Origin of the sequence: Plantibacter sp. 2H11-2 (assembly GCF_050031945.1) — a bacterium.
Classification (GTDB): domain Bacteria; phylum Actinomycetota; class Actinomycetes; order Actinomycetales; family Microbacteriaceae; genus Plantibacter; species Plantibacter auratus.
In genome coordinates, this window is sequence record NZ_JBNBBL010000001.1 from 343,301 (window position 1) to 400,971 (window position 57,671).

Consider the following 57,671-nt stretch of genomic DNA (forward strand, 5'->3'; position numbering starts at 1 on the left):
CTTGTCCTGGCTGAACGAGGCGGTCGGGTCGCCGAAGAGGACCACCGAGTCGTTCTCGTGCGACTCGAGGTCCCCCGAGACGGCGTGGACGTATGCCGACCCGATCACGTCCGGAGCCTGGCCGATCTGGGCTGACAGCAGCTCGAACCTCGCCTCGGCGAGATCCTGCATGTACCTCTGCTGGGCGGCGGCGTCGGGGAACGCCGATCCGGGCGTCGTGCAGGCGCTCAAGGCGAGTGCGGCGCTCCCGGCCAAAGCCAGGACACCGATCCGCCGACGGTGTCGCGTCATGCTCGTGCGGGCGGTCATGACCCCTCCGCCAGAGCGTCGTTGTACAGGGTGAGCGCCCGCTGTCCGAGGACGGGGCCCTCGAGCCAGGAACCGTCGCCGCGCGAGGTGACCGAGGTGACGTACCCGGCGCCGGTGGCTGGATCCAGCCGGGTGAGCCAGCCGCCGCCCGAGCAACCCGGGGTCATGAGGCAGTCGACCCGGTAGCCGGCATAGCCCTTAGTGGCGGCCTGGCTCGCGCAGTAGCGCTGCGACTGACCGTCGAACGGGGCGGCCGACGGGTAACCGATCACGGTGATGCCCTCTGGCGGGGTACCGAAGGAGATGCCCTGACCGCCGGTCACCTCCTGGATCTTCTGACCCGACGCGTTCGGGGCGAGTCGGATGAAGGCGAAGTCGTAGGCCCAGCCGTTGCCGCTCGTCGCACCACTGGCGTCCGACGTCGCCTCACTGGTGAACTCGTCGGGGACGTAGGTGCTGACCCCGGCCCACTGCCCGTAGGGCTGGGTCTGGCCGTTGGCCGCGTCGGCCGGGATGAAGATGATGTTCTCGGCGAGCTGTTTGCCGTACGTGTCCCAGACGCAGTGGCCCGCGGTCAGGACGAGGTCCATGGTCGGGGCGTTGACGACGCTCGCGGAACAGACGTAGGTGGCGCCACCGATGGAGAAGTAGAGACGTCCCTGCGTGGCCGCCGCCAGTCCGGTCGCCGGGTACGGGTCGCCGGCTGCTGTCGGGGCGATGGCCTTGACGTCGACGTCGGGACCGACACCGGTACTGGGGTGCACGACCACGCCGGTGGCCTGGTCACCCGTGAGCGTGTCCTCCCCCGGCTTCAGGTCCGGTGCCGTCGCTCCCCCGAACTTGTCGTCGGTCCAGTAGTCGTTGACCTCCTGGGGACTCGCGTCGAAGTCCTTGCGCAGGGTGTCGTCGGTGCCGCCGGCGACGTCGACGACGGGGCCTGCACCGCCGGCTACGGGCTCCCCCGTCACCGGGATGGAGCACCCCGTCAGCAGGGCGGCGAGGATCAGGACTGCGGCTGTCGCCGGAGCGCGGCGCTTCTGCTTCACGGTCACCCGGCCAAGCTAGCACGCAGCGGCACTCGGCGAGATCGGTGCGGGCCCTGCCTTCCGCGCACCCCGGAGGGCCTGCGTGGACATCCCGGGCACGTTCGAGCCGCCAAATGAACGAAGCCCCGCTCCCTGATGACTCAGGAAAGCGAGGCTTCGTTCGGTGTTGTGACCCCAACGGGATTTGAACCCGTGCTGCCGCCGTGAGAGGGCGGTGTCCTAGGCCGCTAAACGATGGGGCCGTAAGCAACGGATATGAGTATGCCATACGATTTCGAGCCGTACAAATCGAGGCCACCAGCGGCATCCGACGGGCGTGTCGCGCGGTGGTCACGGTCGGCCGGACAGGCTCAGGCGAGCACGCGGAGTGCACCGGGGACCACATCGATCGTGACCGGCAGCGGACCGATGCGCTCCCCGTCGGCATAGGCCGTGACGCCGTCCGCGGCGATCGAGACCGAACGGACCCGCGACAGTCGCACGATGTCGAGATCCGTGTGGGCACCCGAGAAGACCTTGGGGAACAGCCGGAGGAACCGGAACCGTGACACGGGTGCGACGACGAAGAGGTCGAATCGGCCGTCGGCAAGGTCCGCCTGTGGCGCGATGAGCATGCCGCCACCGATCGAGGTGTTGTTCGCGACGGCGAGGAGGACGGCGTCGACCGTCTCCGGCGCCCCGTCCACGGTCAGCTCGTATCGACGCGCGCGGAGGGCGAGGAGCTCGCGGAGGATCGCGATCGTGTACCGACTGCGCCCGCGCGGCCGTCGCATGCGGTTCGCCCGTTCGTTGACGAGGGCATCGAAGCCTGCGGACACCGCACCGACGAACCAGGTCGTCCGCTCGCCGTCGGTCACCGTGCCGGCGTCGATCACGCGCGGCTCGCCCTCGAGCGCACGGAGCAGGGACGCGATCGCGGCTGTGGGATCCCCCAGCGGGATCCCGATTCCCCTGGCGATGTCGTTGCCCGTACCGGACGGGACCACAACGAACGGCAGGCCCGAGTCACGTACCGCCTCGACGGCCAGACTCACCATGCCGTCGCCACCGACGACGACGAGCGCGTCCAACCCGGCCTCGATCGCAGTCTGCACCGCACTCCGGAGCTGTCCGACGGTCCGCTCCTGCAGGCGGACGGCGCGATGCCCGGCTTGCTCGAGGGCGTCGAGCACCATCGGGCCCACGGCTCGGGTCGAGCCGAACGACGCGGTCGGGTTGATGGCGACGCCGATGCGTCGGGGCTGCGTGGTCACCTGCCGATTCTGACAGGCCCACGGCGGGTGGATACCCGGACGACCGGGTTGCCCCCGGCGCTCCCACGGTATTCACTCGTCCTATGAGACTCACGAAGTTCGAACATGCAGCATTCCTCCTCGAGACGGACGGCGCCAAGCTGATCGTCGACCCGGGCGCGTTCACGTCCCCGATCGCCGATGTGGAGCACACCGCGGCGGTCCTGATCACGCACCTGCACCCCGACCACTGGACCGCGGAGCACCTCGACCGCATCCTCGCCGCGAGCCCGGAGGCCGTCCTCTACGGACCGGCCGGTGTGGCCGCCGCCGCGGACGGGTACGACATCACCGTCGTCGCCCCGGGAGACGTGGTCGAAGCGGGGCCCTTCACGCTCCGCTTCTTCGGCGGGACCCACGCGGTCATCCATTCGTCGATCCCGGTGATCGACAACGTGGGCGTCCTCATCAACGACCTCGTGTACTACCCCGGCGATTCCTTCGCCGTCCCCGAGGGCGTCGAGGTCGACGTCCTGGCCGCCCCGGCGGGTGCACCGTGGATGAAGATCTCCGAGGGCATGGACTTCGTCACCGCCGTCGCGCCGAAGCGCGCGTTCGGTACGCACGAGATGGTGCTCTCGGGGCCGGGACAGAGCATGTCGCACGACCGCCTGCAGTGGGCGACCGAACAGGGCGGCGGGACCTACTACCCGCTCGCCCCGCTCGACACGCTCGAGGTCTGAGACCGGTCGACTACCGGCGGCGGAAGTTCGCCGCCGCCGGGCAGTCGAACGGGTCGCGGGCCGAGAGGCCGACCCGGTTGAGGTACTCGATGACGATGGCGTAGGACTGCAGCAGGGTCGTCTCGGTGTACGGCACCTGCTGGGTCTCGCAGTGCTCCCGCACGATGACGCGAGCACGAGCCAGAGCCGGGCGAGGCATGCTCGGGAACAGGTGGTGCTCGATCTGGTAGTTCAGGCCGCCCATGAAGGTGGCCATGCCGAAGCCGCGGACGTTGCGCGAGGTCAGCACCTGCTTGCGGAGGAAGTCGAGCTTCATGTCGGCCGGGATGATCGGCATGCCCTTGTGGTTCGGCGCGAAGGACGCACCCATGTAGACGCCGAAGACCGCGAGCTGGACGCCGAGGAACGCGAACGCCATGCCGACGGGCAGGAAGAGGAAGATCGCGGCCAGGTACAGACCGACGCGGGCGACGATCATGCTGATCTCGGCGGCGCGGCCGTCGACCTTGCCCGGACCGAAGAGGGTCTTGAAGGACAGCGCGTGGAGGTTGATGCCCTCCAACATGAGGAGGGGGAAGAAGAGGTAGCCCTGCTTGCGGGTGATGAGGGCCTGCAGGCCCTTGGCCTTGGCAGCGTCCTCCTCGATGAAGGAGATCGTGTCGATCTCGATGTCGGGGTCCTTCGTGACCTGGTTCGGGTTCGCGTGGTGGCGCGTGTGCTTCGTCATCCACCACGAGTAGCTGATGCCGACGATGCCCGCCGCGAGGAACCGGCCGGCGCGGTCGTTCGCGCGGCCCGACTCGAAGACCTGGCGGTGCGAGGCCTCGTGGGCGAGGAAGGCGAACTGGGTGAGGATGATGCCGAGCGCGCCGGCGATGAGCAGCTGGAACCAGGACTCGCGGAGCAGGACGAACCCGGTGACGCAGCCGAGGAGCGCGATGACGAGGAACGAGAACGTGAGGATGTAGAACGTGCGGTGGCGGCGGAGGAGTCCCGCTTCGCGAACCGTCTTCAACAGCGACGAGTAGGAGCTGGTGACGTTCGCAGCGCCGGGCTTGCGGGGGCTCGTGGCACGAACCGGGCCGAGGATGGCTTCAGTTGACATGGGCACTCCGGAGGAATCGTGTCGACTTCCCAGCCGGGGCGATGAGCGGATGCTCGGACGAGCGCGAGCTCTGCAGATGGCCACAGCCTACGGTCGGTGTCTGAAGAATCACCCCACATCACGACATCCGACCCCAGATCAGGCCACTCACCCGCCAGTTGTCGAGAAAAGACGCAGAATTGGCCAATCCGTTACGTGTTCGGCTGCCGTTTCGAGCCGAGATGGGCTAACGTGGATCGAAGTTGTTGTGTTGCGCAGGTATTTCAAGCCGCGTTTCCACCGATGGATACGCTGCTTTTCTGAGGAGCGAGCAAAGAACACCGCGACGAACGGGCCCGAAAGTCGGGAACGGTCACTCATGAAAGAGGAAATACATGTCAACTGGAACTGTGAAGTGGTTCAACGCCGAAAAGGGCTTCGGATTCATCACTCCTGACGACGGCAGCGCCGACGTCTTCGCACACTTCTCCGCCATCGCGACGAGCGGCTACCGCTCGCTCGAGGAGAACCAGAAGGTCGAGTTCGAGACCAACCAGGGCCCCAAGGGCCTGCAGGCCGAGAACATCCGCCCCCTCTGATTCTCTGATCAGTCGGAGCTGACGATCCGAGCGGCCGGTCATTCCAGCCCTCGCGTCTGAGACACCGAGAACCGCCCCTGACGTTCGCGTCAGGGGCGGTTCTGTGTGTCCGGGGTGGGTTTCGTGTTTCCTGGGCGGTTCCGCGCCTCCGGGCGACTCTCCTGCGGCTACTCCTGGACGGGGAGGAGGAGCTCAGGACCATCGCCCTGCAACGGCGCCACCCGGTGGAAGACGAGCTGCTCCGCGACGTCGGTCGCTGCGGACACCATCTCGTCGACCTCGTCCTGGTCGGCCTCGTGGTGCGGATCGAGCCAGGCGTCCCAGCATTCCGGAGGCAGCGTCACGGGCGTCCGTGGGTGCAGCTCCTGCAAGGGACCGACCGCCGGCCGCGTGAGGATGGTCGCACTCAGCACCCAACGCCGTGGGTCGTCGTCCGGTAGCGAGCGATCGCGCCACCACGAGTAGAGGGCCGCGAAGACGATCGGTTCACCACCAGCGGTCTGCACGTAGTACGGGGTCTTCGTCGCACCCTCGGTGTGCCACTCGTAGTACCCGGCGGCAGGGACCAACGCGCGCTTCTGCTTGACCGATGGCGCGAACGTGGGCTTGGTGGTGACCTCCTCCGCGCGAGCGTTGAAGGTCGGGTACTGACTCTTCAACTCGGTGGCGAACGACGGCACGAGTGACCACCGCGCCGATTCGAGCCGGCGGACCACCGGCCCCGTCTTCACCGAGTCGAGGATGATCGGGATCTGCTCGGTCGGGCGCACGTTGTACGAGGGCCCGGGCAGCTCGGCAGCCGCGTGGTCGATGTCGAAGAGCTCGATGAGTTCCTCGGTGGATTCGGTCACGACGAAACGTCCGCACATGGGCCCAGCGTACCGGGCGCTGCTGACACCGCGGACCGCGTGTCGGTGGGATGCAGGACCATGGTCGAGTCATCCGTCAGTCGTCGTCGAGACCGGATCGAGCCGGTTGACTTGTTCGAAGATATGTTCGAATATTGAGCCATGGCCCTCCGCGCACTCGTCGACTCCCCCGTCAGGGCGGACACCGCGACCGAGCTGCACGAACTCCAGGGGCGCATCAAGCGAATGCAGGGGACGCGCCTCGACACCCGATCCCTGCCGACCGCTCCTGAGCTCTCCCGGCTCCTGCCCGGTGGCGCCCTCCAGGCCGGAGGCAGCTACTCCGTGCTCGGCTCCACGGCACTCGCCATGTCGCTCATGGCCGGACCGTCCGCAGCCGGGACCTGGTGCGCCGTCATCGGTCTCCCGTCGTTCGGCGTGGAGGCGGCGGCCTCCATGGGCATCGACCTCGAACGACTCGTCCTCGTCCCCCAGCCCGGTCCGGACTGGCTCACGGTCACCGCGGCCATGGCCGACGTCGCCGGCGTGCTCATCACAGCGCCTCCCGGACGGATCGCCCCGAGCGACGCCGCCAGACTCGCGGCTCGCCTCCGGCAGCGCGAGGCCGCACTGATCGTCCTCGGTTCCTGGCCGCAGAGCGATGCGACGTTGCGCGTGACCGAGAGCTCCTGGAGCGGCCTCGGGGCGGGGCACGGACATCTCCGGCATCGGCGGCTCACCGTCAGCTCGATGCTCGGCCAGGGGGCTGCGGGCCGGCCCAGGACCGCACACCTGACGCTGCCCCTGGGGTCGACCGAGGGTCGCACCGCGCCGCTCGCCGGCTCCGGCCTCCTCGACGACGACACGGTCGTCCGGCTCCCGATGGTCGTGAACCGATGACGACCGAACCGCCTGCGGGACCGGTCGAGCGCACCATGGTCCTCTGGTGCCCCGACTGGCCGATCGTGGCGGCACGACTCTCCGGGACACTGTCCGAGGACACGACCGACGCTCCGCTGGCCCTGGTCGAGCATGGTGAGGTCCTGGCCTGCGACGCCACCGCACGTCGAGCAGGAGTGCGGCGAGGACTCCGTGTCCGCGAGGCTGAGGCCCGCTGTCCGGAACTGGCGACCGCCGACTACGACCCGGTCGTCGACACCCGCGCCTTCGAGCCGATCCTCCTCGGCATCGAGGAGCTCATGCCGGGCGTCCAGCCCTTCCGGGCCGGGCTCTGCGCCATCCGATCCCGAGGACCGAGCAGATACTACGGCGGCGAGTCGGCTGCGGCGGAGGTCCTCCTGGCCCGCCTCGACGAGCTCGGTGTCCCCGATGCACGGATCGGCATCGCCGACGGCCCCTTCGCCGCGGAGCAGGCCGCGAGGTCCACCGCGTTCCAGCAGGACGGTTCCCGGATCATCGTCATCCCCTCCGGAGCCTCTCCCGCCTTCCTGGCCCCACTCCCCCTGTCCACACTCGGGCGCCCCGAACTCAGCTCACTGCTGCACCGGCTCGGGATCAGCACCCTGGGGGCGTTCGGCGCACTGCCCGCGACCGAGGTCCGCGACCGCTTCGGCCCCGACGGCGCCCGAGCGCACCGCCTCGCAGCCGGCGCGGACGCCCGAAGCGTCGTCCCTCGCGTGCCGCCGACGGAGCTGGCCGTGTCGATCGCCTTCGAGCCCCCGCTCGACCGCATCGATCAGCTGACCTTCGGGTTCCGGCAGTCCGCGGAACGGTTCATCACCGGCCTGGCCGAGGCCGGCCTCGTGACCACCGCGATCACGATCAGCATGCGGAGCGAGCGCGGGGAGCGCTCCACCCGTACCTGGCTCCACCCACGCTGGTTCACCGCCGGCGACGTCCTCGATCGCGTGCGCTGGCAGTTGCAGGGCGCGTCCAACATCGATCACGGACTCGCCTCCCCCGTCGAACTCGTCGAGGTCGTCCCGGAGACCCTCGACGACGCCGCGGAACACGAGGAAGGGCTCTGGGGCAGCGGACCGGATGAACGCATCCACAGCGGACTCGCCCGCGTCCAGAGCATGCTCGGTCACGACGGCGTCGTGACCGCGGTACCGTCCGGCGGACGCCTCCTCCTCGACCGCCGCATCCTGGTCCCCTGGGGCAGTGTTCCACCGGGTGGTGAGGCGGCCGTGGCCGAACGCAGGAACCGGCCCTGGCCCGGGACCATCCCGGGAGCGGCTCCGTCGACCGTCTTCGACACCGCCGTTCCGGTCGAGGTCGTCGACGCGACGGGACTGGCCGTGGCGGTCGACGAGCGCAGCACCGTGAGTGCAGCGCCCGCACGGTTCTTCGCCCTCTCGGACTGGCACGTCATCGACGGCTGGGCCGGCCCCTGGAGCATCGACGAACGCTGGTGGGACGACGACGGCCACCATCGCGTCCACCGTCTCCAGGTCCTCGACGACTCGGGTGAGGCCTGGCTCCTCCTGCTGGAGGAGCAGCACTGGAGGGCCGAGGCCCGCTACGACTGAACCGCATCACGTTCGCACCGCACCGCATGACGAAGGAGCCCAGCATGGGATGGAACAACCCCCCGGTCTCATGGTCGGAGTTCGAGCGCCGTCTGTCCGACGCGAGCCGACCGGCCACCCTGCCGCTGGGAGCCGACGGCGGGGACAGCCCAGCCTGGTCGCGGAAGCGTCAACCGTACGTCCCCGAACCACCGGAGCAGCGCCCGACGACGACGCGGGTCCCCTATGCGGAACTCCACGCGCACTCGAGCTTCAGCTTCCTCGACGGCGCGAGCCCGCCGGAGCGGCTCGTCGAAGAGGCTGCGGCACTCGGCCTGCACGCGCTCGCGCTCACCGACCACGACGGTTTCTACGGCGTCGTACGGATGGCCGAGGCGGCGGAACGGTTCCCCGACCTCCGAACGGTCTACGGTGCCGAACTGTCCATCGGCTTGGACCGGCCGCAGAACGGCGTCCCCGACCCCGTCGGGCATCATCTACTCCTGCTCGCCCGTCGAGCAGAGGGGTATCACCGCCTGGCCGGCGCGATCACGGACGCACAACTCGCCGACGGAGCCGAGAAGGGCCACCCGATCTACGACCTCGAGCGGCTCGCCGCTTCCGTCGCCGGCCACGTGACCGTGCTCACCGGGTGCCGCAAGGGGTTCGTCCGCACCGCGCTCCGTGAGCACGGTCTGGAGGCCGCCGCCGCCGCGGTCGACCGACTCGTCGCCCTGTTCGGTCCGGAGCACGTCGTCGTCGAGTTGAGCGACCACGGCCACCCGGAGGACTCGGCGGAGAACGATGCACTCGCCGAGATCGCGGCGTTGCTCGACCTCACCGTCGTCGCCACGGGCAACGTCCATTACGCCACACCCGAGCAGCATCGACTCCAGACCGCGCTGGCGGCCGTCCGAGCACGACGCAGCCTCGACGAGCTCGACGGATGGCTTCCCGCGGCCGGAACCGCGCACCTGCGGAGCGGAGCCGAGATGGCGGACCGGTTCGCCAGATATCCCGGAGCGGTGGCACGGAGCGTCGAGCTGGCCGACGAACTCGCCTTCAGCCTGCGGGCGGTCCGCCCGAAGCTCCCGCGACAGCGCGTCCCGGAGGGCCATACGCCCATGAGCTGGCTTCGGCACATCGTGCTCGAAGCCGTCCCCGTCAAGTACCCCGACGCCACTCCCGAACACCTCCGACGCATCGAACGGGAGCTCGAGGTCATCGAGCAGAAGGACTTCCCCGGGTACTTCCTGATCGTGCACGACATCGTCAGTTTCGCCCGCGGCCGGGGCATCCTCTGCCAGGGACGCGGTTCCGCCGCGAACTCGGCCGTCTGCTACCTGCTCGGGATCACCGCCGTCGACTCGATCTTCTACGAGCTGCCGTTCGAACGGTTCCTCTCCAGCATGCGGGAGGAGGAGCCCGACATCGACGTCGACTTCGACTCCGACCGGCGCGAGGAGGCCATCCAGTACGTCTACGAGACCTACGGGCGCCGCAACGCCGCTCAGGTCGCGAACATCATCAGCTATCGGCCGAAGTTCGCCGTCCGCGACACCGCCAAGGCGCTCGGGTACAGCCCCGGTCAGCAGGACGCCTGGTCGAAACAGGTCGAGCGTTGGGGCGGGGTCATGTCGAGCGCCGACCACGACATCCCCGAGCGCGTCGTCGGTCTTGCGCAGCAGATGCTCACCCTGCCTCGGCACCTGGGCATCCACTCGGGTGGCATGGTGCTGACCGATCGGCCGGTCGGCGAGGTCTGCCCGATCGAGCACGGGCGCATGGACGGTCGCACGGTCCTCCAGTGGGACAAGGACGACTGCGCCTGGATGGGTCTCGTCAAGTTCGACCTCCTGGGTCTCGGCATGCTCTCGGCCATCCAGTACTGCTTCGACCTCGTGGCCGAGCACACCGGGGAGCGCTGGACCCTCGAGACCATCCCGAAGGACGAAGCAGGGGTCTACGACCAGCTCTGCCGGGCCGACACCATCGGGGTCTTCCAGGTGGAGAGCCGCGCGCAGATGGGCATGCTGCCACGCTTGCTCCCCCGCCGGTTCTACGATCTCGTCATCGAGGTCGCCATGATCCGCCCTGGGCCCATCCAGGGCGGCGCGGTGCACCCCTACCTGCGCCGGAAGACCGGCCAGGAGCCCATCACCTACCTCCACCCGAGCCTCGAACCGGTCCTCGAACGCACGCTCGGCGTGCCGTTGTTCCAGGAGCAGCTCATGCAGATGGCGATGGCCGTCGGTGGGTGCTCGGCCGAGGACGCTGACCTCCTGCGCCGGGCGATGGGATCGAAGCGCGGCGAGGAGAAGATCGAGAGCCTCAAGGACACGCTGTACCTCGGCATGGCCGGTAACGGCATCGTCGGTGCGGACGCCGATGCCGTGTACGCCAAGATCCAGGCCTTCGCCAACTTCGGCTTCGCCGAGAGCCACTCCCTGAGCTTCGCCCTCCTCGTCTACGTGAGCGCCTGGCTGCGCCTACACTACCCGGGGGCCTTCCTCGCGGCCCTGCTCCGCGCGCAGCCCATGGGGTTCTACTCGCCGATGACCCTCGTCGCCGACGCCCGCCGACACGGCGTCTCCGTCCTGCGCCCCGATCTGCATCGCTCCGGCGCACAGGCCGGCCTCGAAGCGCTCGACCCGGAGGCCACCCCCGGCGCCCCGGTCGCTCCCGGCGGGCGCACGCGCTGCCTCGAACACGAACAGGGGCCGACCGGGCTCTTCGATCCGCTCCTTCCCGACGATTCGGCAGGACACCGGCGCGACGGCGCACTCGCCGTCCGGCTGGGACTCTCCTCCGTCCAGGGGATCGGTGAGGAGCTCGCGAAGCGGATCGTCGCCGAACGGGAGTCCGGAGGGCTGTTCACCAGCCAGGCCGACCTGGCCAGGCGGATCGGCCTGAGCTCCTCGCAGTTGGAGTCGCTGTCGGCGGCAGGCGCCTTCGACGGATTCGGCCTCACCCGTCGTGAGGCGATGTGGGGCGCAGCGCAGGCCAGTCGGCATCGTCCCGACCAGCTCGAGGGGACGTTCACGACCGTGCAGCCGCCGTTGCTCCCGGTTCCGACGGCCGCCGAACAGCTCATCTCCGACATCTGGTCGACCGGGATGTCGACCGACGACCACCCCATCCGACACGTCCGTGCCGAACTCACACGGCGAGGTGCGCTACGGTCCGACGAACTCCTGACGGCGCAGACGGACCGTCGCGTGGAGGTCGGGGGCGTCGTGACGCATCGGCAACGGCCGGCGACAGCGAGCGGCATCACCTTCATGAACCTCGAGGACGAAGCGGGACTCGTCAACGTGATCTGCAGTGTCGGCGTCTGGAACCGGTATCGCCGCGTGGCCAGGGAAGCCCCGGCGATGGTGGTCCGCGGCATGCTGGAGCGATCACCGGAAGGCATCGTCAATCTGGTGGCGGATCGGTTGGAAGCGCTCCGGATCGGGGCGAACACCCGTTCGCGCGACTTCCAATGACCCGTCACGACCAAACCGCGGCGGGCTCCTCCTCCGAACACCCTCTACAGCACAGCACGAGACTCATGGGATTCCCAGGCAGGCCCCGGGAAGGAATGACCGGGAGCCACCCGGCGTTGTCCCCAGTGTTGAGTAGACCAGAAGGGGGTCACCCATGGCGAGAGTGTACGAAGAGATCGAAGGCCGGACCGGCGAGGTGGAACGGTACCGTCACCACCCGAACGGCAAGGGCATGGTCGCAGCTCGTGCACTGATCGATCCGTCGGCGTTCATCGAACGCACTACCTTCGTGGAGGCTGACGCGGACATCCGTGCCAACGCCTGGATCGGTGCCGGAACCTGGATCGACCGGTCCGCAGTGATCGGCGAAGGCGCCTTCATCGGCGCGAACGTCCACATCGGGGAGCGCTGTGTCATCGGACGCGGAGCGCGGGTCGGAAGCGACGCCCGTCTCGGCGCCGACGTCCAGGTCGCCCACGGCGCGAGCGTCGATCGAGATGCCAGGGTCGCAGACCGCACCGTGGTCGGCAGTGAACGACCGGTCATGACCGAACCGACGGTCCGTCAGACGAACCGCGCCCCGCGCCGACCTCGTGCGAACGGCACCGACCGGTTCGGGAAGGCCGCCTGACCGGCAGACCGCTCCACCACCGTCATGCAGGGCCCGGACTCGTGAGTCCGGGCCCTGCGTCGTCTCCGCCGGACACGACACACATTTCAGACAACTAACATATCAGGATGGACCTGAAGGACTACCTGCGCATCCTCCGCCATCGCTGGCTGCTCATCGTCGCGATCACCATGGGAGCAGCGGCGCTCGCCCACGGGTACACCCTCATCACCCAACCCGTGTACCAGTCGACGGGCCAGCTGTTCGTCGCCGTCACCGGCGGCGACTCCGTCGGCGACCTCAATCAGGGCAACGCCTTCGCCCAGAGCCGCGTCGCCTCGTACGTGATCCTCGCCACCGGTTCGACCGTCCGGTCCACGGTGGCCGACCGCCTCGACCTCGACCCCGCGTCGCTCATCGGAACGATCTCAGCGTCCAATCCCGCCCAGTCGGTCCTGATCGACATCTCCGCCGTCGACAGCGATCCGGTTGCGGCAGCCCGCATCGCGAACACCGCAGCCCAGGTGCTCGTCGACCTCGTCGACGACGTCGAGAGCGCCAACGAGGTGGACTCCGCCGGTGCGCTGGGCGATCCGACCCCGGTCGGGCTGACGATCGTGGAAGAGGCGTCTCCACCCCGGTCCCCCGTCGCGCCGAACGTGCTGCAGAACCTCGCGGTGGGCATCCTCGCCGGCCTCGCCCTGGGCGTCGGGATCACGCTGCTGATCGAGGTCCTCGACACCCGACTCCGCGGTCGCTCGGCGATCGAGAAGCTCACGGACACGAGCATCCTCGGCGCCTTCCACACGGAACCCACCGACGCGGCCCAACTCATCCTCGGATCGACGGAGAGCTACAGCCGGCGCGCCGAGAGTTTCCGGCAGCTTCGGACACACCTCCAGTTCGCCTCCATCGACGGCGGACTCCGCAGTGTGATGGTCACGTCCTCGGTCCCGGGCGAGGGGAAGAGCACCACCGCGGCGAACCTCGCGCTCGTCCTCGCAGAGGCGGGGAACTCCGTCCTCCTCGTCGATGCGGACCTGCGCCGACCCCGCCAGCACGAGATGTTCGGTCTCGAGGGTGCGGTCGGGCTCACGACAGTGCTCACCGGCAGGATCAGCCTCGGCGATGCCTCGCAAGCGGTCAACGGGGCGGGGCGTCTCGCCGTCCTCACCTCCGGCGAGCTGCCGCCGAATCCGAGCGAACTCCTCGGATCAGCAGCGATGGAGCGTGCGCTCTCCGAGATGGAACGCGCGTACGACGTGGTGGTCATCGACACGCCCCCGCTCATCAACGTCTCGGACCCGACAGCACTGTCGACCCTTGCGAGCGGCGTCCTGCTCGTGGCGTCGGCCGACGGCCGACTGCACCGCGACCAGCTCCGACAGTCCCTCGAGAACCTCAGCTTCGTCCAGGCGAAGCTCCTCGGGGTCGTCCTCAACCGCATCGAGGTGGCTCGAGGAGAGCAGTCGTCGTCCTACGCGTACTACCACCGGACCGCCCCGACGCGTCGACCACGGCGGACCACGGCATGAACACCCCGCTCGATCCGCCTCCGACCCGGATCCTGATCGTCTGCACCGGCAACATCTGTCGATCCCCGTATGCCGAGTTCCTCCTCGGCGGTGGGCTGTCGGAGGTCGACGCGTCCGGCTTCGAAGTGCGGAGCGCCGGGACGGGCGCGCTGCGCGGACACCCGATCGACCCCTCGAGCGCGGCGTTGCTCGGTCCGCTCGCCGCGACGGCCGCCGGCTTCACCGCGACGCAGCTCACCGCCGACCTCGTGGCTCGACAGGACGTCGTCCTCACCATGACGCGGGAGCATCGCAGCGCTGTCCTCCGGCTGTGCCCGGAGGCGCTGCGTCGGACCTTCTCCCTGCGTGAGTTCGCCCGGCTCCTCGACACCGTCGACTCGGGACGACTTCCCCGCCCTCGAGCAGGGCGCTGGATGCGTCTTGCCCCCGAGCTGGCGGCCAACCGGACGAGCGCACGACTCCCGGATCCGGCCCAGGACGACGTCGTCGACCCGTTCGGTCAGGGCCCGGAGGTCTTCCGTCGGATGGCGTCGCAGATCGCCCCGGCGGTCGAGCGCATCATCGCGTTCGAGCGCACTGCCGTCGAGGAGGATTCGGGGCCTCGTTGAGGACGTCGGTGTGCCACTGCACCCACCGGCCCACGGACGGGCCGAGCACGCCGGAAACGACGAAGGCCCGCGATGATCGCGGGCCTTCGTCGTGATGTTGCTGTCTGGCTGACCTTACGAACGTCTACTCAAACCATTGGAATCTACCTTTCACCCCTGATGAACTGCGGAAACTCGCGGAAGTAGGCGACAGAGTGGACGGTTTGAGCGAGCCCGTTTCGTACCGAGCCCACGAGCTGTCGAAGCGGCTTGGAGCGGAGATGGTGAGTGAAGTAGTCCGTCGTGCGAACGCAGGTGAAAGCGTCCGGTCACTTGCCCAGGAGCTTTGTGTAGCCAACTCGGCGCTGACGCGCATGCTGCGTGAAGAGGGAGTCGCAATCCGGAGGTCGAAGGTGACCGTCGAAGACGAGCGGACACTGGCCTCCGCATACGAGGCAGGTCACTCGATCGCGGAGCTTGAGAAGCAGTTCAAGCTTTCGCACGGTGCGGTGCTTCGGGCGTTGCACCGCGTAGGCGTCGAGATGAGGGCAAAGGCTCCGCGCGTCACAACGAGGTGAGCCGTGACCTGATCCAGGCGAACCGAACAGCGGGGCTCAGAGAACGGTTCGCCGCTAGCGCCAGTCGTCGATGTCTGGCTCGTAGTCGTCATACCCCAGGTACGAACGCAGAGCGTCGTCTTCGAGTGTTGCCTTGTCATCCTCGATGAACGACTCCACGCCGTCCAGAAACACCACTTCGTCCTCAGTCAGGTCGAGGCCGCACACCGGGCATCCGAACGCGAGAGGAATCCACTCGACGGAGACCACGATGTAGACATTCTCGACGTTGCCTTGCCGATCATGGTCGAGTATCTCCTCGTAATCCTCTTGGTTCTCGAGGGCAAAATGCAGGTAGCCAGAGCGGCTACATGCCGGACACTCGTGTCGTTCCCACACATCTCCGTCCTGGCCGTAAACCGAGCGGGTTGGCTTTCTTGCCTCATGGCGATCAGGACAGTTTCGCGATCGGGCTCGCTCATACTCGGGAACAGTGAGGTGAAGTACTCCGTTGCCGCGAGCAGCTTTGCATCGAGCACGAGCTTGACCTGATCGGCGCGCGCGTCCCTGAGGCCCGTGACGACGGCGAGGTGTGTGGGGCCCCAGTAGTCGTCTTCGCTAAACGAAGGAACGAGACCAGGGAGCAGCCCGACGACGTGGGCAAGTTTGACCACGGCCTCCGCCAGGTCGGCCGGGTCAACGATCGCAATGTGAGCCGCCGCGTTGCGGGTCTCCATCACGAACTTGATGTCTACTTGGTCCCCAAGTTTTGGATCGAGCTGACGGAGGATCGTGTGCCCTTCGCCCCAAGTTATCGTGCGGAGCGAATGGATGTCCAGTGCACCGATGACGTTGCCCTTCGAGAGCGCGAACCGCGCCGCCGGGACCTTCCCGTCCGCGAGGAGTGCGGTGTCGACCGAAGCGACGCACGCCATGATCAACTGCTCGGCAGCGTGTCCAAGTGAAAGAGCAGCCCGGAGTAGTACCTGATCGTCGGGATCGGCGTAGTGGCTCACGGCAAAGCGAGCCGATGATGCGGATGCCTCCCAGAGCCGTTCGGGAAGTGTGTCAAATGGGTGCGCCATGGCCAGAGCCTAACTTCGCGCGATCGGAAACTGAGTCAACGGCTAGACCCAGAGCGTACTAGCCTTCGTCTTCCGCTTCTGCGGGATCGACGAACGTCTCGAAGTGATGAGTTAGCTCCTCGATGACCGGTTCGCGATCGGAAATCCCCGCAACTTCGTACGCAAAGAAGTTATCGGTGGTTTGCGTCAGCACGTCCACGCCTTCGCGCAGGATTGGAAGGTCCTCGTGCGTGTAATACGTGACAGAGGCGAGTACCTCGGCGGCCCACCTTGCCCGGCGATACATCGCGAGCCCGACCGCCGCAGACGCAGAGTAGAGTGGTCTGGTCGTCTCCTCGAGCAGCGGATGCGCTGCGCTTTCGAGATCGTTCGCATTGCAAATGTCGCGTACCGCGTTTCCAATTGCGTAGCGGATGCTGATGCTCTCCTCCACGTCCGCGCTCACGACGCCGCGGGAGCAGAACTCGACCCAGACGTCCCACGTCTGAATGTCGGTGTCGTCCTTCGTGAGTGAATCAAGAATCTCGTAACGACCCTCGCCCGATGAGTAGCGTTCCAACCACTTGACCAAGTCATCACCAAACTCGTCGCTAGGGCGCTGGAGGTACTCGGGGTGAAAGGCTTCGAGGTTTGCGAGATCCAACTTCTCGAGGGCGTCCAGCAGCTTGCTCAGGTGGTGCGAGTACTTCCTAACGGGCGCGAATGTCCCAGTAGAGGCGAAGCCGTGACACGCGAGCGCCAGCTTGCAGAGCCGTTCGAGTCCGCTGGTGTACATGTAGAGGCCGACGTTGAGCGGGTAGACCTCGTCGTATCCCAACGGGTCAGGTCGGTTGCCGTTCATCGGCAGCTCGCAGACCCGGGCAATCCCGGAGCGGACCAGCTCAGTCGCGAACTGGGTTTCCGTGACGAGGTTGTGCCATCGGCTGGTCATTGCAGGGGCTCGACTTCGACTGCGACAGCCGTGGGAGGGGCCTTTCGGAGGATGTTCTCAAGCTCGGCCTTCACGTCTGTGTCAAGGTCTGGAACAGCCATGATCCCTTCCAGGTCTACGGTGTCAAGTTCTTCGTTCGAGACGAAAGTCAAGAACGATCCGTATTTCGCGAGCAGATCGAGTGCGACGCCGCGGGTAAATCCAACCTCCTGGAGGTTGATGACCTTCGCGTCGCTCGAGCCGTACTCGACCAGCTTCGCGACGTTCACTCCCGCCTTCTCAGATCCAAGTGCTTGGACGGCCAGGTCGTAGTAGTTCTCCAGGTAGCTGATGATCTTGAACCGTAAGCCGGTCTCGAGATCACGCATGGTCTCCTCGATGATTCGATTGACCTGCTTCGCATCGCCGGCCTTGAACGGCTCGGTGATCAGGTACGGCGAGACGGCATAGTCGCGATAGGTGACGATGCCTTGCTTAGCGTGGTAACGAATCGCTCGACTAATGACGAGAACAAGCGGATCCCCCTTCACCCAGTAGGACATCAGTGTCGCCCAGTAGCGAAGCCGAACCGAGTAGCCAGGCTCCTCCTTCGGGACGAGTGGGTCCTTACCGCCCGACTCCTCGACGATCCAGTTGTACGCGCGCCCGAGACGAAGCAGCATCGCTTCGAACAGCTCGAAGCTCAGCTCTGAAACGTCGGCTGGAATCAGCGGACCGGCCACGCCGCTCGTCAGCTCGCCCCAAACCGCGCTCTGGTACTTCGGCTGGATTCCAGGCGACCGACGGAGCACTTCTTCCGAACCGGTGAAACCGCTCACCGCCTTGTCCAACAGCTTCACCGCATCGGGCACCTTCGCGAGGAAGAGAGAACGCAGAGGTGTCTGCTGGTTGCCGAGGACGTGGAGGAGCAGGATCGATGTGTACTGCTCGACGGTTCGCTTCGCGTCGTTCGATGGCGTGCCAGGCAATTTCTCGCCTCGCAGCACATGACCGATGTCTGTGAAGTCCTTTCTGGTCTTCCCGGGATTGACCAGGAAGCTCTCGGCCACGATCGGCTCGCCGCGAGGTATCAATTCCTGACGCGTCTCGCTCCAGCCGCCAGGTTCATGACGAACGCAAATGACGTTGCCGGAGAAGTCGTACGTCAACCGGCCCGCTCGCCCGGCAAGGTTCTCGAAGTCGATCTTGCCGAAGCCGGACGGTCCGTGCGTGTCGTTGAGAACGAAGATGTTCTTGGCTGGCAGGTTCACGCCTTCCAGTAGCGTGGACGTACAGACGACGTACCGCAGCGGTGACTCCGGATCGGAGAAGCACTGCTCGACCTTCTCTCTCACCTCCTGTGGCATCTTGCCGTGGTGAAATGCCACTCCGCGGCTGAGTGTGTCCGCCAAGAAGTAGTCCTTGTGAATGTGCTCTTTCACGAACTTGATGAGCGCGTCAATCTTGGGATCGGAAATCTTCGGCAAAACCTTCGCGAGCTCCATCGCGAAATCGGCGGACTTAGCCGAGCTATTGATGTAGATGATCGACTTCCGGGCTCCGCTGAGCGAAGTCACAAGCTCGATTGCCGTCGTTGCGGCCGGCGCAGCCTTGAGCTGTCCATCGGTACCAGAGGCTCCGGACAGATAGAACTGCTTGCGGTCCACGAGGTCGACAAAGTACCGCTGCTGAGCAACCGTGCGTTCACGGACCGCAAGTGCACCGTTTGATGCCTTGCCGAAGAGTTCGAGGAATAGCTGCGGGTTCTCGATACTCGGCGATGCGAACACGAGCTTGGTCGCGAACCGACGAATCGTCTCAACGATGGCGTGATAGTAGATCGACGAACGAGCATCCTTCTTGGCGATCACCTTCTGCGCCTCGTCCACGATCAGGTAGTCAATGTCCCGCACGGGATTCGAGAGGTATCGAAGCAAGCGCTCCGGCGTCAGTACGAAAATCGTCCGCGGATAGGTCTTTCGGAGAAACAGCGGAAGCGACGGGAACGTAGCGACGTTGACCTTGGGCACATCTCGCAGCAACTCTCGGAGATCGGCGGCTGTCTGCCCGATCAGAGCTTTCGTTGGCACAAGCACGACGACGCAGTGCTGATCGAGGTCGGATCGACCGACGATGTCGTAGATCGCGTCCTTCAAGATGAAGGACTTTCCGAGCGATGTCGGCCCCGAAAAGCTGAAGAAGTCTTCTCCCCGCATGCGCTCAGCAATCTCGAATTGGGTGTCCGTCAGCGTCGCGGTACCCCGCTTCGTGGCTTGGGTGACCTCCTTGGCGGCACGAAGCACGCCTCGAGACACTGGCAGTGAGTAGGTGGCATCGGTCATATTCGACAGCGTCCGCAGACCGGGGAAATTGCCAAGCTCAATTAGTACGGCCGTCGCGACTGCAGTGACACGACCACTGCCACGCTCCGAGAGCCCAACGAGCTCGTCGTACTCCCGCAGCAGCGCAATCAGGTTGTAGGCGGACTCACGGTGCAGGGGAAGCGTTGAGTGGGACATGATGTCCGCGTAGCGGAGAAGCCGATCGACCAAGTCGTCGTCGATCACGGCGGAGGAAGTTGCTCCCGTCAAGAAAGCCTCAGAAGAGGCGGTCTCGACGGCGAATAGGTCGTTTGCGAAATCCTCGCGCGCGACGATCATGTCGCTGAGGACGTCAGCTGCGATGCGGCCGGCCACCTACTTCGACGCTCCGTGATTCCCGAGCTGAGCGGCAAGCTCCATACGGATCTGCGTAATCCCGTGCACCTTGTCGCCAGTCCCACGCTTCGCGAACGGAACGGCGTAAAGGTGAATCGGGTAGATGCCGAGGCCGCGGTCGATGATCTCCTGCTTGATCAGATCGTGCTGCGCGGTGATGGCCTCGGTCGCACGCTTCTGGAGCTCGGCCTCGATCTCGTCCAACTCCATGTCTTCATTTTTCATGTCTGAGACGTCAATCTCGTAGCCGACGAAGATACCGAAGGCGTTGTGCTTCTTGATCGCGTCGTCTCCCCCGCCCCTCGATGGGAGCAAGATAGCTGCGAGGGCGGCGAGCTTGGCCTCGTCTAGCTCCTCCTTGAGGAGCTCGGACTGCACGAGCCAGGTATCGAAGTCGAAGCCTTCGTCGTGGACCTTGCCAACCGACTTGAAGGCGGCCTTGATGCCGCGCTTCGCGCTTGTGCCCACTCCCCCTGAGTCGCCGTACATCTTCGACTCGCCGAAGATGAGCTGGTAGGAGGAGTCCTCGGCGCGCAGGAGGTGCACTCCGTCAGACCCGTAAACGTAGTGATCACTGTTCGTCTTCAACTCCATCTTCGAGAGCACCTTCGGCGCCCCAAGATGGCCCTCCAGGAGTGAGTACAGAATCACTTCGCCGCCCTCACCAGCCTTCTCGTCGGGAATCCGGAACTGCGATCGCACCTTTTCGGCCACCTCCATGAGACGACCAGGATCCTCCAGCGCCTTCTTATAGTTCAGACGCGAAAGTACGTATGCGACGCTATTGTTCTTCAGCTCGCGGTACAGCCCAGCGAGATCGAAGTTCCCGTTCTGGACCCGGAGGACGTGCACGTGAAGATTCGTCTTTTTCTGAAGAGCGACGCTGACCGTGTCGTAGAAGAGTGCGTTGAATTTGTCTCGGTTCGAAGCGAGAAGAGAAAGTGGCAACACCGGCTCAGGTGTGATCGTCATACGGAACCCCCAGTTCACTCCAACGTGGAGTAGAACCCAGGATGGCCTGGATCTCAGAGATTCGCGTCGTGGCTCGGCGGTGGGCCTTCATTTGCGCCTCATTATGAAGAACTTTCCGTGGCGTCAAGAGTAAGCGTCATCATCCACGGCTCGAATAGGCGCCTACCTGACTGATGTTCTACCGCTGACGTAGCCACCCTCAGCCAGCAAGCACACGTTGGCGGGGCGTGATTCGGAGTCGCGCCTCGATATGGTCGAAGGTAGCCCGGTCGACGCGAGACTGTCCCCAGCGACTTCGTGCCAAGTATGGACAGGTACCTTCGCAACTTCACATGATGCGCTCAGACCTACTCGTCTACCCGTTCCGTTTAGCCCAGCCCGAAGAATCTCTCGAAGAGCGTGCCGAGCTTCTCGAGGACGCGCTGCTTCTTCTCGCTATGGCTAGCGTCCGATGAGAATCGCGCCACCGGCGGCAACACCTTCGTCATTGCAGCGCCCGTGGTCTTCACTTCACCGTCTCGGAAGGCCGTCTCGACGAAGACGCGCGTCTCGTCGGGCCGGAGATCCTCTTGCTCGATAATCGCGTTGACCTCCGCGGCGCGGCGGGCAGTGACGTAAGCCGCCCATTGCTCGTCGATATCGGTCGTTGAGCTGGGCAACTACTTCCAGCTGCGCTCGCGTGCCATCGGTGATCCGCACGCTCAGCGGGCGAATCTGCCCGAGAGCCGTTGCCGGCACCTCGGAAGGTTCTTCGTTCTCACTCATCGTGAGCCTCCTCATTGGAAGCGGTGGATGATCCCTGGGTGGGATCCTCTACACCGCAGCCCAACGAGGATTGGATGGGTGATTATGATCGACCGGTTCGAAAAGTCAAGGGACGTTGTTCGTTCTACAACGCTTCACCCCGGTGATGAAACGTTCAGTCTTGCCGATCTTTGGGAAAAAATGCTGCTTGGTTCCAGAGCGACGAACTTACCCCGATACAGATGAGGACGCAGCGTGAGATTCGCGCGCTAACCAAGCAACTACGGATGATCGAGGCAGTGATCGCGGCGCCTCAACTCTCCGCACCGGACGTACACGGCTCTCTGCAGACAGGAACCAACTTCGGTCAGCGGAAGCTTGCCTAGGCGAACCGCACGTGGACACCACGGCTGACTCTCGCTGAACAACGCGACTAGTCCTCCTGGCTCCTGTGCCGAGTGGACAGTGGATAGCCATCAGGCCAGGCGCGCGCGCTCTTCAGGGACGTCGATCGGGTTGATGGCCGATGGGGCGAAGCAACACCCAGTCCGGTTCCTCGGTCGCCTCGGGCATGGCACGTGCGCATACCTGCCACTCGCGCCCCTCAACCTCGGCAACAATCGATGAGGGGGTTCCAAGTGCGAGCAACTCCCCCAGAGTCTTTGTTGGCCGCACACTTGGGTCATCGGAAACGTTGCCGGGATAGAGAACTGTGCCCAGCGGCTGATCAACACGGTCGACGACGAGGTGCAAGGTCCCAGTGACGGTATCAAGCAACGCGTCCGTGATCGCGCCCCACTCGCTGGACCCCCATCCCACCGCCACCGGGCTATTGGGAGTTGACCCCACCAACTCCACAAGGTGCTGCAACAGCTCACGTGTCGCGGCCTTGACCTCATCAGCTACGAAGTTGACGACGCAGTCGTATCCTTCGTACGTCTGAATACGTGCTCGATCGACGCCAAGCGCCACTAGCCGATTGGCGACGCCTTGAGCGTCCGGATTGACAACCACCACGTCCAGCGCAGCGCCGGCCATCGTGGTGACGAGGAGTCGTGCTAGCGCAGTGTCCGTGAGTGGCAGGGAGTACCCCATGAGCACAACCCGATCGGCCTCGTGTAGTCCATCGCGGGCCTGACTCCAGGTGAATCGAGTCTTCGGATTATCGAAGTAGGAATCCTTCGTTGAGGTCGGCGGAACCAGGAAGACTTCGCGACCGCCAATCGTGGCGCGGTGGGCCGTTACGCCGCGTCCCTCGGCGGTCGGGATGCGCCCGAGCGTCGCTCCGGTCCGGTCCCCCGGGACACCAAACCAGTCGATTGAGCCGTGCAACTTGTAGAGCCTGAATGTGCCGCGATCTTCGAAGTACGGACCGGATCCAAACATCAGTCCTCTGCCGTTGGGGAAACCCGTCACAGTGTCGGCCGAATTCACCGTGCTATCCCCGTCGAAGCGCGGGCTCTTGTCCAGCGTCGTCTCGATGATGGTGTCGTAATTGAGTGTGATGACCTCGCTCTGCGCCCAGTGCAAGAGGTCAACGAACTCACCCAACCATTGCGGGAATCCCGCAGTATCTGCCGCGACTTGACTCGCCGCGACCTCAATTGCGATCGCCTCGGTCAACTCGGCAAAACGAGCGCGGTCCTGAAGGTGTTCCGCTTCACTCAGGAACGGTTGCCGTTCAGCGAGCCACGTCATCCAGCTTTCGAATGTGATGCCGTCGGCCTGGAACTGCGGAAGGTCGTTGAGTCCCAGACGAAGTGCCGCTCGCTGGCCAAGCTCGTCCGTGATGGGCATCTCGCGCGACGCGGCACGGGAAAACCCGGCGCCTAACACATAGGCGGTCTTTGGCGACGTGGGCGCGACGATCTGGTGAACCATGCCCACCATCATGGCGCTCAACGGCGGAGTTAGCATCCCGCGTTCGGTTGGGTTTGAACTCTCTATCTGACGAGTGACGCCTTCCTCCTTTGCCTGGAGCATGCTCCTGTTTCTCAACGATCAACAGGTCGCGTAGCAGCGACGCAAGCCACAGCAGCAACTAGCCTCGTACTCGCGGACCCATTGTCCGGAATCCCGCCCACCCCACGAACCCGAGATGACTTTCCAATGCCTCTGACTTTCGCTTCCATCCTGAAGGACGCCGGGATCGACCCTGCTGAAGCCATGGTCCTTCGTCACTCCTACGTGCGACTCCACGAGGAGAGCGGGCTACCGGGCATCAACGTCAACTCGACAGATGCGGCCATCCTCGAGTACACAAGCATTCAAGGCGCGAAGGCGACGACTGCGTTCCCAGCAGTCCCACCCAGCTACTGGTTCGTGTTCATCGGCGAGGGCCGCGACCGGGCTCGTCTCTGGGCAGTACTCGAGAACCGCGGCGAGATCGCTAACAACGGGGTGCTTCGGACTTTCGATACCGTGGTGTCCCACCACCTGCTGGATCTGCGGAAGCGACTCGTCATCGGGTGGAGGTCTCCCCGCGCCTGGCGGATCAACGCGTCGACGGCCGCCGACTACCCGGTCATCGAGATCGCCGACTCGAAGCCCATTGAGTTCCCTGGGTTTGACGAACTCATCTTGGATTATGCGGCCCTCCAGGCTGTGATGACCGAGCCCCGCTACGCCACGTGGCAGGTGGCGCTGTCTTCCGTGATCGGGGTCTACCTGATCACGGACACCAGTGATGGGCGTCAGTACGTTGGCAAGGCCGACGGGCTCGAGAACATCTTCCAGCGGTGGAGCTCCTATGCCGCCAACGGGCACGGCGGCAATGTCGAGCTGAAACGAGTCGACGCCGCTCATTTCCAGTTTTCGCTTCTCCGCGTGTTCGACCCGGCGACTCCGACAAGGAAGATCGACCAGGCGGAAAGACACTTCAAGGCCGCCCTCGACACTCGCCGTCATGGGCTGAACCGAAACTAGCCGGCCGACAACCCTCTGGGCATTGGCGATGCTCATCCCTGTCTGCGGCTCGTGTCAGGCTTCAGTCTGGAGGCACAAACATGGGTAAAGGGCTATCCGCAGCGACAATGCTGGCGGTTTCGATGCAATCACAACCGGGCGTCTACAGCGTCCTTCTTGGGTCCGGCGTATCGACGGGCGCGGGTATGCCCACTGGTTGGGGCGTGGTGCGCGATCTCGTCCGCCAGGTAGCCGTCGCGGAGGCACCGGACGACGCCGAGTCACACCAGCTCGCTGAAAAAGACCCTGAAGCATGGTGGGCAGTTCATGGGCAAGGCGATCTGGGGTACGCATCGCTCCTCGAGCAACTGGCACCGACAGCGGCTGCTCGCCAGGGACTGCTCTCGTCCTACTTCGAGCCGAGTGACGATGACCGCGCCCAGGGAATCAAGACCCCGAGCAAGGCGCACCTGGCACTCGCTGGGCTGGTAAAGCGTGGGCTGGTGCGCGTCATCATCACGACGAACTTTGACCGCCTCATGGAACAGGCGCTCGAATCGGTCGGGGTATCACCACAGGTGATCAGTCGACCCGAAGCGGTCAACGGCATGGCACCGTTGGCACACGCACCGGCGACGATCATCAAGCTGCACGGCGACTACAAGGATCTCGGCACACGTAATACGCCGACGGAGCTCGAGACCTACCCGAAAGAGTGGAACGTGCTCCTGCAGCAGGTGTTCAGCGACTACGGGCTGCTGATCAGTGGCTGGTCGGCAGACTGGGATACCGCACTGGTCTCGGCGCTCGAATCAGGCGCGCGACGGTACCCGCTCTATTGGGATCTGCGCAGTAGCCGCGGCACGACGGCGACCCGGGTTCTCAGAAATCGCAGCGGCAATGTGATCGAGGCGGCGGGTGCCGACGAGGTTTTCACGGAACTCGCGGCAAGTGTCGAGGCTCTCCAGAAGCTGAGCGAACCACCCCTGACGACTGCGATGGCTGTGGCACGCCTCAAGCGCGCACTGCCCGACCCGACGCGTCGTATCGAACTCCACGACCTTCTCATGACGATCGCAGGTCACACTGCGGAGGCGATTGGCGCCCAGCTCACCAGCACAACACAGAATTTTGAGGGCGCCGCCTACCAGGCAATCTATGAGGAATACCTTGCGGCCTCCGCGCCGCTCTTGCCACTCATCATCGCTGGCACTTGGCATGACCCGGACGGCACTCATGACCAACTGTGGATCGATGTCCTGCAGCGACTGGTGGACGCTGGAACCGCCCCCATTAGCTCAGGCGCCCGGCTCCTGCTCGCTGCCCGGCTCATCCCCGCGCGCCTCGCGCTCACCGCGATCGGAGTCGTTGCTGCCGCGAGGGGAAGAGAGTCACTACTTCTTCGGGCAGCCGCAACAGTAGAGGGCCGAACCCAGATGGGGCATGGTGACGCGTTTCCCGCCGCACAGCTCCTCCACCCCTACCGGGTGTTTGAGAAAGACTGGGTCAACGCCATGCCGCGCTGGAAGGGAACGAAATGGCTGTATCCCATGAGCCATCTCCTCGTGACCGACCTCCGCGTCTTCTTTGACGAGTTCATCCGACTCGATGCCGACTTCGTCATCGCTTTTCACGGCAGCGAATACCGGCTCGGACTCATCCAGGCGAAGGAGCAAGCGGACGGACAGGGCTATCAGCCGGAGGACGGGGAGTACGTCGGCGAGCGCGGCTGGTCATGGGAGGGTGAGCGACTGCCATTTGCAGAGATCGCGTTCCGCCGCGATGCGACGCGGCGCAACTGGCCCTGGGTTCCGTTCTTCGGTGGAACTGACGAGTACGAAGCGGCCCTCCAGACTCACCGCGAGCTGCTCCGAAACTACGCACGGAGTTGACCACTTCTCAACGTCGGCAGGCCGACGAACAGTCTCACAGTAATTTACACACCAGTTGAATCCTTGCCAACGTCACGCTGAAGCTCCATAGTCATCCTCGAAATGAAGGACCAACTATTCCTCCCTGCCGATTCAGACCATCTCTTCAACGGCACACTCGATGCCGCGCGCCGAAACCTGATGACAGCCCTCTTCACACGGTTGGCTGTCCATGGATCGGACGATTGCGTCAGGATCGAGTCAGCACGAAACAATGCGAACAATAGCCTGCGCAACAGTCTCGCTCATGAACAACAGGTGTCCCCGTAATTGAAAACTCCCCGCACAAGTGCGAGGAGTTTCCCTTTAACCGAATCAAGAACTGGTTCTCTTGAACTTCGGTTTAACATCTATGTCTGGCTGGGGTACCTGGACTCGAACCAAGAACAACTGAACCAGAATCAGTCGTGTTGCCAATTACACCATACCCCACTGTCAGAACCGAAGCCCCGACCGAAGAACAACACTAGCCTACGGAGGCGGCCGTCTCAAATCGAAGCGTCCCGGGCGCGTCGCGGGTCCCTCAGCTAGGGATGCCCGCGAGGTCCCGGTTGAGTGCCCTGGACACGCGAGCGCCGTTCCCGGCCGCGACGATGAGCTGCTGCGGGCCGGGAGGCGTGATGTCCCCGGCGGCGTACACGCCCGGCACGGACGTGCGACCCCAGGCGTCGACCACGACGTACCCGTCGGTGTCGCGATCGAGTGAGAGCTGTTCCAGATATCCGAGGGGCGCGGCCCACTGCGGCCGCACGAACCCCCCGGAGCGTGGGATGAGCGCACCGTCGGCGAGGCGGACACCCGTGAAGCCGTCGCGACCGCCGTCGAGCTCCGCGATCGCTCCGCGCTCGACCCGGATGCCCGCGGAAGCGAGCGCGGCTTCCTCGGGGCCGGTGACGGTGTCGGTACCGTTCGTGAAGACGATGAGGTCCGACGACCACTGTGCGATGAGGATCGCCCATTCCGCCAGGTCCGTCGTCTCGCCGATGAGCGCGAGCGGTGCGTCGGCCTTCTCGTACCCGTCGCACTCGACGCAGCTGTGCAGATCCGTTCCGTAGAAGGCCCTCAGGTTCGTGACCTTCGGCAGCGTCTCCGTGAGACCGCTCGCGACGACGACCGTCCGGGTCACGACGTCGCGATCAGGCTCCCCGCGGACCCCCTGTGCGACGACGTGGAAGCCGTCAGCAGTCGCCTCGATCGACTGCACGGACGCGAACTGGACCTCTGCGTTCGCGTACGCCGCGACCTCCTCGCGCCCCATTCGCCGGAGATCCAGCGGAGCGATGCCGTCGCGGGTGAGGAACCCATGCGAGCGCAGCGTCGCAGCATGCCGTGGGCGATTGCCGTCGAGCACGAGGATGCGCCGACGCGCGCGCGCCAGGTTCAGCGCGGCCGAGAGTCCCGCGGGTCCCGCGCCGACCACGACGACGTCGTACGAGTCGCTCATGACCCGAGGTGCGCGGAGAGCCGCTCGAGTCGCGTGATCGATTCCGTCTTCCCGAGGATCTCGAGCGACTCGAAGAGCGGCGGGGAGATCCGACGCCCGGAAGCGGCGACGCGGAGCGGGCCGTAGGCGATACGGGGCTTCAGACCGAGGCCTTCTATGAGCGCACCGGCGAGCGCGTCCTGGATCGATCCGGCCGTCCACTCCGACTCGGGGACGAGCTCGAGCGCGCCGATAGACGCGGCGAGCACCTCGCCGGCGTTCGCCGGAAGACCCTTGAGCGCGTCGTCCTGGTACTCGAGCTCCGCTGCACCGCGGAACAGGAAGCCGAGGAGTGCGGGGACCTCGCCGAGCAGCGCGATGCGCTCCTGGACGAGCGGAGCGGCCTGCTCGAGCACGGCCCGCTGCGCTTCGGTGACGGGCTCGCTCACCACGCCGGCCTCGACGAGATACGGCGTGATGCGGCCGAGGAAGTCGGCCGGCTCCAGCAGTCGGATGTGGTCGCCGTTGATGGACTCCGCCTTCTTGAGGTCGAAGCGCGCCGGGTTCGGGTTGACGTCGACGACGTCGAACGCGGCGATCATCTCGTCGATCGAGAAGACGTCGCGGTCGCCGCTCAGCGACCATCCGAGCAGCGCGAGGTAGTTGATGAGCCCCTCCGGCACGAAGCCGCGGTCGCGGTGGTGGAAGAGGTTCGCCTCCGGGTCGCGCTTGGAGAGCTTCTTGTTGCCTTCGCCCATGACGTACGGCAGGTGACCGAACCGTGGGACGAAGGTCGTGAGGCCGATGTCGATGAGCGCGTGGTACAGCGCGATCTGCCGCGGTGTCGACGGCAGCAGGTCCTCGCCGCGGAGGACGTGGGTGATCTGCATGATGGCGTCGTCGACGGGGTTCACGAGCGTGTAGAGCGGCTTGCCGTTCGGGCGCACGAGGACGAAGTCCGTGAACGACCCGGCCGGGAAGGTGATCTCACCGCGCACGAGGTCGTCGAAGCTGAGGTCGTCGTCCGGGACCCGCAGACGGAGTGCCGGCTCGCGGCCCTCGGCTCGGAACGCGGCGCGCTGCTCGTCGGTGAGGTCGCGGTCGAAGTTGTCGTACCCGAACTGCTTCGGCCGGCCGGCCGCCTCGTTGCGGGCGTCGATCTCGTCGGCGTTCGAGAAGCTCTCGTAGAGGTGCCCGGCAGCCGTCAGCCGTGCGATCACGTCGGCGTAGATGTCGCTCCGCTCGGACTGCCGGTACGGCGTGTGGGGTCCGCCGACGCCGACGCCCTCGTCCCAGTCGAGCCGCAGCCACGTGAGCGCGTCGACGAGCTGCTCGTAGCTCTCCTCGCTGTCGCGAGCGGCATCGGTGTCCTCGATACGGAAGACGAGCTTGCCCCCCGTGTGCCGGGCGTACGCCCAGTTGAACAGCGCCGTGCGGACGAGACCGACGTGGGGCGTGCCGGTCGGCGACGGGCAGAACCGGACGCGGACGTCGGTGCCGGAAGCCGTGGAGAAGGGGTGCGTAATCGTGTCAGACATCGCCTGTCATCTTAGTCGCGCCGCCCACGGACGCGGCGATCCGCAGGAGTGCAGCGACGGCGGGGATACGGTCCGCGTGCTCGGCGCTGACGAGGTGGAGCGCCCGGTCGTCGTCGTTGCGCGTCGGCAGCACGACCACCTCGGTCGGCAGCTGTGCGGCCGCGAGCGCGAGGGTGGGTAGCAGGGCGACGCCGAGCCCGGCCGCCACCAGGGCGGTGACCGCGATCGCATTGTCGGTCTCGTGCGCGATGACGGGCTCGAAGCCGCTCGACCTGCAGAGACCGAGGAGATGACCTCGGCAACGCGGACAACCCGCGATCCAACGCTCACCGGCGAGGGCCGCGAGGTCGACCTGCCGATCACCGGCTCGAGCGTGGCCGACCGGGAGCACGAGGCGCATCGGGTCGGTGCCGAACCGGCGCACGCGGAGTCCGGCCGCGCTCTCCCGATGCGGGTCGTCCGGATCGCCCGGGTAGCTGAAGGTGATCGCGACGTCGGCTTCACCGGCACGGACCGCGGCGACGGCCTCCGGCGGTTCGGCCTCGACGAAGGAGACCCCGATCCCCGGATGCTCGTCGGCCAGGCGAGCGAGGAGCTGCGGCACGAGCATCGACGACGCCGAAGGGAAGGCGACGAGGCGCACCCGCCCACTCCGCAGCCCCGCGAGTGCCGCGACCTCCTCGGACGCCGCGCGCACCGCTCGGTCCACCGCAACCGCGTGTCCGGCGAGGATCGCACCGGCCTCGGTGAGGCGGACGCCCCGACCGACGCGCTCGACGACCGGCATGCCGAGCCGACGCTCGAGCCGGCGGAGATGCTGGCTCACCGCCGGTTGACTCGAGCCGAGCGCGTGCGCGGCGGCCGTGATCGACCCGGTCGAGGCGATGGCGCCGACGACGAGGAGGGAACCGGCGTCGAGGGCCGATGACGAGGGCTGCGGTGAGAGGGTGGACACCCTCGAAGCATAATCCCTCATTATGGTTCTCATCGAGAGCCGGTCCTTGTCGTATGGATACCCGGCGAAGAGACTGGATGCATGAGCACCCTCAGCCGCCAGGAAGCCAGCGGATCCTTCCCATCCGCACCCGGCTACCTGGCCGCCTGCACGCTGGGACTGCCGACGATCGGCACGACGGACGCCATCATGGCCGACCTCTCCGCCTGGCAGGCGGCTCGAACCGATGCAGCCGCCTACGGCACCGTCGTCGAGCGGGTGCGCGGCTCCTTCGCCGAGCTGGTCCACGTACCGGTCCGCTCGGTGGCGATCGGATCCCAGACCTCCGCCATGGTCGCCATGGTCGCGGCGTCCGTGCCGGACGGCGCCGAGGTCCTGTGCGTCGAGGGCGACTTCAGCTCGCTCGTCGCCCCGTTCCTCATGCAGGCGCACCGCGGTGTCCGTGTCCACCACGCGCCGCTCACCGAACTCGCCGCCCATATCGACGCCTCGACCTGGCTCGTCGCCTACTCCGCAGTGCAGTCCGCGACCGGCGCGGTCGCCGACGTGGTCGCGATCCGGGAGGCGGCGGCCGTCCACGGCGCGCTGACGCTCAACGACCTCACCCAGGCGGCCGGGTGGCTCCCCGTCGACGCCTCGGCCGACGACATCACCGTGTGCCACGCCTACAAGTGGCTCTGCGCGCCACGAGGCGTGGCGTTCATGACGGTGCGCGACGAGGTGATGGACCGCCTCCGCCCGAGCCAGGCCGGTTGGTACTCGGGTGACGACGTCTGGTCGTCCTGTTACGGCCCGTCGTTGCATCTCGCCGAGAGCGCACGACGGTTCGACGTCTCCCCCGCCTGGCAGGCCTGGGTCGGCGCCGAGCCCGCCATCGCCCTCTTCGCGGCGGTCGACGCCGTCGCCGTGTACGAGCACGACACCCGGCTCGCCGCGGCGCTCCGGGCGGGCATCGGCGAGAGCCGGTCGCTCCTCACCGGGACGGCCTCGGCCATCGTGACGTGGACGGATCCCGATGGACACGACCTCCGAGCGCTGCAGTCGGCCGGGATCACGGCATCGGGTCGCGCCGGCCGGGCGAGGGTCGCGTTCCACCTCTGGAACACCGACGACGACGTCGCAGCTGCGCTGACCGCTCTCGGCCGGCGCAGCTGACGCGGGTCAGGGTCGGCGGCCGGTGTTCCGGAGGATGCCGATGCCCGAGACCTCGACCTCGACGACCTGGCCGTCGGTGAAGGGTCCGACGCCGGCCGGCGTCCCGGTCAGGATGACGTCGCCCGGGAGGAGCGTCCAGACGGCGGACGCGTACTCGACGATCGCGCCGATGGAGTGCACCATGTCGGAGAGCGGGGCGTACTGGCGGACCTCACCGTCGACGCGGGTCTCGATCGTCGCGCCGTCGAAGGAGAACTCCGTCTCGATGTAGGGGCCGAGCGGGCAGAACGTGTCGAAGCCCTTCGCGCGGGCCCACTGGCCGTCGGACTCCTGGAGGTCGCGGGCCGTGACGTCGTTCGCGATCGTGTAGCCGAAGATGACCTCGTCGGCACGCTCCGCGCTGACGTTCTTGGCGACGCCGCCGATCACGATGGCGAGCTCACCCTCGAAGTCGATGCGCTCGGACTGCTTCGGGAAGACGACGGCGTCCCCCGGCCCGACCACGGAGGTGTTGGGCTTCAGGAAGAGCAGCGGCTCGGTGGGAGCCTCCCCGCCCATCTCGGCGGCGTGGTCGCGGTAGTTCTTGCCGACGGCGACGACCTTGGAGCGAGGGATGACCGGCGCGAGCAGGACCGCATCCGCGAGCGGGACGCGCTCCCCCGTCGGTTCGAAGCCCGAGTAGAGCGGATCGCCGTCGAGGACGACGAGATCCGCATCGTCGATGATGCCGTAGCGGATGGCCTGATCGTGACTGAAGCGAGCGATTTTCACCAGGCCAGCCTATCCCGAGGTGCGGCGGCGACACGGAAGCCCCGCACGAGGTGCGGGGCTTCCCAGGTTGCTCGGAGGCTACTCGGCGTCGAGACGCGTCATCCACCCGTGACGGTCGGGCAGGCGGCCGTACTGGATGTCGGTCAGTTCCTGACGCAGCGACATCGTCAGTTCGCCCGCCGGAGCGTCGGCGTCGCCCACGGTGAAGTCCTTGGCCTTCAGCTGCGCGATCGGCGTGACGACCGCAGCCGTGCCGCAGGCGAACACCTCGACGATGTCGCCGCTCTCGACGCCTTCGCGCCACTCGTCGATCGTGACCCGGCGGCGCTCCACCCGGTGTCCGCGGTCCTCCGCGAGCTGCAGGATGCTATCGCGGGTGATGCCTTCGAGGATCGAGTCCGATTCCGGCGTGACGAGCGTGCCGTCGCGCTTGACGAGGACGACGTTCATCCCGCCGAGCTCTTCGATGTAGGTCGCCTCCTGTGCGTCCAGGAAGAGCACCTGGGCGCACCCGTGCTCGTACGCCTCGGCCTGCGGGAGCAGGGAGGACGCGTAGTTGCCGCCGGTCTTCGCCGCCCCGGTGCCGCCCTTGCCCGCACGGCTGTAGTCGGTGGACAGCCAGATGGACACGGGGGTGACGCCGCCGGTGAAGTAGGCGCCGGCCGGGCTGGCGATGACGTAGTAGTTGACCTTCTTCGCCGGGCGGACACCGAGGAAGGCCTCCTTGGCGAACATGAAGGGCCGCAGGTACAGGCTGGTCTCCGGTGCGGACGGCACCCAGGAGCCGTCGACGGCGATGAGCTGCTTGATCGACTCGACGAAGTACTCGACCGGGAGCTCCGGCAGCGCGAGACGCTTGGCCGAGCGCTGCAAGCGGCGGCCGTTGGCGTCGGGGCGGAACGACCAGATGGAGCCGTCGGCGTGACGGTACGCCTTCAGGCCCTCGAAGATCTCCTGGGCGTAGTGGAGGACGGCGGCAGCCGGGTCGAGCGAGATCGGACCGTAGGCCTGGACCCGTGGGCGGTGCCATCCACCGCGCTCGGACCAGCAGATGTCGACCATGTGGTCGGTGAAGTGCTGCCCGAAGCCCGGGTCGGCGAGGATCGCGTCGCGCTCTGCGGCGGGGACGGGCTGCTCGTTGGGGGTCACGGTGAAGGCGAGTTCGCGCTGCGCCATGGGGAGGTTGATCGTCATGATGGTGTCTTCCGTCGTGATCTGCGTGTCTGGTGGGCGTCTACCGGTTCGCCGCGAGGGCCGCGATCGCATCGCCGACCTCGGTCGTCGTGCGTGCTGCGCCGGTGCGGGCGGCGATGTCGGCGGTGACGGCAGTGGCGACTCGCGCCGCCTCCGTCTCGAGGCCGAGATGCGACAGCATCAGGGAGACGGAGAGGATGGCGGCGGTCGGGTCGGCCAGCTGCTTCCCGGCGATGTCGGGCGCCGATCCGTGGACGGGCTCGAACATGCTCGGGTACGTGCCGTCCGGGTTGATGTTTCCCGAGGCCGCGAGTCCGATGCCGCCGCTGATCGCGCCGGCCAGATCGGTGAGGATGTCGCCGAAGAGGTTGTCCGTGACGATGACGTCAAATCTAGCAGGATCCGTGACGAGGAAGATGGTGGCCGCGTCGACGTGCAGGTAGTCGACCGCGACGTCGGGGAACTCCGCGGACACCGCGTCGACGACGCGTTTCCAGAGCGACCCGGCGAAGACGAGGACGTTGGTCTTGTGGACGAGGGTCAGCTTCCCCCGACGTGCGGCCGCAGCGGCGAACGCGTAGCGCACCACCCGTTCCACCCCGTAGGCGGTGTTGACCGACACCTCGTTCGCGATCTCGTGCGGCGTGCCCTGACGGATCGCTCCGCCGTTGCCGACGTACGGCCCCTCCGTGCCCTCACGGACGACGACGAAGTCCACGTCGCCGGGCTCGCTCAGCGGGCTCGGGACGCCCGGGTACACCACGGTCGGGCGCAGATTGACGTAGTGGTCGAGGCTGAACCGGAGCTTGAGGAGCAGTCCACGCTCGATGTTCGCGTTCGCGAGCCGGGGGTCGCCGGGCACGCCGCCGACCGCTCCGAGGAGGATGGCGTCGTGCGAGGCGATCGCGGCGAGGTCCGCGTCGGTCAGCACGTCGCCGGTCTCGAGGAACCGCGCGGCGCCGAGCGAGAAGGGCGTCTGCTCGAACCGGACGTCGCCACCCTGCACCGCCGCATCGAGGACCTTGAGCGCCTCGCCGACGACCTCGGGACCGATCCCGTCGCCGGGGATGACTGCGAGCTTGACGGTGCGGGACATGCGACTCCTGAGGATGCGACGACGGTGTGCGCCCAGCTTAACGCCTCCGACCTCGGGCGGATCGTGCCACCCGTCTCCGGGTGGCACGATCGACGGAGCCCTACCGGACCCGGCGAAGACCGATCGCCGCGACGAGCATGGCGGCCACGATGAGGCCGACGCCGATCCACGCTGCGACACCGACCCCGCTGTCGAAGGCGTGCCGCGCGGAGTCCATGAGTGCACCCGCGAGGTCACCGGGCAGCTGCTCGGCGACGTTCGCCGCACCACCCAGGGTCTCCCCCGCCGCCTGCTGCTGAGCAGCGGTCAGTCCGTCCGGCAGGACGACCGTGGAACGGTAGGACGCGGTGAGCACCGTACCGAGCGTCGCCGTGCCGAGCACCGCGCCCAGCTCGTAGGCGGTCTCGGAGACACCGGACGCCGCACCGGCCTTCTCCGGCGGCGCACTCGCGATCACGAGCTCGTTCGACACCGTCTCGGCGGAGCCGATGCCGAGCCCGAGGGCGACGAACGCGAGGCCGATCCCGAGGGCCGACACGTCTCCCCCGGTGATCGCGATGGAGGCGTAGCCGACGGCGGACACGACGAGTGCGATCGGGACCACGATGCCCGGACGGACCCGCTTGGAGATGGGCACGATCACGAGGCCGGCGATGATCATCACGATGAGGCCGGGGAGTAGGACGAGCCCGGCGTCGAGCGGCTGCAGGCCCAGCACCAGCTGCAGGTGCTGCGACACGAAGAACAGCCCACCGACGAGCGCCGTCACGCTCAGCAGGTTGATGACCACGGCGCCGCTGAACGAGGCCCTCCGGAACAGGCTCAGATCGAGCAGCGGATGCTCGAGGCGGAGCTGACGGCGGATGAACAGGACACCACTGACCACGCCGACGACCATCGAGACGACCGTGAGCAGGTCGAAGCCGGCTTCCGCCAGGTGCTTGATGCTGAACACGAGTGGCGTCATCGTCAGGAGGATGAGCACGATGCTCGGCACGTCGATGCGTCCAGGGTTCGGGTCCTTCGACTCCGGGATGAGGAAGGGCGCGAGGACGACGAGCGGCAGGAGCACCGGGACGGCGAGCAGGAACACCGCGCCCCAGGCGAAGTGCTCGAGGATGATCCCACCGACGATCGGCCCGAGCGCGCTGCCGGCGGCGAACCCGCTGGCCCAGACGGCGATGGCGAACCGTCGCTGGTCGCGGTCGAGGAAGATGTTCCGCAGCAGTGAGAGCGTCGACGGCATGAGCATCGCACCGAAGAACCCGAGCGCCGCCCGAGCCGCGATCAGGAGCTCGGCGCTGGGCGCGAACGCCGCGGCGACGGAGACGACACCGAATCCGATGGAGCCGATGAGCAGGAGACGACGACGACCGATGCGGTCGCCGAGGCTGCCCATCGACACGAGCAGGCCGGCGAGGACCAGCGGGTAGATGTCGACGATCCAGAGCAGCTGCGTCCCGGTCGGGGTGAGCGCGCTCGAGATCGCGGGCAGCGCGAAGTTGAGGACCGTGTTGTCGACCGACACCAGCAGGACGGGGAGCATGAGGACGGCGAGCGCGAACCAGGCTCGCCGACCGGCACGGGGAGCGGCGACGGCGGTGGGTTCGGTGGCGGTGGACACGGTGACCTCTTTCAAAGCGTGGAGAACGGCGCCGGTCGGGCGCCGCCCGCTCGACTATACCGTCCAGCCGGTATAGTATCAATCCGAATCCGACGAGCCGAATACGATGGAGCCATGGCGAAGCAGACCGCAGCCCGAGAACGCGTCCTCGACGCCTTCGCCGAACTCCTCATCGAGCAGGGCGAACGCGCCGCCACCCTCGACGCCGTCGCCGCGGCGGCCGGCGTCTCCAAGGGCGGACTGCTCTACCACTTCGGCAGCAAGGAGGCCCTCGTCGACGGCCTCATCGAGCGGCTCTCGGACATGAGCGAGGCCGACACGGCGCGGATGCTCGCGGCCCCGGAGGGCGTCGTCGAGTACTTCGTGCGCACCTCCGTCGACTGCGGCACCCCGTTCGACCGGACGATCATCGCCGTCGCGCGGCTGGCGCAGGGACAGCACGCCCAGGCGAGCGACGCGATGGCGGACATCCGCCGGAGCTGGTTGCGCACGGTGGAGGACGCCGTCGGCGACCCCGACACCGCTCGTGCCATCGTGTTGATGTCCGACGGCCTCTACGCCAACACGGCGCAGCTCGGCATGGGTGTCAGCGACCCCGACGAGGGCAGCGACGAGTCGATCGAGCGGCTCCTGGCCGTCATCGCGCGACTGCTCCCCGCCGGCGGGCGCTGAGCCGCGACGCCCGCCGGGCGCACCGGAACGGCGTCGGCGCCTCGGCCTGCGGACGACGATGCCCCGCACCGGACGGCGCGGGGCATCGGGTCGGAGCAGCGGTCGGGCTACTGCTCGGTGATGTCGATCTCGCGGAGCAGTGTCGCGTCGATCGTCTCGCGGATGACCTCGAGGACGTCGTCGGCGACCGGTGAGTCGACCGTCAGGACGCTGAGCGCCGGGCCACCGGCCTCGTGACGGGCGATCTGCATGCCCGCGATGTTGATGCCCGCCTCGCCGAACCGCTGGCCGTAGACGGCCACGATGCCGGGTCGGTCGGTGTAGACCATCACGATGTGGTGCTTCGCGAACGGCACCTCGACGTCGTAGCCGTTGATCTCGACGATCTTCTCGGTCTGCTTCGTGCCCGTCAGAGTACCCGACACCGAGATCTGCGATCCGTCGCTGAGGGCTCCGCGCAGCGTGATGACGTTGCGGTACTCCTCGCTCACCTCGTCGGTGAGCAGGCGCGTGACGACACCGCGCTGCTCGGCGAGCAGCGGGGCGTTCACGTACGAGACCGTCTCGCTGACGATGTTCGTGAAGATCCCCTTGAGCGCGGCCAGCTTCAAGACGCTGACGTCGTACCCGCTCAGCTCGCCGTGGACCTCGACGTCGACGCTCGTGAGCGACGAGGTCGACAGCGCGGCGAACACCTGCCCGAGCTTCTCGACGAGCGGGATGCCGGGACGGACGTAGGGGTCGATCACGCCGCCGGCGACGTTGACCGCGTCCGGGACGAGTTCGCCGCCGAGCGCGAGGCGCACGGACTTGGCGACCGAGACGCCGGCCTTCTCCTGTGCCTCATCCGTGGACGCACCGAGGTGCGGCGTCACGATGACGTTCTCGAGCCCGAGCAGCTTCGTGTCGGTGGGCGGCTCGCTGACGAAGACGTCGAGGCCGGCACCGGCGATGACGTTGTTGGACAGCGCCTCGTACAGCGCGTCCTCGTCGATCAGGCCGCCGCGAGCGACGTTGACGACGTAGGCCGTCGGCTTCATGAGCGCGAACTGCGGGCCGGCGATCATGCCCGTCGTCTCCGGCGTCTTCGGCATGTGGATGGTGATGAAGTCGGACTGCGCCAGCAGCTCGTCGAGCGTGACCAGCTGCACCCCGAGCTGCTGCGCACGAGCGGACGTGATGTAGGGGTCGTACGCGATGACGTTCGTGCCGAACGCCTGCAGACGGGCCGTGATGAGGGCACCGATACGGCCGAGGCCGATGATGCCGATGGTCTTCTCATAGAGCTCGGTGCCGGTGTACTTGGACCGCTTCCACTGCCCCTGGGCGAGCGCGGCGTGCGCGGCCGGGATGTGGCGGGCGAGGCTCAGGATGTGGCCGACGGTGAGCTCGGCCGCGGAGATGATGTTCGACGTGGGTGCGTTGACGACCATGACCCCGGCCGTCGTGGCGGCCTTGATGTCGACGTTGTCGAGACCGACACCTGCGCGCGCGACGACCTTCAACCGGGTGGCCGCCTGGATGGCCTCCTCGTCGACCTTGGTCGCGGATCGGACCAGGATGGCGTCGGCGTCGGCGATCGCCGCGAGCAGAGCCGGGCGGTCCGTCCCGTCGACGGAGCGCACGTCGAAATCGGGCCCGAGGGCGTCGACGGTTGCTGGTGAGAGTTCTTCGGCGATCAGTACGACCGGTTTCGACACGGAACGGTTCCTTCGCAGTAGCAGTGGGGTGGGCAGCGCGTCGGTGTCCGGCGGCCATCGCAAGCCTATCGGAGGCGCACCGGGCGGTTCGTCGTGTGACGATTCGGCGGCAGGGTCAGACGGAGAGGTCGATCAGCTGCTGCGCGCCGAACATCGCGAGGACCGACAGCGAGATCGCCGCGACGACGCACAGGGCGACGAGGTAGCGCACGGCCTGCTCGCCGAGCGACCGCTCGCGACCGGTCCAGAAGGCGATCGCGAAGGCCACGACCGGCAGGAGCAGGCCGCCGATGAGGACGACCCAGCCGAGCGGCAGGACCGGCACGGCGAGGCCGCTCGCCGTCCCGACGATGCCGACGAGGTTGCCGACGGCTTCGAAGACGTCATAGGCGAAGAACAGGCCGAACAGGACGGCGATGGACCAGCTGAGCCAGCCGGGTCGCTCGGCGGCGGGTTTCGACACGGGGTCCGCGGTGATGGAGGGCATCAGGGTCACACTCCTCGGAGGAACGGCCAGGGCAGGATGAGCACGACACCGAGCAGGAGCATCGCGATCCTGACGACGGGTCTGCCGCCACGGGTCAACCAGAGCGTCGCGGCCATCCACACGGGTCCTGCGGCGACCGCGAGTCCCTGTCCGAGATCGAACATGAACCGGCCGACCGCATCGCTCGGGACGGCCGCGTCAGGACGGAACGCCGAGATCAGCCAACCGACGCTGTACAGCAGGAAGACCCCACCGAAGATGCCGAGGGTGACCAGCATGACCGAGCTCATCTGCTCGCGCTCTCCGGCGGCAGCCTCGCCCGTGACCCGGTCGGTCGGCTTCGCGACGTCGACCTCGACAGGAGGAGTCATCGGTTCCGCGATCGGACCGGCCGACTCCGCGGCCGGCTGGATCGCCTCGGTCGCCCGAACCCGCGTGATCGGCTCCGGCGATGCGGGCTCGAGCGTGGTCCGGTCGCCGGAAGCCGAGGCGTCGAGCGTCGGATCGTCGTCGCCCGCCCAGCTCAGCGCGTCTTCGTCCCGCGGCTCAGTCATACCGCCAGCCTATCGCCGCCGGGCCGATCACCGAGTGCGGCGATCCGGACTCGACGGAGCAGAATTGGCTGGTGAACCCGTTCCCGCTCCTGCAGTCCATCCTGACCGTCGTCCTCGCGATCATGTTCATCGGCATGGGAGTCCTCCACTTCCTCCCGGGACCGGCGAGGACCATGGCCGCGATGATCCCGGGACCCCTGCGGGGCAGCACCATCACACCGCGGATGCTCGTCGCCATCACCGGTGTGTGCGAGATCGCGGGCGGCGTCGGCCTGCTCGTCCCACCCACCAAGCTCGCCGCAGTGGTCTGCCTGATCGTGTTCCTCGTCGCGGTGTTCCCGGCGAACGCCGCGGCCGCGCGGCAGCCCGAGCGGTTCGGTCGACTCGCCGTGCCGTTCGTCCCACGGCTCATCGGTCAGCTCGTGCTGATCCTCGCCCTCGTCATCGTGGCGATCTGATCGCTCGACGGGACCGGTCGACGATCCCGTCGGTGCCGACGGATCTCAGACGGCGACGGCGGCGCGCCTGGCCGCGGCCACCGCGCGAGCGACGGTCGTCGCGTCCGTGATGTCGTAGCTCGGCGACCCTCCGCCGGGGCCGGTCTCGGTGACCCGGCCGGCACGACGACGGGCGGAGAGGTGCACCGCGTCGACGCCCGCCCGCGCGAGGGCGGGGATCGCATCGATCGTGACGCCGCCACCGGCCATGATCTGCATCGAGCTGTCGCCCCTCGAGGCCATCTGCGCGAGCTTCTCCGCGCCGTCGATGCTCGCCCGCGCGCCGCCGGACGTCAGCAGACGGTCCACACCGGCGTCGCGCAGCTGGTCGGCGGACCGGACGGGGTCGGTCGTCGCGTCGACGGCCCGATGGAACGTCACCGCGAGCGAGCCCGCAGCCTGACGCAGCTGCGCCAGCGCCTCCAGATCGATCGTGCGATCGGACCGGAGGGCGCCGACGACGATGCCCGCAGCACCCGCGGCCTCGAGCGCGAGGATGTCGCCGGACATGACGTCGATCTCCGCGGGCGAGTAGACGAAACCGCCCTCTCGCGGACGCACGAGGACGTGCACGAAGTCGTTGAGCCCGGCTTCGTCCGCAGCGCGGACCGCCGCCATGACCAGTCCGATGGAGGGGGTGAGCCCACCGGTGCCGAGGGCCTGGCACAGCTCGACCCGCTGGGCTCCCTCGCGGATGGCGATGCGGACCCCCTCCACGTCCTGGACGGCGATCTCGACGGCGATTGGCGACTGGAGGCTCATTGGACCCATTGTTCCAGTGATCCGCTCGAGCCGAGGACGCGCACGCCGCTGCGCTACTTGTCCGTGCCCTGCGACACCGAACCCTGCAGCTGGCGCTGGAAGATCAGGTACACGATGAGCACGGGGACCACGGTGATCACGGACGCCGCGAAGAGCGCACCGAAGTCCACCGAGTACCCGGCCTGGGCGGCGAAGGACGCCATCCCCTGCGTCAGCACGTAGTTCTGCGGGTTCGAGTTGAGCGCCACCGGCAGGAGGAACTGATTCCACAGCCCCACGAAGTTGAGGATCGCGACGGTCGCGAGCCCCGGCCTCGCCATGGGCAGCATCACCTGGAAGAAGGTCCGCCACTCCCCCGCTCCGTCGATCGCAGCAGCCTCCGCGATGGAGACCGGCAGCGACTTGAAGAACGAGAACAGGAAGAACACCGTGAACGGGAAGGCGAACGCCGCGTACGTGAGGATGAGTCCCGGGAGCGAGTTGAGCAACCCGAGGCTCTGCAGCACGAAGAACAACGGCACGATCGCGAGGAACACGGGGAACGTGAGGCCGGCGAGCATCAGGTAGTAGATGGCCCGGCTCCCGAAGAAGCGGAACCGCGCCAGCACGTACGCACACATCGAGCCGAACAGCATGGTCACGATCAGGGCGCCGAACACCACCACGATCGAGTTCAGGAAGAAGCTGCCGATACCGGCCGTCGTCCACGCGTTCACGTAGTTGTCGAAGTTCCACTTCGACGGCAGCGAGAACGGCGAGGCGAAGATCTCGGAGCTCGTCTTGAACGACGACATGACCGTCCAGAGCAGCGGGACGACGACCACGATCGACCAGATGATGAGCACCGTGTGCGATGCCGTCCCGACGACGCGGTCGCCCGTGGTCGGCTTACGGCTGGCCGGTGTGCGCGTGCCGGTTCCGACGACCGCCGGGTTCGCGGTCGTCGCCGTGGTCTGGACGGTCATTCCGCCACCCCTTCATCGTTGCCGCCGGTGAGCCGGCTGACCAGGAAGACGACGCCCGCGAACATCAGGGTGACGAGCGCGAGCACGACCCCCATCGCGCAGGCGTAGCCGAACTGGCCCTTGGTGAACGCCGTCGTGAACAGTTGCTGCGACATCACGAGCGTCGTGTTGGACGGGCCGCCGCCGGGATTCAACGCGGCCATGTACACGAACGCGTCGAGGGCGAGGATGCCCATGTAGATGTACGCCGTCTGGATGTTGTCGCGGATCAGCGGGATCGTGATCGTGAGCGCGGTCCGCAGGCGGCCCGCGCCGTCGATCCGTGCCGCCTCGTACACTTCGGCCGGCACGCCCTTGATCGCCGCGATGAAGAGCACCGTGTAGAACCCGATGAGTCCCCAGACGATGACGAACATGGTCGCGATCATCGCCGTGTCCGGCGAACCGAGCCAGGCGAAGGAGGTGAACTGGTCGAGCCCGATGCCGGTCAGGAAGCCGTTCAGCAGCCCGGACGACGGGTCGTAGATCTGCTTCCAGATGAGGCCGATGACGATGGCCGGCACGACGTACGGGAAGAAGGTGATCACCCGGTACACGCTCGAGTTGCGGAGGCCGCGGATCGGACCGTTGCTCGGCCCGCCGATCGTGATGAGGGAGGCGAAGAGGAATGCGATCCCGAGGGTCACGAGCGGCAGGACGATCGCGAGCGCGACGCTGTTGCCCATGGACTGGAGGAAGGTCTGGTCCTGGAAGAGTTTCGTGTAGTTCGAGAACCCGACGAAGTCCATGCCCGGGGAGAACCCGGACCAGTTCGTCAACGAGTAGTACGCCGCTTGCGCGAACGGTGAGACCACGAAGACGACGTACCCCACCACCGGCACGATCAGGAAGACCAGGAAGAACGAGACCCGGTCGAACGTGAAGTCCCGGCGGCGCAACCGCCGGGCGGCGGGAGGGGTAGCCCCTCCCACCTTCCCGATCGGCGTGCCGACCGCCGTCATTTGACGGTGACCTTGTCCACGGAGTCGTCGTTACGGACCTTGTCGGAGATGTCCTGCATGCCCTTGGTGAGCGTGGCGACGTCGGAACCACCCTGCAGGAACGTGTTCCAGAGGACGAGGAGGTCCGTGTTGAGTCCGTACAGGTCGATGAAGCTCCACGAGAACACGTCGGTGCCCGCGTCGTTCAACATCTTCACCTGGGACACGAGCGCCGTCGAGCCGAAGCCGTCCTCGGGGATCGTGTCCTTGACGATCGTCGACGAGAAGGTCGTCTTGGCGAAGTTCACCGCGGCGTCGTTCGACAGCATGGCCCGCAGGAACTCCTTGCCACCGCCGACGTTCTTGCCCTGCGACGGGACGATGAACCCTTCACCGGCGGTGCTGTGCAGCGCCGAGTACGGCAGGGCTGAATCGGCGGAGACCGTCGGCTCGGGCGCGCCGGTCATCTTGAATCCGTCCTTCGTCTGGGTCTTCATCTCGTTCTCGATCCAGCCACCCGAGGGGTAGAGGATGAAGTCCTCCGAGTTGCTCCACTGCGCCTGCGCAGCGGTGAACTGCGTTCCGGCGCCACCGGGCTTGACGTAGCCGGCGTCGATGATCGCCTTGAGACCCTTGAGCACGTCCTGGACGGCCGGCTTCGACCAGCAGTCCGCCTCGAGGTTCTCGAGCGCCAGACGGACCTCGTCGCCGCCCTCCTTGATCGCGGACGCGATCGCCATCGTCAGGTAGTAGGTGGCCGCCTCGGTGCCCCAACCGAACAGGTACTTGCCCTGCGCCTTGGCCTTCGCACCGAGATCGAGTGCCTCAGCCCAGGTCTTCGGGGGCGTCCAGCCGTTCGCCTCGAAGAGCGCTGCCGAGTACCAGACCGCGTAGACCGTCAGCACGTAGTTCAGCTGCACGAACTTGCCGTCGAAGGTGCCCGGCTCGACGACACCCGGGTAGAGGGTGTCCTTGATGACCTTGCCCTCGTAGTTCTTCGCCTCGATGACGTCCGTCAGGTCGGCGAGCTGCTCGCGGATCGTGTTGATGCCGATGAGGCCGGCGCCGCTGTTGTCGATGACGTCCGGCGGGTTGCCGGCGACGAACCGCGGCTGGAGGGTCTGCGCGATGTTCGTCGCGGCCGTGACCTTGACGGTCGAGCCTGCCTGCTGCTTCTCGACGAGCTTCCCGGCGAACTCGGTGTACTCGATGCCGTACCCGCCCTTGAAGATGACGGCGTCGACCGTCGAGTTGGCGGCCATGCCGAACGGGTTGTCGGCCGAGACCGGTCCGCCGGTGGTGGTCGCCCCGCCTCCGCCGCCGACACAGGACGCGAGCGTCCCGCCCAGCGGGAGGAGGATCGCGGTCGCGAGTGCTCCTCGCAGGAAATCGCGGCGTTGGAGCGTTGCTGGCTGCTTGTCCATCGGTCTACCTTCCAGTGATTCGAGTGTTGCCCGGGTGTGGTGCTGTCGGGGTGGTGTTGTCGGGTGTGTGTTGCGGGAGTTGCGACGCCTCGGGTTCAGGCGTCACGTCTGATCCGGCCCCGGTAGCGGTCCTCGAGCACACTGTTGTGCTCGTCGCCGCCCGGGATGTTGGCCGAGATGTAGAGCGGTGGGGTCTCGCCGGTCGCCGCGATCCTCGCTGCGACGCCGATGGTGAGGAGCTGCGCGAGGTAGGCCGCCGTGATCGAGGACACCGCGCCGACCGGGACGCCGTCCTGGACCTCGATGGTCGCGTCGCCGAACGGAGCACGGTTGTCGAGCACCACGTCGGCCACCTCGGAGAGCCGCAGCCCGCTCGGGTGCTTCGGCTCGACGCGCGAGGTGTGCTCGAGCGAGGTCACGGCGATGACGGGGTGGCCGTGTTCCTTGGCGATCAGGGCGAGTCCCACGATCGACCCGTTGACGCCGGAGTTCGACGCGATGATGAACACGTCGCCCTCCCCCACCGGTGAGATCGCGAAGAGCTCCGCCGCGACGTCGCCGCTGCGCTCCAGCGCGGCACCACCGAGGTCGTCGACGGACCGTTCGCCGCGGAGGACGACGTCCCGCAGGGCGATCTTGTTCGTCGGGATCAGTCCACCGGCCCGGCCGGCGATCTCCATCGCGAACGCCTCCGAGTGGCCGGTGCCGAACGCCTGGATGACCGCTCCGCGTTCGAGGGCCGCGACCAGCAGGTCGATCGCGGGGTCGAGTTCGCCGGACCGTGCCGCCTGGGTGATGTCCGCGAGGCGCGAGGTGACCTCGTCGGTGTAGCGATCGACGTGATCGGTCCAGGTCGTGGTGGATGTGGTGCTCATTCGGTTCCTCTCAGACGCCCACGGGCGAGGCGGTCTCGGACAGGGCTCCGGCCTTGGTCGGTCGGCGGTGCGGGGCGACCGCGAGGGCGGAGGCCGCGAGGCGCTTGGTCGTGCGCTCGAAGTTCTGCTGCGCGACGAACAGGTACAACAGATCCAGGACGAACAGCTGACCGTGCTTGGCGGAGAGGTCGTCGGGCTGCAGGAACCGTTCGTGGGCCGAGGTGATGATGGCCAACGTCGACGCGGCGACGAGCGGGGAGTCCGGGTTGTTGCTGATCGCCACGGTGAGCGCGCCCGCGCGACCCGCCTGGCGGAGCATCTGGATGGTCTCCTCGGTGCGCCCGGTGTTGCTGATCCCCAGGGCGACCGAGTCCGGGCCCTGGATCGCCGCGCTCGTGAGGCCCGCGTGGACCTCCGACCAGGCGTGCGTGCTGATGCCGATCCGGTACAGCCTGGCCTGCATCTCGTCGGCGAGCATCGCGCTGCCGCCGACACCGTAGATGTCGACGTTCCGGGCGCGCGCGATGGCTGCGGCGATCTCGAGCATGACCTCGAGGTCGATCACGTCGGCGGTCTCCCGCAGCGTCCGGGTGTGCGCGTTGAGCAGCGTGCTCAGGACGTCCGGAGCCGAGTCGTCGGGGCCGAACGCCCGGCCGATGTCGGTCTGCCAGGAGTCGCGTGCGGTGCTGCGACCGAAGTCCTTGGCGAGGTCGACCCGGAACGGCGCGTAGCCGGTGTACCCGATGATCCGGCAGAAGCGGGTGATGGTCGCCGCTGAGACGCCCGAATCGGCTGCGAGCTCACCGATCGTGAGGGTGAGGGGCGCGTCTGGGTTCTCCAACAGGTAGTCCGCGATACGCAGCATGACCCCGGACATCTCCGGCATCCGCGACCGAATCCGGTTGGTCACGCCGGTGGCGTGCTCGACCGGTGGGTCGGTGCGGATGGAAACAGTCATGGAAATTCCTTTTCTCCTTCGTTGGAGTGACGCGAAACTGATTCTTACAGTACGTTGTGGCCCACGGCAACATGTTTCGAGATGATGACGATGATGAAAACAACTCTGGCGGTCGACGCCGGCGGCACCTCGTCCCGCGCGGTGCTCGTGGACGCCTCAGGACGTCGCCTCGGTTCCGGGCGCGCGGGCGGCGGGAATCCGACGTCGTCCGGTGTGGACAGCGCTGCCACGCAGATCGCGCTCGCGGCTCGTGCCGCACTCGACCAGGCCAGGACGACGTCGTCCATACCGCCCCTCCCGTCCGGGTCGCTCGTGGTGATCACGCAGGCGGGGCAGGTGTCCGACGCCTACCGCCGCGCCTTGGACGCACACCTCGTACCGCTCGGACTCGGACCGGTCGTCATCGAACCGGATCTGCTCGGCATGTACGGCTCCGGCTCGGCGTCGCCGGACGGCGTCGTGCTCGTCGCGGGGACCGGGAGCGTCGCGGGACGGATCAGGGACCGTCTCGTCGTCCGGGAGGTCGGTGGTGCCGGCTGGCTCCTCGGTGATGGCGGCTCCGGATTCTGGATCGCCCGGCGCGTGATCCGCGCGGTCGCCGCCGACCTCGACGGCATCGGCCCCCGCACGGGCCTCACCCCGCTGCTCTCCCGGGCGGTCGGGTTCACTCCGGACCCGTCCTCATCCGGTGACGCGGACCACCGCCGGTCCCCGGTACTCGACACACTCATCCGCTCGGTGAACGACGGTCCCCCCATCGCCATCGCCCGCCTGGCGCCGCTCGCCTTCCAAGCCGCGGACGACGACGTCGCGCGGTCCATCCTCGACGCTGCCGTCGACCGCCTGGCGGTCCTCGTGGAACGGGTGCTGGCTCCGGATTCGGACCACAGAGAGAGCACGCTCGTCGTCGGCGGCAGCGTGCTCGTCGACGGACTCCTCCCGTCCGTCCCCTCGGCCGCGGAGCGCCTGTCGTCGGCTGCCGCCGGGGCCCGACTCGTCCCGGTCGCCGACGGCCTCGTCGGAGCCGCCGCCCTGGGCATCAGGATGCTGGGCGGGGACGTCGACGACGCGACCCTCAGCCGCCTGCGCGAGGACCTGGCTGCTGGAGAGAAGCGGTGACGCGGTGATGGCGGACCGGATCGCCGTCATCGGCACCGGTGCCATGGGACTGGCGCACGTCCGCGCGCTCGCCGGACTCGGTGCAGCCGACCGGATCACTTACCTGTGCTCGGCTCGGTCGCCGAGAGCCATGCCGGAGGCACCGGACGCACGACTCACCACCTCGGTCGACGAGGTGCTCCTGGATGCCTCCGTGGGGATCGTCGTCATCTGCACGCCGACCGACACCCATCGGGATCTCGCCGTCAGGGCGCTCCGTGCCGGCAAGCACGTCCTGCTGGAGAAACCGATCGCCCTGACGCTCGCCGACGCCAACGCGATCCTGCAGGCCGCCGACGAGTCCGGCCGGACGTTCATGGTCGCGCACGTCGTCAGGTTCTTCGGCGGGTACGAGGCGATCGACGACGCGGTGCGGGCCGGGGCTGTCGGCACACCCCTCGCCGTCACGGCCGAACGGCTGAGCTCCCCCGCCGCCCCGTCACCGTGGTGGCAGGACGAGCGACGCTCCGGCGGCCCCCTCGTCGACTTCGCGATCCACGACTTCGACCAGCTGAACCAGCTCCTCGGTCAGCCGCGATCCGTGTCAGCACGACGCACCGGCACCGGTCGCCCGATCGAGACGACGGTCGACTACGCCGACGGCGGGATCGGGCGCGTCCTCACCTCCATGGAGCTCCCGCCGGCCTTCGGATTCAGCTCGGCCATCGAGGTGCTCGGCAGCACCGGGCTCATCGCCCACCGATTCGTCGGTGCGTCCCCGACCCACGCACCGCCGCTCTCGGTCGACGCGCTGGGATCGGCCGCCGCGCACGGCCCCTACGACCTCGACGAGACCGATCCCTACCGACGACAGATGGCTTCCTTCCTCGACTGCGTGAAGCGAGACGTCCAACCGTTCCGAGTGACCGGCCGGAGTGCCCTCGCGGCCCTGACGGTCGCGTTGGCGGCGAAGGCATCGCTGGACACCGGCGTGCCCGTGCAGGTCTTCGAACCCCACGACGCCTGAACCGTCGACGCGCAGGAGGTCCGACGTCCTGACCACGCCGGCCCACCGGACAGCAGACATCCGACCTTTCGTGTTAGCCTGCCCCCGCACCGCCGTGAACCCACTCGACGATCGAAGGGCCGCCGTGACCGAGACCACCATCCCCCGACCCGACACCGCCTGGTTCGACGAGGCGAGATTCGGATTGTTCCTGCACTGGGGCCTCTACGCCCTCCCCGCACGCCATGAGTGGGTGCAGACGCGGGAACACCTCTCGGCCGAACAGTACGAGCGCTACCGCGAGCACTTCGACCCAGACCGGTTCGACCCCCGCGCCTGGGCCAAGCAGGCCAAGGCGGCCGGCTTCCGGTACGCGGTGCTCACGACGAAGCACCACGACGGCTTCTGCCTGTGGGATTCGGCACTCACCGACTTCACGTCCATGCACACGCCCGCCGGCCGTGACCTCGTGGCGGAGTTCGTGGAGGCCTTCCGCGCCGAGGGGCTCCGGATCGGCTTCTACCACTCGCTCATCGACTGGCATCACCCCCACTTCACGGTCGACGGCATCCACCCGCGACGCGACGACCCCGAGGCGCTCGCAGCGAACGCCGACCGTGACTGGTCCCGCTACCGGGACTACCTGCACGGCCAGGTGCGCGAGCTGCTCACCGGCTACGGCCCGATCGACTACCTCTTCTTCGACTTCAGCTACTCGCAGGGCATCGAAGGTCTGCCGGGGAAGGGCGCCGCCGACTGGGGCTCCGAGGAACTCGTCGAGATGATCCGCGGGCTGCAGCCGGAGATCCTCATCAACGACCGCCTCGAACTCCCGGGCGACGTCACCACCCCCGAGCAGTACCAGCCCGTGGTGACACCGGTCGGTCCCGACGGCGACCCCCTCCGGTGGGAGGCCTGCCAGACCCTGAACGGCAGCTGGGGGTACGACCGCGACAACCTCGACTACAAGTCGCCGGAGCTGCTCCTGCGGATGCTCATCGATTCGGTCTCGAAGAACGGCAACATGCTGCTGAACATCGGACCGACCGCGCGCGGGACGATCGATCCTCGCGCGATCGAACGACTCGACGTCCTCGCCGACTGGTTCGCGCTCCACGAGCGGTCGATCCGAGGATGCGGCCCGTCGGAGTTCAGCAGTCCGACCGACGTCCGATACACGCAACGCGGCGACCGGCTGTACGTCCACGTCTTCGCCTGGCCGTTCGTGCACCTGCACCTGCCCGGTCTCGGCGGCCGGGTGCGCTACGCGCAGCTGTTGTCGGACGGCTCCGAGGTGCAGTTCCAAGTGCATCGCCCGGAGCACGATCTGCCGAACCAGCACACCCAACCGAAGGGACTCGGTCCCGACACAGTGACCCTGCACCTGCCGATCGGTGAACCCGACACCCCGATCCCGGTCATCGAGATCTTCCTCGAGCCCGGCACGACCGGAGCAGCGACGGCCTGAGGCTCCCGCAGACGACGGAACGCCCGCCCCGACGGATCGGGGCGGGCGTTCTGGCTCGGTGCCGCTGAGCGGCTGGACGAGCGGAGACTAGCGGGCGACGCTGCCGTCGACGTAGTCGTCGTCGTTCGAGGCGTTCCACGCGAAGAGCTTGCGCAGCTCGCGACCGGTGGCCTCGATCGGGTGGTCCTCGCCCTTCTTGCGCAGCTCGAGGAACTCGGGCGCGCCGGCGTCCTGGTCGTCGATGAAGCGCTTGGCGAAGGTGCCGTCCTGGATGTCCTTGAGGACCGCCTGCATGTTGGTCTTGACGCTCGGGTCGATGACGCGCGGGCCGGAGACGTAGTCGCCGTACTCAGCCGTGTCGGAGACGCTCCAACGCTGCTTGGCGATGCCACCCTCCCAGATGAGGTCGACGATGAGCTTCAGCTCGTGGAGCACCTCGAAGTAGGCGATCTGCGGCTGGTACCCGGCCTCGGTCAGGGTCTCGAAGCCGTACTGGATCAGCTGCGAGACGCCACCGCACAGGACGGCCTGCTCGCCGAAGAGGTCGGTCTCGGTCTCCTCGGTGAAGGTGGTCTTGATGCCACCGGCACGGAGGCCACCGATCGCCTTGGCGTAGGACCAGGCGAGCGCCCAGGCGCCACCGGCCTCGTCCTTCTCGACGGCGACGATGACGGGGACGCCGCGGCCGGCCTCGTACTCGCGACGAACGGTGTGGCCCGGGCCCTTCGGGGCGACCATGAAGATGTCGACGCCCTCAGGAGCCTCGATGTAGCCGAAGCGGATGTTGAAGCCGTGGCCGAAGACGAGCGCCTTGCCCGGAGCGAGCTGGTCCTTGATGGACTCGGCGAAGATCGTGCGCTGGTGCTGGTCCGGAGCGAGGATGACGATGACGTCGGCCCATGCGGAGGCGTCGGCGACGTTCTTGACGGTGAAGCCCTGCTCCTCGGCCTTGGCGATCGACTTCGAGCCGTCCTTCAGGCCGACGACGACCTCGACACCGGAGTCGCGGAGGTTGAGCGCGTGTGCGTGGCCCTGCGAGCCGTAGCCGATAACGGCAACCTTCTTGCCCTGGATGAGCGACAGGTCTGCGTCCTGGTCGTAGAAAATCTCAGTCACTGGTGGTTCTCTCCTTGGTTGTGGTTTCGCAATATGCCGCAGATGCGACTAGTTCTTGAAGACGCGTTCGGTGATGGACTTCGAGCCGCGCCCGATGGCGAGGAGACCCGATTGGGCGATCTCCTTGATGCCGTAGGGCTCGAGCACCTTGAGGAGCGCGGTCGTCTTCCCGGAGTCGCCCGTGACCTCGATCACGAGGGCGTCGGTCGCCACGTCGACGACGCGGGCCCGGAACAGGTTGACGGCTTCCAGCACCTGGGAACGGGTGGAGTTGTCGACGCGGACCTTGATGAGCAGGTGCTCACGCTGGACGGACTGCGCCGGATCCAGCTCGACGATCTTGATGACGTTGATGAGCTTGTTCAGCTGCTTCGTCACCTGCTCGAGCGGAAGCTCCTCGACGTCGACGACGACCGTGATCCGGGACAGACCCTCGATCTCGCTGTGGCCGACCGCGAGACTCTCGATGTTGAAGCCCCGGCGGGCGAACAACCCGGCGACGCGGGTCAGCAGACCGGGCTTGTCCTCGACGAGGAGGCTCAGGACGTGGCTGCTCATGCTCAGGCCTCCTCATCGAACGACGGACTGTGGTCCTTGGCGTACTGGACGTAGCTGTTGCTGACACCCTGCGGCACCATCGGCCACACCATCGCGTCGGCACTCACGACGAAGTCGATGACGACCGGACGGTCGTTCGTCTCCAGGGCGAGCTTGATGGCGGCGTCGACCTCCTCCTCCTTCGTCACGCGGATCGCGAGGCAACCGTAGGCCTCGGCCAGCTTGACGAAGTCCGGGATCCGGATGGTGTCGTGCCCGGTGTTCAGGTCGGTGTTCGAGTACCGACCGTCGTAGAAGAGCGTCTGCCACTGGCGGACCATGCCCAGCGAGGAGTTGTTGATGATCGCGACCTTGATCGGGATGTTGTTGATCGTGCAGGTCGCGAGTTCCTGGTTGGTCATCTGGAAGCAGCCGTCGCCGTCGATCGCCCACACGTGGCGATCGGGCTGGGCCACCTTGGCGCCCATGGCCGCGGGGACCGAGTAGCCCATGGTCCCGGCACCGCCGGAGTTCAGCCAGGAGTTCGGACGCTCGTACTTGATGAACTGCGCCGCCCACATCTGGTGCTGGCCGACGCCCGACGCGAAGACGCCCTCCGGACCGGTGATCTCGCCGATGCGGGAGATCACGTGCTGTGGCGAGAGCAGACCGTCGGTCGGCTCGGCGTAGCCCAGCGGGAACTCCTCGCGGAGACCGTCGAGGTAGGACCACCACTCGGCGATGTCGGGGGTGACCTCGCGGGCGGCTGCCTCGAACGCCGACTGGAGGTCGACGATGACGTCCTTCGCGTCGCCCACGATGGGCACATCCGCGATGCGGATCTTCGAGATCTCGGCCGGGTCGACGTCCACGTGGACGACCTTCGCGTTCGGCGCGAAGAGCGAGGCCTTGCCGGTCACGCGGTCGTCGAATCGGGCACCGAGCGACACGAGCAGGTCGGCCTCCTGCAGCGCGAGCACTGCCGGGACGGTGCCGTGCATGCCGGGCATGCCGAGGTGCTGCGTGTGCGAGTCGGGGAACGCCCCGCGAGCCATGAGCGTCGTCACGACCGGAGCCCCGGTCGCCTCGGCCAGCGCGAGCAGTTCCTCGGAGGCCTTGGAGCGGATCACGCCGCCGCCGACGTACAGCACCGGCTTCTTGGCGTTGACGAGCAGCTGCGCAGCGGCCTGGATCTGCTTGCCGTGCGCCTTCGTCACCGGGCGGTAGCCGGGCAGGTCGACCTTCGGCGGCCAGATGAACGGCGCCTCGGCCTGCTGGGCGTCCTTCGTGATGTCGACCAGCACCGGTCCGGGACGGCCGGTACCCGCGATCTCGTAGGCCGCGGCGATGGCCGCCGGGACCTCGTCCGGGGTCTTGACGAGGAAGGAGTGCTTCGTGATCGGCATGGTGATGCCGACGATGTCCGCCTCCTGGAACGCGTCCGTGCCCATGAGGGTCGAGAACACCTGACCGGTGATCGCGACCATCGGCACCGAGTCCATGTAGGCGTCGGCGATGGCGGTGACGAGGTTCGTCGCGCCGGGGCCGGACGTCGCGATGCACACGCCGATCCCGCCACCGGCGGCGGCATATCCTTCGGCCGCGTGGCCGGCGCCCTGCTCGTGTCGGACCAGGATGTGACGGAGCTTCGTCGAGTCCATCAGCGGGTCGTAGGTCGGCAGGATCGCTCCGCCGGGCAGACCGAAGATGTCGGTGACCCCGAGGAGCTCGAGCGATCGGACGATCGCCTGGGCTCCCGTCAGGATCTCCGGTGCGGCCGGGGCCGCAGGTGTTCTGGGATGAGGCACGGGTTGGGATTCCGTGGGCATGATGATTCCTTCAGCGATGAGATGCACGAACGAGATGCTCGGTTATCCCGTGATCGCGCCCTCCGCTGCGGAGTGCACGAGACGAGAGTACTTTGCGAGAACGCCACGGGTATAGCGCGGGGGAAGAGGCGCCCAGCCGTCGCGGCGGGCTTCCAGCTCTGCTTCGTCGACGAGTAGGTCGAGCGAGCGGCCAGCGATATCGACCCGTATCAGATCACCATCGCGCACGAAGGCGATTGGACCTGCGTCCACCGCTTCGGGTGCTATGTGGCCGATGCACAGTCCGGTTGTGCCGCCTGAGAATCGACCGTCCGTCAACAGTAGTACATCCTTGCCGAGTCCGGCGCCCTTGATGGCGGCCGTGATCGCGAGCATCTCGCGCATCCCCGGCCCACCCTTCGGGCCCTCGTAGCGGATGATGACGACGTCGCCCTTGTTGATCTTGCCCTCGGTGAGCGCGTCCATGGCCCCGCGTTCACGTTCGAAGACCCGCGCGGGTCCTTCGAAGACCTCGGCGTCGAATCCGGCCGTCTTCACGACGGCGCCCTCGGGCGCGAACGAGCCCTTGAGGATCGTGATGCCGCCGGTCGCGTGGATCGGGTTGTCGAGCGTGCGGATGACCGTGCCGTCGATCGGGTCGGGGTTGATGTCGGCGAGGTTCTCGGCCACCGTCTTGCCGGTGACCGTGAGGCAGTCGCCGTGCAGCAGACCGGCGTCGAGCAGCGCCTTCATGACGACGGGGACGCCGCCGTGACGGTCGACGTCGTTCATGACGTACTGGCCGAACGGCTTCAGGTCGCCGATGTGCGGCACCTTGTCGCCGATGCGGTTGAAGTCGTCGAGTGTGAGGTCGACCTCGGCCTCGCGGGCGATCGCGAGCAGGTGCAGGACCACGTTCGTCGATCCGCCGAATGCCATCGCGACGGCGATGGCGTTCTCGAACGCCTCCTTCGTCAGGATGTCGCGAGCGGTGATACCGAGTCGGAGCATGTTGACCACGGCTTCGCCCGATCGGTGCGCGAAGTAGTCGCGACGGCGGTCGGCCGAGGGGGGCGATGCCGAACCCGGGAGGCTCATGCCGAGCGCCTCGGCGACCGACGCCATCGTGTTGGCCGTGTACATCCCGCCGCAGGCGCCCTCGCCCGGGGCGATGGCGCACTCGATGCGCTTCAGGTCCTCTTCACTCATGTTGCCGGCCTTGCAGGCCCCGACCGCCTCGAAGGAGTCGATGATCGTGACCTCCTTCTCGGTGCCGTCGGAGAGCTTGACCCAACCCGGCGCGATCGATCCGGCGTAGAGGAAGACCGAGGAGAGGTCGAGCCGCGCGGCGGCCATGAGCATGCCCGGCAGCGACTTGTCGCAGCCGGCGAGCAGGACCGTGCCGTCGAGGCGTTCGGCCATGACCACGGTCTCGACGCTGTCGGCGATGACCTCGCGCGAGACGAGCGAGAAGTGCATTCCCTCGTGGCCCATCGAGATGCCGTCGGAGACGGAGATGGTGCCGAACTGCAGCGGGTATCCCCCACCCGAGTGCACGCCCTCCTTGGCCCCCTGCGCGAGGCGGTCGAGCGAGAGGTTGCAGGGCGTGATCTCGTTCCACGAGCTCGCGATGCCGATCTGGGGCTTGTCCCAGTCCTCGTCGCCCATGCCGACGGCGCGGAGCATGCCGCGCGAAGTGGTCGCCTCGATCCCGTCGGTGACGGCACGACTGCGTGGTTTGATGTCGATCTCTGGCATTTTAAGAGTCTACGGCTTCCTTGTTGCTTCGATATTCCGCGAGCATGCCGAGGACGCGCGCGATCTCGGAGGGTCCTTCGACCCTGAAGTCCGCGGCGGTCACGCCGGTGCCACTCTTCACCCCGAGGTCGCCGGGGCCGAGTGCGCCGAACGCGTCCTCGTCCGTGACGTCGTCGCCCGCGTAGAACACGGCATCTGCTTTGGTGTACCGCCGGAGGTGTTCGACGGCTTCGCCCTTGGTCGCGCTCCTGAGCGAGAACTCGAGGACGTTCTTGCCCTCTCGAACCGTCAGGGCGCCGAACTCGTCCTTGGTGTGGGCGAGTGCTTCGAGGTGGGCGATCCTGGAGTCTTCTTCACTGGCGAGCCTCGTGTGCAGGGCGAACCCTGCAGGCTTCCGCTCGATCCAGACATTATCGTAACCCTCCGCGACGTCCTGGAGGATCCGTTGGAGGGTCTCCCGCTGTTCGCGTTCCTCGTCGTCGAGGGCGAGGGCGTCGTCGGGGTTGTCGAGACGGATCTCGACGCCGTGCGAGCCGGCGAACAGGGCGTGGTCGGGCAGCTCGGCCACCGCCACGAGACTGTCGATCGCGCGCCCGGACACGAGTGCGACGCGCGTCCCGGGCAGATCCATCAGCGCCAACACGGCCTTGCGGGCCGCGGGCAGCGCCCGCGCCTGGTCCGGGTCGTCGACCTCGGGGGCCAGCGTGCCGTCGAAGTCCAGGGCCACCAGGAGCTTCGGGACGTCGGCCAGGCGGCGGAGTTCCGCACGCAGTCCGAGGGGAAGCCCCCCGAGGGTGTCGGTGGGCTCGTCGGTGGTGCTCATGACTGGGTGGTGCTCCCCTGCTCGATGGTCGGTGACTGGTCACGCACACGCTGCAACTCGTCGAGGAAGGACGCCGACCACCGCGCGACGTCGTACTCCATGACGCGCTTGCGCAGCGCCCGCATGCGACGACCACGCTCGGCCTTCGTCATGTGCACGGCCTGGAGGATCGCCGACTTCATCCCCTCGATGTCGTGCGGGTTGATCTTGAGGGCCTGCTTCAGCTCGTCGGACGCGCCGGCGAACTCGCTCAGCACGAGGACGCCGTCGTTGTCGTAGCGAGCGGCGACGTACTCCTTCGCGACGAGGTTCATGCCGTCGCGCAGGGCTGTGACGAGCATGACGTCGGCGGCGAGGTAGAGGGCAGCCATCTCCTCGCGGGGGTACCCGTGGTGCAGGTACTGGATCGCGATGTGGCCGATGGTGCCGAAGTCGCCGTTGATCCGGCCGACCGTCTGCTCGATGTCGTCGCGGAGCTGACGGTACGTCTCGACGCGTTCGCGGCTGGGGCTGGCGACCTGGACGAGCGTGACGTCCTCGACCGCGAGCTTGCCCTGTGCGAGGAGCTCTCCGAAGGCCTTGAGTCGGTGCCCGATGCCCTTCGTGTAGTCGAGGCGGTCGACGCCGAGCATGATCGTCTCCGGGTTGCCGAGCTCCTCGCGGATCTGCTTGGCACGGGCGATGATGTCGGGGCGTTGCGCGAGGGCCTGGTACCCCTTGCTGTCGATCGAGATCGGGAAGTGCCGGGCGATCACCGTGCGGTACGGGGCGCCACGCTTCGAGGCGACCGGTGCCGCGTCCGTCGTGACCGACACGAGTGCCGCATCGAGCGGGACCTGGATCGCGGCCCCCTTCGTCTCGTACCCGAACAGGCGGCGGACCGCCCGGGAGAAGTTGCCCGCGTCCGCAACGCGCTGGAAGCCGATGACGTCGGCGCCGAGCAGTCCCTCGATGATCTGGCGTCGCCATGGGAGCTGCGAGTAGATGCCGTAGGCCGGGAACGGGATGTGGTTGAAGAAGCCGATCGTGAGATCGGGTCGCAGCTCACGCAGCATCTTCGGCACGAGCTGCAGCTGGTAGTCCTGCACCCAGACGGTCCCGCCGTCGGACGCGGCCGCTGCGGCCGCCTCCGCGAACCGTCGGTTCACGGCGACGTAGGAGTCCCACCACTCGCGGTGGTAGCTCGGCGGAGCGATGACGTCGTGGTAGAGCGGCCAGATGGTGTCGTTCGAGAAGCCCTCGTAGTAGCGGGCGATCTCGTCCTCGGACAGCGGGACCGGGATGATCCACATGTCGTCGTTGTCGAACGGCTCGATCTCGAGGTCGGCGGAGCCGGCCCATCCGATCCAGGCGCCGTCGGCACCGCGCATGACGGGTTCGAGGGCGGTCACGAGTCCACCGGGTGAGGTCCGCCAGCTCTCGGCGCCGTCTGCATCGACGACGCGATCGACCGGCAGCCGGTTGGATACCACGATGAAGTCGAAGGTCGACGCTGATCCGCCGTCAGGCGCGGAATATCTGGTGATGATGGCCCTCCCGGGGTACTCGGGTTCGCTGTTCAGGCTAGCAGCGTTCCGCATGGCGAAACCGCGTGTTCAGACGGCGAGCATATGCTTGCGCTGATGATCCGCCATGGCATGAGCACCTCCTGCGTCTACCCGCTGGGAACCCGGCGCGCGTTCGAGTTGGCCGCCGAAGCCGGCTACGACGGCGTCGAGGTCATGGTGACCCAGGACCGCGTCACGCAGGACGCCGACGCCCTCCGCGCCCTCGCCGCCGAGACCGGGCTCGACATCCTCTCGATCCACGCGCCGGTCCTGACCCGGACCGCGTTCGTCTGGGGCCGCGACCATCGGGAGAAGCTCCGCCGCTCGGCCGAGCTCGCCGCCGCCGTCGGCGCGTCGACCGTCGTCGTCCACCCGCCGTTCCGCTGGCAGCGGCGCTACGCGCACGCCTTCGTCGACCTCGTCGCCGAGCTGAGCGAGACGCACGGACTCGAGCTGGCCGTCGAGAACATGGCCTGCTTCCAGAGCCGCGGGCTCCGGGTGCAGCCGT

52 protein-coding genes and 2 tRNA genes (2 of these 54 running past the window's edge) are annotated in these 57,671 nt (G+C 67.1%); 18 read left to right on the top strand and 36 right to left on the bottom strand.

Annotation, left to right across the window (positions count from 1 at the left end):
* The 4 genes from ACQG07_RS01560 to ACQG07_RS01575 all read right to left on the bottom strand — a co-directional run.
* Positions 1-309 carry the 5' end (the start) of a hypothetical protein gene (locus ACQG07_RS01560; protein ID WP_426736964.1) on the bottom strand. Its footprint begins 618 nt before the window's first position, so the window shows 309 of its 927 coding nt (coding positions 1-309); it begins with the start codon at positions 307-309; its stop codon lies beyond the left edge, outside the window.
* Positions 306-1,361 (bottom strand): trypsin-like serine peptidase, encoded by a 1,056-nt coding sequence (locus ACQG07_RS01565; protein ID WP_274499727.1) that lies wholly within the window; start codon positions 1,359-1,361, stop codon positions 306-308. The genes ACQG07_RS01560 and ACQG07_RS01565 overlap by 4 nt, the downstream gene beginning before the upstream one ends.
* Positions 1,362-1,524: 163 nt before the next feature.
* Positions 1,525-1,597 (bottom strand) — tRNA-Glu (locus ACQG07_RS01570).
* 108 nt (positions 1,598-1,705) lie between these two features.
* Positions 1,706-2,608: a diacylglycerol/lipid kinase family protein gene (locus ACQG07_RS01575; protein ID WP_426736965.1), complete on the bottom strand. Its 903-nt coding sequence runs from the start codon at positions 2,606-2,608 to the stop codon at positions 1,706-1,708.
* 83 nt (positions 2,609-2,691) lie between these two features.
* On the opposite strand from ACQG07_RS01575, the gene ACQG07_RS01580 reads away from it, so the two are divergent.
* Entirely contained in the window at positions 2,692-3,330 is a 639-nt protein-coding gene (locus ACQG07_RS01580; RefSeq protein WP_124769078.1) for an MBL fold metallo-hydrolase, read from the top strand.
* Between the two features lie 10 nt (positions 3,331-3,340).
* On the opposite strand, the gene ACQG07_RS01585 is transcribed toward ACQG07_RS01580, so the two are convergent.
* Positions 3,341-4,435 carry a fatty acid desaturase family protein gene (locus ACQG07_RS01585; RefSeq protein WP_085510601.1) on the bottom strand — a complete coding sequence of 365 codons (1,095 nt, stop codon included), beginning with the start codon at positions 4,433-4,435 and terminating at the stop codon, positions 3,341-3,343.
* Between the two features lie 374 nt (positions 4,436-4,809).
* Here ACQG07_RS01585 and ACQG07_RS01590 point away from each other — a divergent pair, with 374 nt between their 5' ends.
* Positions 4,810-5,013, top strand: coding sequence for a cold-shock protein (locus ACQG07_RS01590; RefSeq protein ID WP_056006986.1), 204 nt, complete (start codon positions 4,810-4,812; stop codon positions 5,011-5,013).
* Between the two features lie 167 nt (positions 5,014-5,180).
* On the opposite strand, the gene ACQG07_RS01595 is transcribed toward ACQG07_RS01590, so the two are convergent.
* Positions 5,181-5,882, bottom strand: a complete 702-nt coding sequence (locus ACQG07_RS01595; RefSeq protein WP_124769077.1) for an SOS response-associated peptidase — start codon at positions 5,880-5,882, stop codon at positions 5,181-5,183.
* A 141-nt stretch (positions 5,883-6,023) separates the two neighbouring features.
* Here ACQG07_RS01595 and ACQG07_RS01600 point away from each other — a divergent pair, with 141 nt between their 5' ends.
* The 7 genes from ACQG07_RS01600 (at position 6,024) to ACQG07_RS01630 (ending at position 15,130) form a co-directional block, all read left to right on the top strand.
* Positions 6,024-6,761 (top strand): hypothetical protein, encoded by a 738-nt coding sequence (locus ACQG07_RS01600; protein WP_193555816.1) that lies wholly within the window; start codon positions 6,024-6,026, stop codon positions 6,759-6,761.
* Entirely contained in the window at positions 6,758-8,353 is a 1,596-nt protein-coding gene (locus ACQG07_RS01605) for a DNA polymerase Y family protein (RefSeq protein ID WP_137241895.1), read from the top strand. The genes ACQG07_RS01600 and ACQG07_RS01605 overlap by 4 nt, the downstream gene beginning before the upstream one ends.
* Before the next feature lie 44 nt (positions 8,354-8,397).
* The gene (locus ACQG07_RS01610; protein WP_426736966.1) at positions 8,398-11,820 is read left to right on the top strand and encodes an error-prone DNA polymerase; all 3,423 of its coding nucleotides are present in this window, start codon (positions 8,398-8,400) and stop codon (positions 11,818-11,820) included.
* A gap of 154 nt (positions 11,821-11,974) precedes the next feature.
* Complete coding sequence (locus ACQG07_RS01615; RefSeq protein WP_079002213.1) at positions 11,975-12,451, top strand: DapH/DapD/GlmU-related protein; 477 nt, start codon at positions 11,975-11,977, stop codon at positions 12,449-12,451.
* A gap of 107 nt (positions 12,452-12,558) precedes the next feature.
* Positions 12,559-13,965 (top strand): polysaccharide biosynthesis tyrosine autokinase, encoded by a 1,407-nt coding sequence (locus ACQG07_RS01620; RefSeq protein WP_426736967.1) that lies wholly within the window; start codon positions 12,559-12,561, stop codon positions 13,963-13,965.
* Entirely contained in the window at positions 13,962-14,573 is a 612-nt protein-coding gene (locus ACQG07_RS01625) for a low molecular weight phosphatase family protein (protein ID WP_411558179.1), read from the top strand. The genes ACQG07_RS01620 and ACQG07_RS01625 overlap by 4 nt, the downstream gene beginning before the upstream one ends.
* 392 nt (positions 14,574-14,965) lie before the next feature.
* Positions 14,966-15,130 (top strand): helix-turn-helix domain-containing protein, encoded by a 165-nt coding sequence (locus tag ACQG07_RS01630; protein WP_426736969.1) that lies wholly within the window; start codon positions 14,966-14,968, stop codon positions 15,128-15,130.
* Positions 15,131-15,184: 54 nt separating this feature from the next.
* On the opposite strand, the gene ACQG07_RS01635 is transcribed toward ACQG07_RS01630, so the two are convergent.
* The 7 genes from ACQG07_RS01635 to ACQG07_RS01665 form a co-directional block, all read right to left on the bottom strand.
* The gene (locus ACQG07_RS01635) at positions 15,185-15,337 is read right to left on the bottom strand and encodes a hypothetical protein (protein WP_426736970.1); all 153 of its coding nucleotides are present in this window, start codon (positions 15,335-15,337) and stop codon (positions 15,185-15,187) included.
* Positions 15,319-16,194, bottom strand: a complete 876-nt coding sequence (locus ACQG07_RS01640; RefSeq protein ID WP_426736971.1) for a hypothetical protein — start codon at positions 16,192-16,194, stop codon at positions 15,319-15,321. The genes ACQG07_RS01635 and ACQG07_RS01640 overlap by 19 nt, the downstream gene beginning before the upstream one ends.
* A gap of 58 nt (positions 16,195-16,252) precedes the next feature.
* The gene (locus ACQG07_RS01645) at positions 16,253-17,125 is read right to left on the bottom strand and encodes a hypothetical protein (protein ID WP_426736972.1); all 873 of its coding nucleotides are present in this window, start codon (positions 17,123-17,125) and stop codon (positions 16,253-16,255) included.
* Entirely contained in the window at positions 17,122-19,800 is a 2,679-nt protein-coding gene (locus tag ACQG07_RS01650; RefSeq protein ID WP_426736973.1) for a DEAD/DEAH box helicase, read from the bottom strand. Before ACQG07_RS01650 ends, ACQG07_RS01645 begins: the two co-directional genes overlap by 4 nt.
* Positions 19,801-20,793, bottom strand: a complete 993-nt coding sequence (locus ACQG07_RS01655) for a HamA C-terminal domain-containing protein (protein ID WP_426736974.1) — start codon at positions 20,791-20,793, stop codon at positions 19,801-19,803.
* Positions 20,794-21,161: 368 nt separating this feature from the next.
* Positions 21,162-21,452: a type I restriction endonuclease subunit R, EcoR124 family gene (locus ACQG07_RS01660; RefSeq protein WP_426736975.1), complete on the bottom strand. Its 291-nt coding sequence runs from the start codon at positions 21,450-21,452 to the stop codon at positions 21,162-21,164.
* A 583-nt stretch (positions 21,453-22,035) separates the two neighbouring features.
* Positions 22,036-23,520, bottom strand: coding sequence for a hypothetical protein (locus ACQG07_RS01665; RefSeq protein ID WP_426736976.1), 1,485 nt, complete (start codon positions 23,518-23,520; stop codon positions 22,036-22,038).
* Positions 23,521-23,646: 126 nt separating this feature from the next.
* On the opposite strand from ACQG07_RS01665, the gene ACQG07_RS01670 reads away from it, so the two are divergent.
* Positions 23,647-24,462, top strand: coding sequence for a GIY-YIG nuclease family protein (locus ACQG07_RS01670; protein WP_426736977.1), 816 nt, complete (start codon positions 23,647-23,649; stop codon positions 24,460-24,462).
* Positions 24,463-24,584: 122 nt separating this feature from the next.
* The gene (locus tag ACQG07_RS01675; protein ID WP_426736978.1) at positions 24,585-26,333 is read left to right on the top strand and encodes an SIR2 family protein; all 1,749 of its coding nucleotides are present in this window, start codon (positions 24,585-24,587) and stop codon (positions 26,331-26,333) included.
* Positions 26,334-26,729: 396 nt separating this feature from the next.
* Here ACQG07_RS01675 and ACQG07_RS01680 read toward each other — a convergent pair.
* The 4 genes from ACQG07_RS01680 to ACQG07_RS01695 form a co-directional block, all read right to left on the bottom strand.
* Positions 26,730-26,804: transfer RNA gene (locus ACQG07_RS01680), tRNA-Gln, on the bottom strand.
* Between the two features lie 91 nt (positions 26,805-26,895).
* Positions 26,896-27,816 (bottom strand): NAD(P)/FAD-dependent oxidoreductase, encoded by a 921-nt coding sequence (locus ACQG07_RS01685; RefSeq protein ID WP_426736979.1) that lies wholly within the window; start codon positions 27,814-27,816, stop codon positions 26,896-26,898.
* Entirely contained in the window at positions 27,813-29,333 is a 1,521-nt protein-coding gene (gene gltX, locus ACQG07_RS01690; RefSeq protein ID WP_426736980.1) for a glutamate--tRNA ligase, read from the bottom strand. The genes ACQG07_RS01685 and gltX overlap by 4 nt, the downstream gene beginning before the upstream one ends.
* Positions 29,326-30,288, bottom strand: a complete 963-nt coding sequence (locus tag ACQG07_RS01695) for a LysR family transcriptional regulator (RefSeq protein WP_236555409.1) — start codon at positions 30,286-30,288, stop codon at positions 29,326-29,328. Before ACQG07_RS01695 ends, gltX begins: the two co-directional genes overlap by 8 nt.
* Before the next feature lie 81 nt (positions 30,289-30,369).
* Between ACQG07_RS01695 and ACQG07_RS01700 the strand changes: the two genes are divergently transcribed.
* Positions 30,370-31,443, top strand: coding sequence for an aminotransferase class V-fold PLP-dependent enzyme (locus tag ACQG07_RS01700; protein ID WP_426736981.1), 1,074 nt, complete (start codon positions 30,370-30,372; stop codon positions 31,441-31,443).
* A 6-nt stretch (positions 31,444-31,449) separates the two neighbouring features.
* On the opposite strand, the gene ACQG07_RS01705 is transcribed toward ACQG07_RS01700, so the two are convergent.
* The 4 genes from ACQG07_RS01705 to ACQG07_RS01720 form a co-directional block, all read right to left on the bottom strand.
* A complete protein-coding gene (locus ACQG07_RS01705) occupies positions 31,450-32,214 on the bottom strand; it encodes a fumarylacetoacetate hydrolase family protein (protein ID WP_426736982.1) in 765 nt (254 codons plus the stop codon).
* A gap of 78 nt (positions 32,215-32,292) precedes the next feature.
* Positions 32,293-33,408, bottom strand: a complete 1,116-nt coding sequence (locus tag ACQG07_RS01710) for a branched-chain amino acid aminotransferase (RefSeq protein ID WP_085510591.1) — start codon at positions 33,406-33,408, stop codon at positions 32,293-32,295.
* Between the two features lie 40 nt (positions 33,409-33,448).
* On the bottom strand, positions 33,449-34,504 hold the full coding sequence (locus ACQG07_RS01715; protein ID WP_138946787.1) for a 3-isopropylmalate dehydrogenase: 1,056 nt from the start codon (positions 34,502-34,504) through the stop codon (positions 33,449-33,451).
* A gap of 100 nt (positions 34,505-34,604) precedes the next feature.
* On the bottom strand, positions 34,605-36,128 hold the full coding sequence (locus tag ACQG07_RS01720; RefSeq protein WP_426736983.1) for an MFS transporter: 1,524 nt from the start codon (positions 36,126-36,128) through the stop codon (positions 34,605-34,607).
* A 114-nt stretch (positions 36,129-36,242) separates the two neighbouring features.
* On the opposite strand from ACQG07_RS01720, the gene ACQG07_RS01725 reads away from it, so the two are divergent.
* A complete protein-coding gene (locus ACQG07_RS01725) occupies positions 36,243-36,800 on the top strand; it encodes a TetR/AcrR family transcriptional regulator (RefSeq protein ID WP_079705616.1) in 558 nt (185 codons plus the stop codon).
* Between the two features lie 107 nt (positions 36,801-36,907).
* On the opposite strand, the gene serA is transcribed toward ACQG07_RS01725, so the two are convergent.
* From serA to ACQG07_RS01740, 3 genes are all read right to left on the bottom strand, one after another.
* Positions 36,908-38,500, bottom strand: a complete 1,593-nt coding sequence (gene serA / locus ACQG07_RS01730; RefSeq protein ID WP_071260923.1) for a phosphoglycerate dehydrogenase — start codon at positions 38,498-38,500, stop codon at positions 36,908-36,910.
* A 115-nt stretch (positions 38,501-38,615) separates the two neighbouring features.
* Entirely contained in the window at positions 38,616-38,987 is a 372-nt protein-coding gene (locus ACQG07_RS01735) for a bacitracin resistance protein (RefSeq protein ID WP_137241906.1), read from the bottom strand.
* Positions 38,988-38,992: 5 nt separating this feature from the next.
* On the bottom strand, positions 38,993-39,541 hold the full coding sequence (locus ACQG07_RS01740; protein WP_192018386.1) for a DNA polymerase III subunit gamma/tau: 549 nt from the start codon (positions 39,539-39,541) through the stop codon (positions 38,993-38,995).
* Positions 39,542-39,612: 71 nt separating this feature from the next.
* Between ACQG07_RS01740 and ACQG07_RS01745 the strand changes: the two genes are divergently transcribed.
* The gene (locus tag ACQG07_RS01745; protein ID WP_371742710.1) at positions 39,613-39,999 is read left to right on the top strand and encodes a DoxX family protein; all 387 of its coding nucleotides are present in this window, start codon (positions 39,613-39,615) and stop codon (positions 39,997-39,999) included.
* Between the two features lie 45 nt (positions 40,000-40,044).
* On the opposite strand, the gene ACQG07_RS01750 is transcribed toward ACQG07_RS01745, so the two are convergent.
* The 6 genes from ACQG07_RS01750 to ACQG07_RS01775 all read right to left on the bottom strand — a co-directional run bounded on the left by ACQG07_RS01750 (position 40,045) and on the right by ACQG07_RS01775 (position 46,002).
* A complete protein-coding gene (locus tag ACQG07_RS01750) occupies positions 40,045-40,800 on the bottom strand; it encodes a copper homeostasis protein CutC (protein WP_159878332.1) in 756 nt (251 codons plus the stop codon).
* 53 nt (positions 40,801-40,853) lie between these two features.
* Positions 40,854-41,765 (bottom strand): carbohydrate ABC transporter permease, encoded by a 912-nt coding sequence (locus ACQG07_RS01755; protein ID WP_079705611.1) that lies wholly within the window; start codon positions 41,763-41,765, stop codon positions 40,854-40,856.
* Complete coding sequence (locus tag ACQG07_RS01760) at positions 41,762-42,766, bottom strand: carbohydrate ABC transporter permease (RefSeq protein WP_079705610.1); 1,005 nt, start codon at positions 42,764-42,766, stop codon at positions 41,762-41,764. Before ACQG07_RS01760 ends, ACQG07_RS01755 begins: the two co-directional genes overlap by 4 nt.
* Entirely contained in the window at positions 42,763-44,169 is a 1,407-nt protein-coding gene (ngcE, locus tag ACQG07_RS01765) for an N-acetylglucosamine/diacetylchitobiose ABC transporter substrate-binding protein (RefSeq protein WP_079705609.1), read from the bottom strand. Before ngcE ends, ACQG07_RS01760 begins: the two co-directional genes overlap by 4 nt.
* A 95-nt stretch (positions 44,170-44,264) precedes the next feature.
* Complete coding sequence (locus tag ACQG07_RS01770) at positions 44,265-45,044, bottom strand: sugar isomerase domain-containing protein (protein ID WP_124769061.1); 780 nt, start codon at positions 45,042-45,044, stop codon at positions 44,265-44,267.
* A gap of 10 nt (positions 45,045-45,054) precedes the next feature.
* Entirely contained in the window at positions 45,055-46,002 is a 948-nt protein-coding gene (locus ACQG07_RS01775; protein ID WP_191940839.1) for a MurR/RpiR family transcriptional regulator, read from the bottom strand.
* A 93-nt stretch (positions 46,003-46,095) separates the two neighbouring features.
* Here ACQG07_RS01775 and ACQG07_RS01780 point away from each other — a divergent pair, with 93 nt between their 5' ends.
* The 3 genes from ACQG07_RS01780 to ACQG07_RS01790 all read left to right on the top strand — a co-directional run bounded on the left by ACQG07_RS01780 (position 46,096) and on the right by ACQG07_RS01790 (position 49,574).
* Positions 46,096-47,121, top strand: coding sequence for an N-acetylglucosamine kinase (locus ACQG07_RS01780; RefSeq protein ID WP_426736985.1), 1,026 nt, complete (start codon positions 46,096-46,098; stop codon positions 47,119-47,121).
* 7 nt (positions 47,122-47,128) lie between these two features.
* The gene (locus ACQG07_RS01785) at positions 47,129-48,127 is read left to right on the top strand and encodes a Gfo/Idh/MocA family protein (protein WP_426736986.1); all 999 of its coding nucleotides are present in this window, start codon (positions 47,129-47,131) and stop codon (positions 48,125-48,127) included.
* Between the two features lie 124 nt (positions 48,128-48,251).
* Positions 48,252-49,574 (top strand): alpha-L-fucosidase, encoded by a 1,323-nt coding sequence (locus tag ACQG07_RS01790; RefSeq protein WP_426736987.1) that lies wholly within the window; start codon positions 48,252-48,254, stop codon positions 49,572-49,574.
* An 87-nt stretch (positions 49,575-49,661) separates the two neighbouring features.
* Here ACQG07_RS01790 and ilvC read toward each other — a convergent pair whose 3' ends face one another.
* Genes ilvC through otsA form a run of 6 tightly spaced genes read right to left on the bottom strand, consistent with a single transcriptional unit; the run spans position 49,662 to position 57,196 of the window.
* Entirely contained in the window at positions 49,662-50,690 is a 1,029-nt protein-coding gene (gene ilvC, locus ACQG07_RS01795) for a ketol-acid reductoisomerase (protein WP_426736989.1), read from the bottom strand.
* Between the two features lie 48 nt (positions 50,691-50,738).
* Complete coding sequence (gene ilvN / locus ACQG07_RS01800; protein ID WP_064296248.1) at positions 50,739-51,248, bottom strand: acetolactate synthase small subunit; 510 nt, start codon at positions 51,246-51,248, stop codon at positions 50,739-50,741.
* Between the two features lie 2 nt (positions 51,249-51,250).
* A complete protein-coding gene (locus tag ACQG07_RS01805; protein WP_426736991.1) occupies positions 51,251-53,056 on the bottom strand; it encodes an acetolactate synthase large subunit in 1,806 nt (601 codons plus the stop codon).
* Between the two features lie 42 nt (positions 53,057-53,098).
* Complete coding sequence (gene ilvD, locus ACQG07_RS01810; RefSeq protein WP_064296246.1) at positions 53,099-54,793, bottom strand: dihydroxy-acid dehydratase; 1,695 nt, start codon at positions 54,791-54,793, stop codon at positions 53,099-53,101.
* Position 54,794: 1 nt separating this feature from the next.
* Positions 54,795-55,616 carry a trehalose-phosphatase gene (otsB, locus tag ACQG07_RS01815; RefSeq protein ID WP_079705605.1) on the bottom strand — a complete coding sequence of 274 codons (822 nt, stop codon included), beginning with the start codon at positions 55,614-55,616 and terminating at the stop codon, positions 54,795-54,797.
* Positions 55,613-57,196, bottom strand: coding sequence for an alpha,alpha-trehalose-phosphate synthase (UDP-forming) (gene otsA, locus ACQG07_RS01820; protein WP_426736992.1), 1,584 nt, complete (start codon positions 57,194-57,196; stop codon positions 55,613-55,615). The genes otsB and otsA overlap by 4 nt, the downstream gene beginning before the upstream one ends.
* Before the next feature lie 57 nt (positions 57,197-57,253).
* Here otsA and ACQG07_RS01825 point away from each other — a divergent pair, with 57 nt between their 5' ends.
* Positions 57,254-57,671, top strand: the 5' portion of a protein-coding gene (locus ACQG07_RS01825) for a sugar phosphate isomerase/epimerase family protein (RefSeq protein ID WP_241160861.1). 416 nt of this gene lie beyond the right edge of the window; the window shows 418 of its 834 coding nt (coding positions 1-418); the start codon lies at positions 57,254-57,256; the stop codon falls past the right edge of the window.

Coding starts and splice junctions, on each gene's coding strand:
- ACQG07_RS01580 (WP_124769078.1), top strand. CDS start 2,692: ATGAGACTCACGAAGTTCGAACATGCAGCATTCCTCCTCGAGACGGAC.
- ACQG07_RS01585 (WP_085510601.1), bottom strand. CDS start 4,435: ATGTCAACTGAAGCCATCCTCGGCCCGGTTCGTGCCACGAGCCCCCGC.
- ACQG07_RS01590 (WP_056006986.1), top strand. CDS start 4,810: ATGTCAACTGGAACTGTGAAGTGGTTCAACGCCGAAAAGGGCTTCGGA.
- ACQG07_RS01595 (WP_124769077.1), bottom strand. CDS start 5,882: ATGTGCGGACGTTTCGTCGTGACCGAATCCACCGAGGAACTCATCGAG.
- ACQG07_RS01600 (WP_193555816.1), top strand. CDS start 6,024: ATGGCCCTCCGCGCACTCGTCGACTCCCCCGTCAGGGCGGACACCGCG.
- ACQG07_RS01605 (WP_137241895.1), top strand. CDS start 6,758: ATGACGACCGAACCGCCTGCGGGACCGGTCGAGCGCACCATGGTCCTC.
- ACQG07_RS01610 (WP_426736966.1), top strand. CDS start 8,398: ATGGGATGGAACAACCCCCCGGTCTCATGGTCGGAGTTCGAGCGCCGT.
- ACQG07_RS01615 (WP_079002213.1), top strand. CDS start 11,975: ATGGCGAGAGTGTACGAAGAGATCGAAGGCCGGACCGGCGAGGTGGAA.
- ACQG07_RS01620 (WP_426736967.1), top strand. CDS start 12,559: ATGGACCTGAAGGACTACCTGCGCATCCTCCGCCATCGCTGGCTGCTC.
- ACQG07_RS01625 (WP_411558179.1), top strand. CDS start 13,962: ATGAACACCCCGCTCGATCCGCCTCCGACCCGGATCCTGATCGTCTGC.
- ACQG07_RS01640 (WP_426736971.1), bottom strand. CDS start 16,194: ATGGCGCACCCATTTGACACACTTCCCGAACGGCTCTGGGAGGCATCC.
- ACQG07_RS01645 (WP_426736972.1), bottom strand. CDS start 17,125: ATGACCAGCCGATGGCACAACCTCGTCACGGAAACCCAGTTCGCGACT.
- ACQG07_RS01655 (WP_426736974.1), bottom strand. CDS start 20,793: ATGACGATCACACCTGAGCCGGTGTTGCCACTTTCTCTTCTCGCTTCG.
- ACQG07_RS01665 (WP_426736976.1), bottom strand. CDS start 23,520: ATGCTCCAGGCAAAGGAGGAAGGCGTCACTCGTCAGATAGAGAGTTCA.
- ACQG07_RS01670 (WP_426736977.1), top strand. CDS start 23,647: ATGCCTCTGACTTTCGCTTCCATCCTGAAGGACGCCGGGATCGACCCT.
- ACQG07_RS01675 (WP_426736978.1), top strand. CDS start 24,585: ATGCAATCACAACCGGGCGTCTACAGCGTCCTTCTTGGGTCCGGCGTA.
- ACQG07_RS01685 (WP_426736979.1), bottom strand. CDS start 27,816: ATGAGCGACTCGTACGACGTCGTCGTGGTCGGCGCGGGACCCGCGGGA.
- gltX (WP_426736980.1), bottom strand. CDS start 29,333: ATGTCTGACACGATTACGCACCCCTTCTCCACGGCTTCCGGCACCGAC.
- ACQG07_RS01700 (WP_426736981.1), top strand. CDS start 30,370: ATGAGCACCCTCAGCCGCCAGGAAGCCAGCGGATCCTTCCCATCCGCA.
- ACQG07_RS01710 (WP_085510591.1), bottom strand. CDS start 33,408: ATGACGATCAACCTCCCCATGGCGCAGCGCGAACTCGCCTTCACCGTG.
- ACQG07_RS01715 (WP_138946787.1), bottom strand. CDS start 34,504: ATGTCCCGCACCGTCAAGCTCGCAGTCATCCCCGGCGACGGGATCGGT.
- ACQG07_RS01725 (WP_079705616.1), top strand. CDS start 36,243: ATGGCGAAGCAGACCGCAGCCCGAGAACGCGTCCTCGACGCCTTCGCC.
- ACQG07_RS01735 (WP_137241906.1), bottom strand. CDS start 38,987: ATGCCCTCCATCACCGCGGACCCCGTGTCGAAACCCGCCGCCGAGCGA.
- ACQG07_RS01740 (WP_192018386.1), bottom strand. CDS start 39,541: ATGACTGAGCCGCGGGACGAAGACGCGCTGAGCTGGGCGGGCGACGAC.
- ACQG07_RS01750 (WP_159878332.1), bottom strand. CDS start 40,800: ATGAGCCTCCAGTCGCCAATCGCCGTCGAGATCGCCGTCCAGGACGTG.
- ACQG07_RS01755 (WP_079705611.1), bottom strand. CDS start 41,765: ATGACCGTCCAGACCACGGCGACGACCGCGAACCCGGCGGTCGTCGGA.
- ACQG07_RS01760 (WP_079705610.1), bottom strand. CDS start 42,766: ATGACGGCGGTCGGCACGCCGATCGGGAAGGTGGGAGGGGCTACCCCT.
- ngcE (WP_079705609.1), bottom strand. CDS start 44,169: ATGGACAAGCAGCCAGCAACGCTCCAACGCCGCGATTTCCTGCGAGGA.
- ACQG07_RS01770 (WP_124769061.1), bottom strand. CDS start 45,044: ATGAGCACCACATCCACCACGACCTGGACCGATCACGTCGATCGCTAC.
- ACQG07_RS01775 (WP_191940839.1), bottom strand. CDS start 46,002: ATGACTGTTTCCATCCGCACCGACCCACCGGTCGAGCACGCCACCGGC.
- ACQG07_RS01780 (WP_426736985.1), top strand. CDS start 46,096: ATGAAAACAACTCTGGCGGTCGACGCCGGCGGCACCTCGTCCCGCGCG.
- ACQG07_RS01785 (WP_426736986.1), top strand. CDS start 47,129: ATGGCGGACCGGATCGCCGTCATCGGCACCGGTGCCATGGGACTGGCG.
- ilvN (WP_064296248.1), bottom strand. CDS start 51,248: ATGAGCAGCCACGTCCTGAGCCTCCTCGTCGAGGACAAGCCCGGTCTG.
- ACQG07_RS01805 (WP_426736991.1), bottom strand. CDS start 53,056: ATGCCCACGGAATCCCAACCCGTGCCTCATCCCAGAACACCTGCGGCC.
- ilvD (WP_064296246.1), bottom strand. CDS start 54,793: ATGCCAGAGATCGACATCAAACCACGCAGTCGTGCCGTCACCGACGGG.
- otsB (WP_079705605.1), bottom strand. CDS start 55,616: ATGAGCACCACCGACGAGCCCACCGACACCCTCGGGGGGCTTCCCCTC.
- otsA (WP_426736992.1), bottom strand. CDS start 57,196: ATGCGGAACGCTGCTAGCCTGAACAGCGAACCCGAGTACCCCGGGAGG.